The organism is Pseudomonas sp. JV245A, assembly GCF_032424515.1.
Taxonomy (GTDB): domain Bacteria; phylum Pseudomonadota; class Gammaproteobacteria; order Pseudomonadales; family Pseudomonadaceae; genus Aquipseudomonas; species Aquipseudomonas protegens.
Map to the genome: position 1 here is coordinate 1 of NZ_VYKE01000031.1, position 53,535 is coordinate 53,535.

At 62.4% G+C, this 53,535-nt stretch carries 38 protein-coding genes and 1 pseudogene; 23 read left to right on the forward strand and 16 right to left on the reverse strand.

What is annotated here, in order from left to right; genetic code table 11:
• From F6S12_RS11760 to pelG, 3 genes and pseudogenes are all read left to right on the forward strand, one after another.
• Positions 1-264: pseudogene (locus tag F6S12_RS11760) on the forward strand (HEAT repeat domain-containing protein); the annotation flags it as partial.
• Complete coding sequence (gene pelF, locus F6S12_RS11765) at positions 261-1,793, forward strand: GT4 family glycosyltransferase PelF (protein WP_053151647.1); 1,533 nt, start codon at positions 261-263, stop codon at positions 1,791-1,793. The pseudogene F6S12_RS11760 and the gene pelF, both read left to right, overlap by 4 nt.
• Positions 1,794-3,164 carry an exopolysaccharide Pel transporter PelG gene (gene pelG / locus F6S12_RS11770; protein ID WP_011061266.1) on the forward strand — a complete coding sequence of 457 codons (1,371 nt, stop codon included), beginning with the start codon at positions 1,794-1,796 and terminating at the stop codon, positions 3,162-3,164.
• A gap of 113 nt (positions 3,165-3,277) precedes the next feature.
• On the opposite strand, the gene F6S12_RS11775 is transcribed toward pelG, so the two are convergent.
• Positions 3,278-4,045 (reverse strand): substrate-binding periplasmic protein, encoded by a 768-nt coding sequence (locus F6S12_RS11775; protein WP_315868921.1) that lies wholly within the window; start codon positions 4,043-4,045, stop codon positions 3,278-3,280.
• A 490-nt stretch (positions 4,046-4,535) separates the two neighbouring features.
• Here F6S12_RS11775 and F6S12_RS11780 point away from each other — a divergent pair, with 490 nt between their 5' ends.
• The 6 genes from F6S12_RS11780 to F6S12_RS11805 all read left to right on the forward strand — a co-directional run bounded on the left by F6S12_RS11780 (position 4,536) and on the right by F6S12_RS11805 (position 24,234).
• The gene (locus tag F6S12_RS11780) at positions 4,536-6,677 is read left to right on the forward strand and encodes a type I secretion system permease/ATPase (RefSeq protein ID WP_026020261.1); all 2,142 of its coding nucleotides are present in this window, start codon (positions 4,536-4,538) and stop codon (positions 6,675-6,677) included.
• Positions 6,674-8,062: an HlyD family type I secretion periplasmic adaptor subunit gene (locus F6S12_RS11785; RefSeq protein WP_053151654.1), complete on the forward strand. Its 1,389-nt coding sequence runs from the start codon at positions 6,674-6,676 to the stop codon at positions 8,060-8,062. Before F6S12_RS11780 ends, F6S12_RS11785 begins: the two co-directional genes overlap by 4 nt.
• Before the next feature lie 2 nt (positions 8,063-8,064).
• Complete coding sequence (locus tag F6S12_RS11790) at positions 8,065-10,224, forward strand: type I secretion system permease/ATPase (RefSeq protein WP_011061270.1); 2,160 nt, start codon at positions 8,065-8,067, stop codon at positions 10,222-10,224.
• Between the two features lie 121 nt (positions 10,225-10,345).
• Positions 10,346-19,357, forward strand: a complete 9,012-nt coding sequence (locus tag F6S12_RS11795) for a TcdA/TcdB pore-forming domain-containing protein (RefSeq protein ID WP_315868922.1) — start codon at positions 10,346-10,348, stop codon at positions 19,355-19,357.
• 90 nt (positions 19,358-19,447) lie between these two features.
• Positions 19,448-20,905, forward strand: a complete 1,458-nt coding sequence (locus F6S12_RS11800) for a TolC family outer membrane protein (RefSeq protein WP_409999840.1) — start codon at positions 19,448-19,450, stop codon at positions 20,903-20,905.
• 128 nt (positions 20,906-21,033) lie between these two features.
• The gene (locus F6S12_RS11805) at positions 21,034-24,234 is read left to right on the forward strand and encodes an ATP-binding protein (RefSeq protein WP_315868930.1); all 3,201 of its coding nucleotides are present in this window, start codon (positions 21,034-21,036) and stop codon (positions 24,232-24,234) included.
• Here the strand turns inward: F6S12_RS11805 and F6S12_RS11810 are convergent.
• The 9 genes from F6S12_RS11810 to F6S12_RS11850 form a co-directional block, all read right to left on the reverse strand.
• Positions 24,231-25,148 (reverse strand): LysR family transcriptional regulator, encoded by a 918-nt coding sequence (locus F6S12_RS11810; RefSeq protein WP_077934126.1) that lies wholly within the window; start codon positions 25,146-25,148, stop codon positions 24,231-24,233. The genes F6S12_RS11805 and F6S12_RS11810 overlap by 4 nt on opposite strands.
• 20 nt (positions 25,149-25,168) lie before the next feature.
• A complete protein-coding gene (locus F6S12_RS11815) occupies positions 25,169-26,149 on the reverse strand; it encodes a two-component system response regulator (protein ID WP_011061275.1) in 981 nt (326 codons plus the stop codon).
• Between the two features lie 99 nt (positions 26,150-26,248).
• Positions 26,249-27,499, reverse strand: coding sequence for a TIGR02270 family protein (locus tag F6S12_RS11820; RefSeq protein WP_315868924.1), 1,251 nt, complete (start codon positions 27,497-27,499; stop codon positions 26,249-26,251).
• A 24-nt stretch (positions 27,500-27,523) separates the two neighbouring features.
• On the reverse strand, positions 27,524-28,405 hold the full coding sequence (locus tag F6S12_RS11825; protein WP_077934129.1) for a hypothetical protein: 882 nt from the start codon (positions 28,403-28,405) through the stop codon (positions 27,524-27,526).
• 27 nt (positions 28,406-28,432) lie between these two features.
• Positions 28,433-29,545: a PAAR-like domain-containing protein gene (locus F6S12_RS11830; protein ID WP_073698940.1), complete on the reverse strand. Its 1,113-nt coding sequence runs from the start codon at positions 29,543-29,545 to the stop codon at positions 28,433-28,435.
• The gene (locus F6S12_RS11835) at positions 29,545-30,585 is read right to left on the reverse strand and encodes a 3-oxoacyl-ACP synthase (RefSeq protein WP_092214881.1); all 1,041 of its coding nucleotides are present in this window, start codon (positions 30,583-30,585) and stop codon (positions 29,545-29,547) included. The genes F6S12_RS11830 and F6S12_RS11835 overlap by 1 nt, the downstream gene beginning before the upstream one ends.
• Positions 30,582-31,694, reverse strand: coding sequence for a DUF2169 domain-containing protein (locus tag F6S12_RS11840; RefSeq protein ID WP_011061290.1), 1,113 nt, complete (start codon positions 31,692-31,694; stop codon positions 30,582-30,584). Before F6S12_RS11840 ends, F6S12_RS11835 begins: the two co-directional genes overlap by 4 nt.
• A gap of 14 nt (positions 31,695-31,708) precedes the next feature.
• Positions 31,709-32,155 carry a DUF6484 domain-containing protein gene (locus F6S12_RS11845; protein WP_019095552.1) on the reverse strand — a complete coding sequence of 149 codons (447 nt, stop codon included), beginning with the start codon at positions 32,153-32,155 and terminating at the stop codon, positions 31,709-31,711.
• A gap of 11 nt (positions 32,156-32,166) precedes the next feature.
• A complete protein-coding gene (locus F6S12_RS11850; protein ID WP_161466827.1) occupies positions 32,167-34,416 on the reverse strand; it encodes a type VI secretion system Vgr family protein in 2,250 nt (749 codons plus the stop codon).
• A gap of 609 nt (positions 34,417-35,025) precedes the next feature.
• On the opposite strand from F6S12_RS11850, the gene F6S12_RS11855 reads away from it, so the two are divergent.
• The gene (locus tag F6S12_RS11855) at positions 35,026-36,717 is read left to right on the forward strand and encodes a SulP family inorganic anion transporter (protein ID WP_011061293.1); all 1,692 of its coding nucleotides are present in this window, start codon (positions 35,026-35,028) and stop codon (positions 36,715-36,717) included.
• A 72-nt stretch (positions 36,718-36,789) separates the two neighbouring features.
• Here F6S12_RS11855 and F6S12_RS11860 read toward each other — a convergent pair whose 3' ends face one another.
• A complete protein-coding gene (locus F6S12_RS11860) occupies positions 36,790-37,449 on the reverse strand; it encodes a hypothetical protein (RefSeq protein WP_161466828.1) in 660 nt (219 codons plus the stop codon).
• Between the two features lie 338 nt (positions 37,450-37,787).
• On the opposite strand from F6S12_RS11860, the gene F6S12_RS11865 reads away from it, so the two are divergent.
• From F6S12_RS11865 to F6S12_RS11880, 4 genes are all read left to right on the forward strand, one after another.
• Positions 37,788-38,648: an RNA ligase family protein gene (locus tag F6S12_RS11865; protein WP_161466829.1), complete on the forward strand. Its 861-nt coding sequence runs from the start codon at positions 37,788-37,790 to the stop codon at positions 38,646-38,648.
• Positions 38,649-38,662: 14 nt separating this feature from the next.
• Positions 38,663-39,808 carry an AAA family ATPase gene (locus F6S12_RS11870; protein WP_053151674.1) on the forward strand — a complete coding sequence of 382 codons (1,146 nt, stop codon included), beginning with the start codon at positions 38,663-38,665 and terminating at the stop codon, positions 39,806-39,808.
• Positions 39,809-39,909: 101 nt separating this feature from the next.
• Entirely contained in the window at positions 39,910-40,314 is a 405-nt protein-coding gene (locus F6S12_RS11875) for a hypothetical protein (RefSeq protein ID WP_315868925.1), read from the forward strand.
• 103 nt (positions 40,315-40,417) lie between these two features.
• Complete coding sequence (locus F6S12_RS11880; protein WP_227454050.1) at positions 40,418-40,930, forward strand: Imm15 family immunity protein; 513 nt, start codon at positions 40,418-40,420, stop codon at positions 40,928-40,930.
• Between the two features lie 656 nt (positions 40,931-41,586).
• Here F6S12_RS11880 and F6S12_RS11885 read toward each other — a convergent pair.
• Entirely contained in the window at positions 41,587-42,162 is a 576-nt protein-coding gene (locus F6S12_RS11885; protein ID WP_194237757.1) for a hypothetical protein, read from the reverse strand.
• Positions 42,163-42,404: 242 nt separating this feature from the next.
• Here F6S12_RS11885 and F6S12_RS11890 point away from each other — a divergent pair, with 242 nt between their 5' ends.
• The gene (locus F6S12_RS11890; RefSeq protein WP_210482070.1) at positions 42,405-43,004 is read left to right on the forward strand and encodes an MliC family protein; all 600 of its coding nucleotides are present in this window, start codon (positions 42,405-42,407) and stop codon (positions 43,002-43,004) included.
• A 48-nt stretch (positions 43,005-43,052) separates the two neighbouring features.
• Here F6S12_RS11890 and F6S12_RS11895 read toward each other — a convergent pair whose 3' ends face one another.
• Positions 43,053-43,886 carry an enoyl-CoA hydratase/isomerase family protein gene (locus F6S12_RS11895; protein WP_315868926.1) on the reverse strand — a complete coding sequence of 278 codons (834 nt, stop codon included), beginning with the start codon at positions 43,884-43,886 and terminating at the stop codon, positions 43,053-43,055.
• Positions 43,887-44,064: 178 nt separating this feature from the next.
• Between F6S12_RS11895 and F6S12_RS11900 the strand changes: the two genes are divergently transcribed.
• On the forward strand, positions 44,065-45,147 hold the full coding sequence (locus F6S12_RS11900; protein WP_370059139.1) for a linear amide C-N hydrolase: 1,083 nt from the start codon (positions 44,065-44,067) through the stop codon (positions 45,145-45,147).
• A gap of 80 nt (positions 45,148-45,227) precedes the next feature.
• Here F6S12_RS11900 and praB read toward each other — a convergent pair whose 3' ends face one another.
• On the reverse strand, positions 45,228-45,725 hold the full coding sequence (gene praB, locus F6S12_RS11905) for an alkane oxidation protein activator PraB (RefSeq protein WP_015635617.1): 498 nt from the start codon (positions 45,723-45,725) through the stop codon (positions 45,228-45,230).
• A 329-nt stretch (positions 45,726-46,054) separates the two neighbouring features.
• On the opposite strand from praB, the gene F6S12_RS11910 reads away from it, so the two are divergent.
• The 7 genes from F6S12_RS11910 to F6S12_RS11940 all read left to right on the forward strand — a co-directional run bounded on the left by F6S12_RS11910 (position 46,055) and on the right by F6S12_RS11940 (position 52,200).
• Positions 46,055-46,861: an AraC family transcriptional regulator gene (locus F6S12_RS11910; protein ID WP_315868927.1), complete on the forward strand. Its 807-nt coding sequence runs from the start codon at positions 46,055-46,057 to the stop codon at positions 46,859-46,861.
• An 84-nt stretch (positions 46,862-46,945) separates the two neighbouring features.
• A complete protein-coding gene (locus tag F6S12_RS11915; RefSeq protein ID WP_315868931.1) occupies positions 46,946-47,581 on the forward strand; it encodes a LysE family translocator in 636 nt (211 codons plus the stop codon).
• A gap of 158 nt (positions 47,582-47,739) precedes the next feature.
• Positions 47,740-48,156 (forward strand): NUDIX hydrolase, encoded by a 417-nt coding sequence (locus F6S12_RS11920; protein WP_015635620.1) that lies wholly within the window; start codon positions 47,740-47,742, stop codon positions 48,154-48,156.
• A 135-nt stretch (positions 48,157-48,291) separates the two neighbouring features.
• Positions 48,292-48,897: an SCO family protein gene (locus F6S12_RS11925; RefSeq protein WP_161466832.1), complete on the forward strand. Its 606-nt coding sequence runs from the start codon at positions 48,292-48,294 to the stop codon at positions 48,895-48,897.
• Entirely contained in the window at positions 48,897-49,376 is a 480-nt protein-coding gene (locus tag F6S12_RS11930) for a copper chaperone PCu(A)C (protein ID WP_015635622.1), read from the forward strand. The genes F6S12_RS11925 and F6S12_RS11930 overlap by 1 nt, the downstream gene beginning before the upstream one ends.
• Positions 49,377-49,577: 201 nt before the next feature.
• Entirely contained in the window at positions 49,578-51,272 is a 1,695-nt protein-coding gene (locus tag F6S12_RS11935) for an AAA family ATPase (protein ID WP_161466834.1), read from the forward strand.
• Complete coding sequence (locus tag F6S12_RS11940; RefSeq protein ID WP_315868928.1) at positions 51,259-52,200, forward strand: hypothetical protein; 942 nt, start codon at positions 51,259-51,261, stop codon at positions 52,198-52,200. The genes F6S12_RS11935 and F6S12_RS11940 overlap by 14 nt, the downstream gene beginning before the upstream one ends.
• 3 nt (positions 52,201-52,203) lie before the next feature.
• On the opposite strand, the gene F6S12_RS11945 is transcribed toward F6S12_RS11940, so the two are convergent.
• Together F6S12_RS11945 and F6S12_RS11950 are read right to left on the reverse strand one after the other, a co-directional pair.
• Positions 52,204-52,821 (reverse strand): class I SAM-dependent methyltransferase, encoded by a 618-nt coding sequence (locus F6S12_RS11945; RefSeq protein ID WP_161467100.1) that lies wholly within the window; start codon positions 52,819-52,821, stop codon positions 52,204-52,206.
• Positions 52,822-52,892: 71 nt separating this feature from the next.
• On the reverse strand, positions 52,893-53,535 hold a 643-nt coding region (locus tag F6S12_RS11950), incomplete at its 5' end, for a LysR substrate-binding domain-containing protein (RefSeq protein ID WP_315868929.1).

A 53,535-nucleotide genomic window follows, 5' to 3' on the forward strand; every position in this document is an offset into this window, starting at 1 on the left:
CAGGCGCTGAAGCTGGGGGAGGGCGGCGAGCTGCTGTTGCTGGCCGGGCGCATCGCCCTTGAACGCGGTGACGTCGGCAAGGCGCGCCTGCACATGCACCAGGCCGAGGAGGCGGGCATGGACCCGGCCAAGGTCCTGCCGTTCCGCGCCGAAATCGCCTTTGAAACCGGCCGCTATGCCGAGATTCCCGGGCTGCTGCGAAGCCTGCCGGCGCAAATGCAGCAACGTCCGCCCTTTGCCGGGCTGGTAAGGACCTGGACATGAAGAAAACCCCCGACTCAACCCCCATCGCCGATGTCTGCCTGCTGCTCGAGGGCACCTGGCCCTATGTGCGTGGTGGCGTGTCCAGCTGGATCCACCAGATGATCCTCGGCCTGCCGCAGCTGCAGTTTTCGGTGCTGTTCATTGGCGGCCAGCGCGAGGCCTATGGTCAGCGCCGCTATGAGATTCCGGCCAACGTCGTGCATATCGAAGAGGTGTACCTGGAAGAGGCCTGGCGCAACCCCAGGCACAAGCGCGAGGCCCACAGCGCGTCCCTGGAGGAACTGAGCAACCTGTACCGCTACCTGCACAACCCGCAGAAGCCCGCCGCCGAGCTGGGCATCGAAGTGCTGGCATCCCTGGCCCAGGGGCGCATCACCCTGGACGACGTGCTCTACAGCCGGCCCAGCTGGGAAGCGCTGACCGAAGGCTACGAGCAGCACTGCGCCGATCCGTCCTTCGTCAACTACTTCTGGACCCTGCGCACCATGCAGTCGCCCTTGCTGATGCTGGCCAATGCCGCCCGGCACATGCCGCGGGCCCGGGTGCTGCACTCGATTTCCACCGGCTACGCCGGGCTGGTGGGCTGCATTCTCAAGCAGTTGTGGGGCTGCCAGTTCCTGCTCAGCGAGCACGGGATCTACACCAAGGAGCGCAAGATCGACCTGGCCCAGGCCAGCTGGATCGCCGAAAGCAGCAACCAGGCGCTGAACGACAGCATGGATTCCGGCTCCGGCTATATCCGCATGCTCTGGGTGCGTTTCTTCGAACGCATCGGGCATCTGGTCTATGAAAGCGCCGACCAGATCATTGCCCTGTACGACGGCAACCGCCAACGCCAGATCAAGGACGGCGCGCCCCCCGAGCGCACCCAGGTGATCCCCAACGGCATCGACCTGCAGCTCTGGACCCAGGCCCTGGAGGCCCGGGCCGAAGGCATTGCGCCGGTGGTCGGGCTGATCGGCCGGGTGGTGCCGATCAAGGACGTCAAGACCTTCCTGCGGGCCATGCGCGGGGTGGTCAGCGTGATGCCCGAGGTCGAAGGCTGGATCGTCGGGCCGGAAGAGGAAGACCCGGAGTACGTCGCCGAGTGCCGCAGCCTGGTGGCGAGCCTGGGGCTGGAGCAGAAGGTACTGTTCCTGGGCTTCCAGAAAATCCAGGACATCCTGCCGCAACTGGGCCTGATGGTGCTGACCTCCATCAGCGAGGCCCAGCCCCTGGTGATTCTCGAAGCCTGGGCTGCCGGCACGCCGGTGGTCAGCAGTGACGTGGGCTCCTGCCGCGAGCTGATCGAGGGCGGCGAGGCGGCCGACCGGGACCTGGGGCGGGCCGGGGAAGTGGTGGCGATCGCCGATCCGCAGGCCACCTCCCAGGCGATCATCGACCTGCTGCGCAGCCCCGAACGCTGGCAATCGGCCCAGGCGGCGGGCCTGTTGCGGGTACATCGCTACTACAGCGAGCGCTTGATGCTCGACCGCTATCGCACGCTCTATCACACGGCCATCGGCACCCCACACAAGGAGGCTGTGTAAATGGCCGGCATCGGTTTCGAACTGCGCAAGATTCTCTCCCGCGACTCCTACACGGCGACCCTGCACGCCTATGTCTATGCCGGCCTGATCAGTTCCGGGCCCTGGGTGCTGTCGATCCTCAGCGTGATGCTGGTGGGGGTGATCAGCCTCGGGCTGGTGGTGCCGGAGGTCCTGATCCGCCAGTTCCTGATCACCGTCACCTACCTGATGGCCACGTCGCTGATCCTGACCGGCGGCCTGCAGCTGTTTTTCACCCGTTTCGTGTCCGACCGCCTGTTCGAGCGCAAGTACGAGCAGATCCTGCCGAACCTGGTGGGCGTACTCTTGCTGGTGACCCTGGGCTCCGGGGCGCTGGGCATCCTGCTGCTGGTGACCCTGTTCGACCAGGCGCTGATCTACCGCCTGCTGACCCTGGCCAACTTCGTGGTGCTGTGCAACCTGTGGCTGGTGATCATCTTCCTCTCGGGGATGAAGGCCTATAACCGCATCCTCCTGGTGATGCTGGTGGGGTATGGCTTGATGGTCGGCAGCGCCTTCTACCTGCGCTACATGGGCATGGAAGGGCTGTTGCTGGCGCTGCTGCTGGGGCACAGCACGCTGTTGTTCCTGTTTCTCTACGACATCCTGCGTGAGTACCGGGCCGAGAAGCTGGTGGCCTTCGACTTTCTCGACCGCCGCCAGGTGTTTGTCAGCCTGCTGCTGACCGGGCTTTGCTACAACCTGGGGATCTGGATCGACAAGTTCATCTTCTGGTTCAACCCGGAAACTTCGAGCCAGGTGATCGGGCCGATGCGCGCGTCAATTCTCTACGACCTGCCGATCTTCCTCGCTTACCTGGCGATCATTCCCGGGATGGCGGTGTTCCTGGTGCGCATCGAAACCGATTTCGCCGAGTGGTACGACCGCCTGTTCCGTGCCGTGCGCGATGGCGAGACCTTGCAGCACATCGGTTCGCTGAAGGCCGAGATGACCTTCTCGATCCGCCAGGGCCTGCTGGAAATCTGCAAGGTCCAGGGGCTGACGGTGGTCCTGCTGTTCCTCTTCGGCCCGCGCCTGCTGGAGTGGCTGGGGATGTCCAGCTACTACCTGCCGCTGTTCTACATCGACCTGATCGGGGTGAGCATCCAGGTGGTGTTCATGGCGATTCTCAACGTGTTCTTCTACCTCGACAAACGCGCCATCGTGCTGGAGCTGTGCCTGCTGTTCGTGGCCCTCAATGCCGCCCTGACCCTGCTCAGCCTGCACCTGGGGCCGAGCTTCTTCGGCTATGGCTTTACCCTGTCGCTGCTGATCTGCGTGCTGCTGGGGCTGACGCGGCTGTCGACGGCGCTGGATGACCTGGAGTACGAGACGTTCATGCTGTCGCGTTGAGGAGCATCGGCAAGCGCGTGCTGCGGACCCGCGGCGGTGCTTTGCAGAGGCTTGCAGGATCGGGACGCCGGCTATGCCAACGCGGCCCGGGTTCTGCGCAGCACAGGGGGCGGTCAGGGAGCGTCGAGGTAGGATTTTCGCATTCTCTCCAGCGTGCCGTCCTTGCGCAGCCCCTCGACCGCCGCGCGCAGCTTGCGCACCAGTGTCGCATTACAGTTTCTGGAGCAGGCCAGGTACAGATCGGTGCTCATAAAGACCGGACTGACCTGCAACGGCTGAGTCGACACCTTGCGCCAGATGCTCTGGGTTTCGGGAATGCCGTTGAACCAGGCGTCGACCCGTCCCATCAGCAGCAGTTGAGCCGGGTTCTCGCCAATTTCAAACGGATAAATCTGGTTGTCGCCAAAGCCTTCAGCCCGAAGCTTCTGCTCTTGGGCACTGCCTCGGCCAACGGCGATCCGAGCGAAGGTTTCCCGTGCCTGCTGCAGGGTTTCGACGCGCGTGTGCAGGCTGAAGAAGGCTCTGTCCATGGTCATGATGGGCGCGATCCAGGTGTAATCGGCTTCTCTTTCCGGCGTGCGCGACAGAGGAATGATCAGCTTGTCGACGCCTTTGCGCACGCTTTGCTGGGCTCGTGCCCAGGGCACTTCGATAAAATGCAGCGTATAACCGGCCCGGGTCGCCGCTTCCGACGTCGCGTCGCCGAGGATGCCATGCAGGCCGGACGGGTCCAGCATCGATAAAGGCGGCGCTTCGGCGATGTACAGGTCGAAGCTACGGGATTCGGCGCCAGACACTGAGGGCACCCAGGCCGTCAGAACGAGCAGCGTCGTCAGGATCAGCGCTCCCCGCTGGCGCAACGATTGGATCATATGAGTCATGGCAGTAACTCAACAAACAGTGGCATTTCATGCTCTCGGATTAACGCTGCGTATTCGACAGGTGCAGAGACCGCCCCGCAACGACCTGCAAAACGTGTCGCCAAGATTAGAGGGTTATGTGCAGAGATGGATGGATTTGACGGATTATTTTGACCGCTGATTGCCATCACCGCTCAGGGCTGGCGCAACCAGTGAGGGCAGCGACTGGTACGCGCTGACACTCAGGTTGAACAGCCGTGGGCAGCGCTGTATCAGTAGCCTCGCCAGCCTGGGACCAGGTCCCTGTGCATGCGCAGCCTGGACATGCAGGGGATTTAGGGGACAGCCTTAAGTTTTAGTTAAAACGCTTCAATCAAACTGCTGATTATCATTCGCAATTAGCTGGCTCAGACTGCGTTCGTGCCTCCATGCTCCCTGGAGCAAGAAACGAGCGGTCTATGCCAGTCAATATTGCAACAACCCGCAGCCTGTCCTCAGCGGATGCTCCGCTATGACAGCGCTGTCTGCCCCATCATCCGCGGCCGATACGGCCGTTCACTCAGCCTTGGCCTGCTGCCATCTGCTGCTGCAACTGACCCAGGAACGCGTACCGCAAGCCGCGGCCCCGCAATCCCTGGACCCTGACCCTTCGCGGGACCTGCGCCAGGCGGTCAGGGACTATGCACGCAACGCCGGTGTCGATCTTCGCCTGGAACGCCTGGCGCTGACCCGACTGACCCCAAAGATGCTGCCCCTTGCCTGGCGCAACCAGAGCGGCGAATTCATGCTGCTGGCGCGGCTCTCGGACACCCAGGCGCTGGTGCAGCGACCTTCAATGCCGACCCCGGACATGCTCGATCGCCAGCAGTTGGCCGAGCAGTGGAGCGGGGAGGTGATTCGCCTGCGCCAGAGCGGTTTGCGCTTCGATCTGTCCTGGTTCGTACCGGAGCTGCTGCGCCATCGGCGGATACTGGGCGAAGTGCTGCTGTGCTCGCTGTTGCTGCAGGTGCTGGCCCTGGCGACGCCGTTGTTCTTCCAGGCGGTGATGGACAAGGTCATGGTGCACCGGGCGCTGTCGACCCTCGACGTGCTGGTGATGACCCTGGTGGTGGTGGGCCTGTTCGAGGTGCTGCTCAAGGGCTTGCGCGAATACCTGGCGGCGCACACCGCCAACCGCATCGACATCGGCCTTGGGGTCAAGCTCTTGCGCCATCTGCTGGGCCTGCCGCTGCTGTACTTCAAGCAACGCCAGGTGGGGGCGATCATCACCCGGGTCCAGGAGCTGGACAGCATCCGCGAGTTCCTCACCGGCTCGCTGCTGACCCTGTGTGTCGACGTGGCCTTCACCCTGGTGTTTTTTGCGGTCATGGCCTGGATTTCCTGGCCGTTGACCCTGCTGGTGCTGCTGACCCTGCCCCTGTATGCGCTGCTGGCCTGGTTCAGCACCGGCCCGCTGGAGAAACGCATCGAGCGCCAGTTCTACAGTGCGGCGCGCAACACCGCCTTTCTCAACGAAAGCGTCAGCAGCAGCGAAACCATCAAGAGCCTGGCGGTGGAGCCGCGCATGCAGCGTCGCTGGGAGTCGCAGACGGCGCAGATGGTCGAGGCCGGGTTTGCCAGCCAGACCCTGGGCAGCGCCATCAGCCAGACCGTGATGCTGTTGCAGAAAGTCACCGCGGTGGCGGTGATCTGCTGGGGCGCTAGCCGGGTCATCGACCTGCAAATGAGCATCGGCCAGTTGATTGCCTTCAACATGATGCTGTCCCACGTCAGCCAGCCCGTGGCCAAGCTGATCGAGGTCTGGCAGCAGTTCGTCCGGGTGCGGGTGTCGGTGGACAAGCTGGGCGACATGCTCAACCTGCCGGTGGAGCAGGCCGAGGGGGATCTGCGCCCGGCACAGGCGTTGCGTGGCGAAGTGCGCATCGAACAGTTGGTGTTCCGCTACCGTCCGGAACTTGAGTGGGTGCTGCGCGGCCTGGACTTGCAGATCGCCGCGGGGCAGACCCTGGGCATCGTCGGGCCGTCCGGGTCCGGCAAGAGCACGCTGACCCGCTTGCTGCAGAAACTCTACACCCCCGATGGCGGGCGCATCCTGATCGACGGCTTGCCCCTGGATCAGTTGCAGCCGGCCTGGTTGCGCAGCCAGATTGGCGTGGTGCTCCAGGAAAACTACCTGTTCAACCGCAGCGTGCGCCACAACATCGCCCTGCGCCATCCCACCGCCTCCCTGGAAAGCGTGATCGCCGCGGCGCGCCTGGCCGGTGCCCATGATTTCATCCTGCGCCTGCCCCTGGGCTACGACACGGTGCTGGCCGAAGCCGGCAGCTCCTTGTCCGGCGGCCAGCGGCAACGCATCGCCATAGCCCGGGCACTGATGGGCGACCCGCGCATCCTGATTTTCGACGAAGCCACCAGCGCCCTGGATGACGAATCCCAGGCGCTGATCCAGGACAACATGGCGAGCATCGCCCAGGGACGCACGGTGATCATCATTGCCCATCGCCTGTCTGCGGTACGGCATTGCCAACGCATCATCGCCCTGGAACAGGGGCGCATCAGTGAATCGGGCAGCCACCAGCAGCTCTTGGCCAACGGCGGTTGCTACTCGCGCCTGTGGGCGCTGCAACAGGCGCTGTGCAAGGAGGCGTCATGAGGTCCGGTGCACTGTTGTCTCGCTGGCGCCGCGCCTGGCAGCGCCTGGGTGACGCGCGGACGCTGCTCAAGCGCAGCCGCGACGAATACGAGTTCCAGCCCGGCTACCTGGAAATTGTCGAGCGGCCACCCGCGCCCTGGGCACGTGGCACGGCACTGCTGCTGATCCTGGCGATCCTGCTGGCCCTGGGCTGGGCGATCCTCGGCTTTCTCGACATTCATGCCAGTGCCGCCGGGCGCCTCATGGTCTCCAGCTACACCAAGGTGATCCAGGCGCACGAGGCGGGTGAAGTTCGCGCCATCCATGTGCGTGACGGGCAGCGGGTCAAGGCCGGCGAGGTGCTGGTGGCGCTGAACCCGATCGGCATCGACGCCGAGTTGAGCGAGTTGCGCACGCAACTGGACTTCAAGCGTCTGGAACTGGCCCGGGCCCGTGCACTGCTGACCCCGGACCCCTTGCACAGCTACCAGACGCCTGCTGGCCTGGATGCACAGCAGGTCGCGGCGGCCCGGGAGCAACTGCTCAGTACCTGGAAGGAAATCAGCGCCAACCTGGACAGCCTCAACGCCGAAATCGCCATCAACCAGGCCAATCAAAGGGCTCGGGGCAGCGAGATCAGCGCCCTGGGCAAGCTGGCCAGCAATGTGCGCAAACGGCTCCATGCACGCCGGGCGATGGCCGCCGAACAGCTGATGCCCCTGGTGGAATTGCTTGAGCAGGAAAAGGAGCAACTGGACGTCGAGCGTTCGCTGGCCCAGCAGCAGGCCGAACTGCAGGTGCTCAAGGCCCAGGCGCAGAACCGTCGGGAGCAGCGCGACAGCTTCCTGGCCAGGACCCAGCGCGAACAGCATGAATTGCTCAACCGCAGCCAACAGGAGATCGCCGTGCTCGAGCAGCAACTGATCCGTGGCCGCGACCGGCAGCGCCTGCAAACCCTGCTGGCGCCGGTGGACGGTGTGGTCCAGCAACTGGCGGTGCATACCCTGGGCGGCGCCGTGCAAGCGGCGCAGCAGTTGCTGGTGATCGTGCCCGAGGGGGCCGAGCTGGATGCCGAGGTCATGGTGCTGAACAAGGACGTCGGTTTCGTCAGGGCCGGCCAGCCCGTGGAGATCAAGGTGGATGCGTTTCCCTATACCCGCTACGGCACCTTGCGCGGCACCGTGGCCCATGTCTCCGGTGACGCCATCAAGGACGAACAGCTGGGGCTGGTGTTCCCCACGCGGATTCGCCTGGAGCGTGCGGCCATTGCCGCGGGGCAGGGCTGGATGCCCTTGCAGGCGGGGATGAGCGTGACCGGCGAGATTCGCACCGGCGAGCGGCGGGTGATCAATTACCTGCTGAGCCCGATTCGCGAGTATCAGTCCGAAGCGTTGCGGGAGCGTTGAGCATGACCCGCGCTTTCGATGCCGCTTCTGAACCCTCACCGACAATGCTCGACACCGGCCTGCACGCCCTGGCCTGGGCCGCCCGGCGCTTCGACCTGAGCATCAGCGTGGCGCAACTGACTCACCGCCTGGGACGGGTTGAAGGTCCGGCCGACAGCCTTGACCTGCGGCGCTGCGCCGGCTGGATCGGCCTGCGCGCACGGGCAGTGCAGAGCCGGGTGCAGCGTTTGCATCACCTGCCGCTGCCGGCGCTGCTGGACACCACTCGGGGCTGGGCGGTGCTGGACGCGGTGGAGGGCGACCGGGTCCGGGTATTCTGGCCGCTGCAGGGGCAATGCCAGACCCTGTCGCGCCAGGAGCTGGCGACGCTCTGGCAAGGCCATGATCAGGGACAGGGAGAGGTGTTGTTGCTGGCCGAGCGGCATGTGCAACTGAAGACGGGTGGTTTCGGCGTCTCCTGGTTCCTGCCGTCGATCCTCAAGCATGGGCGGCAGTTTCGCAGCGTGCTGCTGGTGTCGCTGATGCTGCAAGGCGTAGCGCTGGTCACGCCGCTGCTGTTCGAGAACATCATCGACCGGGTCCTGGTCAGTCGCGGCCTGTCGAGCCTGCAAGTGCTGGGGATCGCCATGCTGGCCCTGGCGCTGTTCGAGCCCTTGTTCGGCCTGTTGCGGTCCTGGCTGTTCAGCAATGTGGCGAGCAAGATCAACGCCGAGCTGTCCGCGCGCCTGTACCAGCATCTGATCCAGTTGCCGCTGGGTTATTTCCAGCGGCGCCAGAGCGGCGAGATCATCGCCCGGGTCGGTGAGATGCAACAGATCCGCCAGTTTCTTACCGGCTCGGCCTTGACCCTGGTGCTGGACCTGGCGTTCTGCGGGTTGTTCATCGCCGTGATGTACAGCTACGCACCGCTGCTGACCTGGGTGGTGGTGGGCTCCCTGGCCCTGTATTTCCTCTTCTGGCTGTGCGTGGGCCCCTTGCTGCGCAGCCGGGCCTTGCGCGAATACGAGTTGAATGCGGCCAACACGGCGTTTCTCACCGAGACCGTGACCGGCATCGAGACTATCAAGACCGGGGCCATCGAAAGCGCCTTCCAGCAGCAGTGGCAGCGCCAGTTGGCGGCTTATGTGCGTGCGGCGTTCCACACCCGCATCGTCGGGATCTGGGCCGGGCAGGGCATCGGCCTGATCCAGAAGCTGACCGCGGCGCTGTTGCTGTGGTGGGGCGTGATGCTGGTGCTGGATGGCCAGTTGAGCCCCGGCCAACTGGTGGCCTTCAACATGCTGGCCGGGCATGTGGTGGAGCCGATCCTGCGTCTGGCCCAGGTCTGGCAGGACTTCCAGCACACGCTGATTTCCCTGCGCCGCCTGGGGGACATTCTCGACAGCGACTGTGAAAGCGGCAGCGGCGGCCTGGCCTCGGTGCCAGCGTTGCAGGGCGGGGTGAGCTTCCAGGGGGTGCGTTTTCGCTACGAGGAAGACGGCCAGGAGGTGCTGCGCCAGCTGGATCTGGAGATCCAGCCGGGCGAGTTCGTCGGCATCACCGGGCCTTCCGGTTCCGGCAAATCGACCCTGACCCGCCTGCTGCAGCGCCTCTATGTGCCCCAGCACGGCCGGGTGCTGGTGGACGGCATCGACCTGGCCATCGCCGATCCGGTGGCCCTGCGCCGCAACATGAGCGTGGTGCTCCAGGAAAGCGTGTTGTTCGCCGGCAGCGTTGCCGAGAACATCCGCCTGTGCCGGCCTCAAGCCAGCGACGCCGAGGTGCGGCACGCCGCCGGTCTGGCCGGGGCGGCGTCCTTTATCGAGGCCCTGGCCCAGGGCTACGAGACCGAGGTGGGCGAGCGTGGCGGCCAGCTCTCCGGCGGCCAGCGTCAACGCATTGCCCTGGCCCGGGCCCTGTTGACCAACCCCGGCATCCTGTTGCTGGACGAAGCCACCAGTGCCCTGGACTACGAGTCGGAAGCGGCGGTGATGGCCAACCTGCAGGGCATCGTCCACGGCCGCACGGTGATCAGCGTCGCCCATCGCCTCAATACCCTGCGCCATGCGGACCGGATTCTGGTCATCGATCAGGGCCGGGTGCTCGAACAAGGCACACACCAACAGCTGCTAGCCCTGGACGGGTTGTATGCCCGGCAGTGGGCGCTGCAGATGAAGGACTGACCCCACCGACGGCAGGAGGACTCGCCCACCCGTCATGTCTCCCCACCCCGCAGTTCCATACCCCTAGGCAGCCCTTCGCGAGACGCAGGGCTTGGCTCAAAACAGACAAAGGATCATTGCAATGGCTTTTATGTCCAAGGGCTTCACGCGCCTGCTCAATACCCTGATCGACCAACAGATCAAGACGGCAGGGCGGCAAACCGAATGGTTCAACATGAGCGCCGACGAGCGTGCCGCGTACATCGGCCAGGTCGGCGAGCGCCTGCTGGAAATGCAGCAGAGCACCCTGAGCGTGCTGGCCGCCCAGCATTACCAGATGCAGGACAACCCGGTCTCGGTGGGCGATCAGTTGCAGGTGCTGCAACAACGCCGCAAAGAAATGAAGGCCATCGCCGACACCCCGGCCACCATTGCCTACAAGCAGCAACTGGACCGTGACATCCTGTTGTACAGCCGTCAGGACACGGCGATCAGCCACTATGACAGCACCTGGAACAAGGCCCTGCGGCTGCTCAGTCCCGGTGGCGCCAAGGCCGAGGTCCTGCAAGCCGATGCGCCGGCCAAGCAGAAAGAGCTCAAGGGCCGGATCAACCGCCTGGAGAAGCACCTGAGCCTGCAGGTGGCCGACTCCACCTTCAGCCAGACCTACGTGACCCTGTTCTCCGAGCTGCAGGCCTACAAGGAGGTGAGTACCCGCTACAACGCCTGGCTCAAGGCCGCCCCGCAGCAGCAGGCCGCGAGCCTGGACGCACTGGCCAAGCCGCCCCGGGCCTCCGACGAGCTGCCGGTGAACCTTTCACTGCTGATGATGGAGGAGCGCCCGGGCTACATCCGCATGAACGTGGCGCTGGTCAATGCCAGCACCGATGGCCGCTTCAAGGACTTCTACCTGGAGCACGGCCGGCTGGTGGTGCCCACCGACGGCGTGCTGAATTTCTCCTTTGGCACCGCCGCCCGTTCCCTGGCCTGGCAGCAACAGTACCGGCTCAAGAGCGAGCCACCGTCCATGCGCTCGCCGACCTATGCACCGATTCGCTCGGTGCTGGTCAAGACCGGGTTCGTCGAGCAGTACTTCGCCAACCACCTGGTGTCGGAAAGCTCCCTGCGCGAAGGCTTCAAGGCCCAGGTGCTGAGCAACGGCCGCAAGCTGCTGTTGACCGGCGTCGATCGCAAAGTGCCCAACCAGGTCGGCATCCAGGTCTCGGGCCAGTCGCCCGGCACCAGCGTGACCCGTGAAGTGCCCCTGGCTGGCGCCTTGAGCGAACTGATCAACCAGAACGCGGACCTCAGCAGCTTCCAGACCCTGGGCGTCGAAGACTATCGGCAGAACAGCTACCACCCGGACCGCGACGGCCTGTTCGTCAATATTCATGAGCTGGAACGCTCGGTCGGCTTTGCCGAGCATCAGTACCTGCTGGAAATGCCCCAGGGTGACGCTTACCGTTCGGCGACACCTTTTGCCGTGATGACCGTCGAGGGCGACAAGGTCAGCAGCAGCCACCTGAGCAAGGCCCAGACCGAGACCCTGTATCAATACAACGCAGCGTTTTTCGAGCGCCTGGAACAATTGCGCGGCGAGGGCTTCAAGGCCAGCCGGCTGTTCGCAGGCAGCAGCGAGCGCGCCACCTTCGTGCAACAGCTGACGCGCCTGCTCGAACGCAACCACATCACCCCGGCCGGGGTGCTGCTGGCGCAACACAGCCGCCCGAGCCTGCGGGATATCAAGGGCAACAACCTGAACAAGGTGCTGTGGGAACAGGCCTTCGCCGCGTCGGTCTGGCAAAGCCACGACAACGATGAGCTGCTGTTCGGCCTGGGGCAGAACCTGGTGAAGAGCCAGGCGCTGAGCAAAGTCCTGCAAGGCGGTTATCTGCAGAGCGACATTGCCCAGGCCAAATTGCTGCTGGCACCGCTGTATGAACAGTGGCGCGCCCAGGCGATCGAGATGGAAACACAGCGAGTGGCCAGCGCCAACGCCGGGCAGCATCCAGGCAACCCGAAGGTGCATGTCTTCGATCAGGTGGCGGTGGAGCGCGGCCTGGACAGCAAGTTGCTGAACCTGTTGTTGAGCGGCCCCCAGGGCCTGGCGCCGGCCGACGTCGCGTTGCGGCCGACGGTCGAGGCGCTGTTGTCCGGCGACCAGGGCCGCAGCCTGCGCAAGCAGGCGTTGTTCCATGCCCTGCGCCCCGTGGCCGACAGTTTTTCCAAGGCCGCGGTGCCGGTCAATGCCCATGCCGCGCTGACGCCAAAAACCGGCGCCGACAAGGTCATGATCAACAACCGGCTGAACCAGCCCGACCCCTACCTGATCCTCAATACCCACCCGGAGCAGGCCCGGACCGATGCCGCGCTGCTGATCCAGGACGACAAGTACCGCAGCTACAGCCAGTTCCGCCCCGATCCGAACAATGAAGCCACACGCTACATGAACGACCTGGACACCCCGTTCGTGGGGGGCATTTCCGGGACCACCCAGACCGTCAGCAATGCCTTGCCGGAGTTGTTCGGTAGCGCGCCGAGCATCAAGCAGTACTGGCAGTTCCAGATGGCCAACGCGGCCTTCATGATCCGCAACGGCTACCACTCGTTCTTCGAAACCCTGTATGTCGCCGCCCGTTATGAACCCCAGGGGCCGGACAGCATCGGCAAGGACCTGCTGCAGACCTTCGACCGCTACCGTGCCGAAGGGCGCCGGGAGGCTTTGCATGGAGAGTTGTACGACGCCGTGATGGCCCGGGTCCTGCCCATCGTCAATCAAGGCCTGGCGCCGAGCGAGGAGTTCCATCCACCGCGCTTCACCGACCTGGGGCCGCTGCCCGCGCTGTTGGGGCAGGCCGCCAAGGACCGGCAACTCAAGACGGGCCTGGCGTCGCTCGGAGCCGGCTTCGAACCGCGCCAGGGCAGCGCCGACATTCACCAGTTTGCCGCCGACCCGGTGCAGTTCGCCCAGACCCACACCCTCAGTGCCGAGGCCCTGGTCAAGGCGGGGCGCTTGCCGGCCCAGGGCAACGTGCAGTTGGTGGAAGTCGCGCCCAGGCTGTATGAGCTCGAATACACCGAGCACAGCGCCAACTCCGTGAGCGGGAGCCCGGACAGCGTGCCGGCGTATTTCCTCGGCTACAACGGGCCGAACCAGGCCAACGCCGCGCCGGCCTATGTGGACATTCCCAAGCAGGCGCGCGCGGGCAGCTTCCTTTTTACCGGCACCTTGTCGGGCTGCTCGCTGGTGGTGACCAGCCTGGACGCCACTACCTATCGGGTCTATCACGACGGTCGGGTCAACAGTTCGCTGCTGTACGACAACGTGGTGATGGCGGTCGACTACAAGGACTACCAGGTGGCCGGCACCGCCGAGGGCCTGGCTGCGGCGTACATGCAGGTCGTCGACGGCCAGTGGCAGTTGGTGTTCCAGCGCCAGGAGTACCAGCGCGAAGGGCAGATGGTCTGGCCGAAGTTGCGCGAGGGTGCAGAGCCGCTTGCCATCCAGACCGCCGACAGCCAGGTGCAGGAACGCAACCGGACCCAGTTCGCCGAGTACCGCGAACAGGTGCACCAGAACCTGAAGAAGGTGGCGAACCAGTTCGGCGTGTCCACTGAAGGGGTGGCCGATGGCGTCTACAGCGGCGGCGACTTTTCTCCCGAGCACCCGGCCATTGCCGCCTGGAATCGGCTGCGCGATGCGGTCCAGGCCAAGGTCAGCGCCGACATCGAACAGCTCGGCAACCAGCGTTATCAACTCCAGGAGCAGCGGCGCGGGGCCAGCGACAAGAGCCTGATCGACCAGCAGATCAAGCAGCTCAACCTCACGCAGGATTTCTACCGGGCGCAGTACGAACCGGTGTTGCGTGAGGCCGCTTCGGTGGAAAAGACCTGGCTCTGGCAGCAGATCCAGGCCAAGCAGGGCACTGCTGCGGTGGTGCGCACCGACGACACGGCGATCCAGGGCGGGGGCGATGAGCGCAGCACCAGCGTGGGCGAGCGCTACGCCATTGCCGAGGCCTATCAGCGCGGGGCCCGGGGCACGGCATTCAGTGACGGTGTGCGGGATTTTCGCGAGATCAAGATCCCCGGGCTGGACGACAAGAAGTCGGCCCTGGAGATGAAGCGCCTGTTTCTCGACGGCCAGCTCACGCCTGGGCAGCGTGGCGCCCTGAGTGCCCGCATCAGTGAGACCAGCCAGGCCGAATACATCGACAAGGTGCTGCGCCAGACCGCGACTCTCAGTGAAGACTTCCGGGGCGCCGGCAGTGTCTTCGGCCAGTTGGCGCCCCAGGACTTCTACCTGTCGCTGGTGGGGGACCGCTCCGGAGGCCGCTGCTACCCGCTGGTCAGGGCCATGGCCGTCGCCCTCGCCAGGGGCGGCGAGGCGGGGGTCAACAGCCTGGTGCAGAAGCTGTTCCTGGCCTCGGCCGATCCCCAGGCGGGCAGCTCGACCTTGCTCAAGAACAGCCTGATCCGGCTGCATTCCAATGTCGACGCGGTCCAGGCCTCCAAGGCGCTGGGGCAGTTCCAGTTGTCCGACGTGGTGGCCCGGCTGGCCAACGGCAGCAGCGACTCGATGTTTGCCCTCAACACCCAGAACCACTCGATGATGGTGGGCAGTACCCAGGGCCCCGAAGGCCGTCGCTACTACTTCTATGACCCGAACGTGGGGATCTTCGCTTTCGACTCCAGCAAGGGCCTGGCCAAGGCCATGGAGCAGCACCTGGTGCGCCGAAAACTGGCGGCGCACTACGGCTCGTTCGGCAGCCAGTCGCAGCCGGCCTTCAACCTGGTCGAGATCGACACCCACAAGATGGCCGAGGTGCCGGTGGGCAGCGGGCTGAACGTTGCCGATCTGTCCCGTCCCGAGGAGTTGGCCGGTGTCATCGGCCAACGCCGCCAGGTGGAGCAGGCGGTGGGTGCCCAGCAGCGCGTCAGCCAGGACCTGCGCCTGGGCGCGGCGCTGACCACGTTCGACGCCGAGCAATGGGGCGCGCGCTTCGACGCCGCCAGCACCCGGCTGGCCCGGGAGCACCAACTGAGCAGCCAGTGGATACCGATCATCGCCAACACCGAGCCACAGCCGGAGGGCGGCTATCGGGTGCAGTTCATCAACCGTGACCAGCCCGATCAGACCCGCTGGCTGAGCACCGACGATGGCACCTTTGTCGAATTCCGTCGTTTCGTCGATGAGCACATGAGCGTGCTCAACGAGCACTTCACCCTGGAGCATGGGCAGATCCGGCCCCGCGGCGGGGTCGGCGAAGTGGCGCATGTGGACGGCCTGAACGCGGGCTTTGCGGTCCAGACGCTGATCCAGTGGTTTGCCGACAAGAACCGCAAGGATGCGGCCCAAGGCGTGGTTTCACCGGACCTGGCCACCGCCCTGAAGATCCATAGCTACCTGGGCCTGGCGCAGATTGGCCATGGCACCTTGCAAGATGTGGCCAAGGTCACCCAACTGGTGCAAACCGCGTTGCGCGGCGAAGCCCTGGCCGCCGAGTCCTCGCTCAAGGACTTTGCCTCGACCCTGGGGCACACGGTCAACGAGGGCGCAGGCGTGCTGTTTGGCGGGGCCATGGTCGGCCTGGATGCCTATGAGCTGGCCCATGCCGAGAACGATGTGCAGAAAGCCGTATTCGGCACCCAGCTGGCGTTTGATTCGGCGAGTTTTGTCAGTGGCGCGGCGGGTATCGGTGCCGGGCTGATCGGCGCTTCGACAACGGCGGCGGTGCTGGGCGGCGCGGGGGTGATCCTCGGTGGCCTGGCGGTAGGCTTCACGGCACTGGCCCAGGCCTTTGGCGCGGTGGCCGAAGATGCCAAGGCGGTGGGACGTTACTTCGACACCCTGGACAAGGCCTACCAAGGCAACGGCTACCGTTATGACGAGAAACAGCAGGTGCTGGTGCCCCTGGCCGGGGCGGTGGTCAAGCGCCTCGACCTGCGCTCGAACGAGGTAGGTTTCGACAGCCAGTACATTTACCGCACTCACCACGGCTCCACCGGTTCCGGGGCGATCAACTACTTCTTCTGGGTCGGGGACTTTCCGCGGATGATCCACGACCGCGCCCAGGCGATCGAGGTGCGCAGCGGCATTGGCCACGGCGCCAAGCCGCCCAGACTCGAACACGGTGACAGCAGGACGGTGATCCTGCCGGGCACGCCCAAGTCCTACATCAGCTACGAGTACATGATCCTGCCGGGGGCCACCACCCGGCATGACACGGGTTTCGATGTGATTCGCAAGCTCGAGCAGGACCGGCGCTTCGACTACGACTTCTACATCTTCCCGAGCGAGGAGACGATCCGGCGGATTCACCAGGAGTACGTCGAGACGCCGGTAGAAGTGCTGCTCGATGGGCACAACCGGCAATTGGTGGTGCCGCAACTGCCCAAGGAGCTGTACGGCTACCTGCGCTACGACATCCAGGGCGCAGGCGGCGAATACCTGATCGGCCTCAACGAAGGCACCGAGGTCAGGCTCAGCAACGAGGCCGGCCGTCAGCCGTCACGCTGGATCATCGACAGCAGCCAGCTGGAGAGCGACAGCATCACCGTGGCGAAGGACCACTTGCTGGTGGGCGGGGTCAAAGTCAGGCTCGACCCGGCCCAGAGCGGGCAGGTGCTGCTGGTCAACGCCAAGGGCGAAGTACGGGCAGCCGATTTTGCCGGCCAGACCACCTACGTGGTGAAGGAAGACGCCAGCCAATGGCAGGTGTCCGGGCAGCGCATCGAACAGCACCTCAAGGAGCTGGCCCAGGCCCATCAGTTGCACGGCCAATACGTGGTGGTGGAGAACTACAAGCACGGTGAGCGCAATGTCGGTCGGGCGTACTACGAGGTTGCCAAGGACCGCATGCTATTCACCGACACCGATGTGCAACAGGCGCGCAACGCCCAGTTGGGGGCGGTCATCGGCGAGCATGCCTACTTCGTCGATGCCGAGAACGCCGCCGCGTGGCGGGTCGATATTGCCAGCGGCAAGGTCGATGCGCAGTCCGCCCCTGCGTTCAACCAGAGCGCCGGCCAGATCAGCCGGTTCTGGCAAGAGGGCGATGCGGTGTATCTGGCCCGTCGTTATCAGCTCAAGGAGCGGGAAGCCGAACTGAGCTTCCGTATCCTCGGTGACCGCATGGAGCTGGTGGGGGTGGTCGGCGATGAGTCGTTGCTGCAACTGTCGGCAAGCAACAGCCAGCATGGCAAGGACGCCAAGACCCTGCTCAATACCCTGCTCAAGGGCTACGAGACTCAGGCGACCCTGCGCGACACCCCGGTGTACAGCCTGGGCGCGCCCGTGCTGGAGCCGACTGCGGCAGAGCTGATCACGGTGTTTGGCCTGGACAACGCCAAAGTCGCGCACCGCTACTGGGTGCGCAGCCGCGACGGCATCGTGATCAAGCCGAACCTGGCACCACCGGCCGGACAGGCGCCGAGTGCCGATGCCCCGGGGCAGGCGCAAAGCGCCTGGCAGATTCCGGCCGACCTGGTGTTGGCGGGCAGCCAGGCGCAGCCCGGTGGCCAGGAAGTGTTTTATTTCTACAGCAAGGCGCAGCAGGTGCTGTTCCGCCAGGAAGGGCCGGGGCAGAAGGTGCTCGACGCCGGCCAGCCAAGCGCCTTGCGGCTGAGCACGCCGCCCCTGGCCAATGTGCTCAATCTCAATGGCCATCTGCTGGCCGTGACCAACGACGGGCGCATGGCCCGGATCGAGGCGACGGGACGGCTGAGCTATGAGGCGGTCAACGAGCATTGGCTCAAGGCCCACAGTAACTGGTGGAAAAACCTCGCCGAGGTCGCCGGCAGCAATGCCACCCTGGCGGTATTCGGGGTCAAGGCCGCCGACGGCAAGAGTGCGCTGCCGGTGTGGTACCACAACGGTCAGGTGGTGGTGGCATCGTCCGCGCTGCAAGGCAAGCCGCTGCAGTTTCTCGGCTTCGACAGTGCCAGCGCCAGTGCCCGGCTGTTCGAGCCCGAGAGCGGCAAGCTCTATCTGCAGCCGCCGCTGACAGCGCAAGCACTGGCCACCGCGTTTGGCAAAGACGAGGTGCTTGAGGCCTCGGCGCAATTGCCGGCCGCCATTGACTGGATGCCCAAGCTGCAACTGCGTTCGGCGGTCCAGGTCGATGCCGGGTTGCGCCTGACCACGGTGCAAGGCGAAGTGCTGCTGCGCAGCAACAACGGCGATGTGCAACTGGTGGCCGTGGACAAGGGTTGGCAACAGGCGCGGCTGGGCAATCTGCCCCAGGCCCTGGCAACGGTGGCTGGCCAGTGGGGCGCCAAAGGCGTGTTGAGCTTGCAGGACGGCGACACCCGCGGCTGGTTCGATATTGCCAGTGGGCAGATGTTCGCCAGCAACGGCATCCCGGGTGGCAGCGACTTGCGCTTTATCGGCGTCGCTGCCGGGACGCCGAACTCGGCCTATGTCTACAGCCCGACGGCGCAGGCGCTGTATCAGGTCAAGGACGGCAAGGCGCTGCAGCTGGGCCATTACGCAAATGTCGAGCGCATCGGCTCCTCGCTGCTGCTTCAGGGAGCCAGCGGCAATGCTCCTCAGGATGACCTGGCGCCGCCGTTGATTGCCGGGGTCGACAGCGTGGTGCTGCACGGCGGCGCCGGGGATGACACCTATCGTTTCAGCCCGGCGATGTGGGCGCATTACCGTTCGGTGGTCATCGACAACGATGATCCGGGCCTGGCCCTGGATCGGGTGATCCTGCCGGTGGCCGATGGCAAGAATATCCTCGTCAGCCGTCGGGGCGAGGACGTGCAGCTGACCGACACGGGCAATGGCACCGCCCTGGTGCTGCGCCAGGTGCTGGGCAGCCAGGCGGCCGCCCATGGGCATTTGCTGATCGAGCTCAAAGGCGACTCGTCGATGCTCAGCGTCGAGCAACTGCTCAAGGGCTTTGGTCCGAGCGGATCGGCCGGGGACAGCGTGTTCGAACTGGCCTGGAGCCAGCGCGAGACGCTGCCGGCGGCGAACGCTCTGGGCTCGGCGGCGAATGAGCTGGACTCGGCTGCGGATGGCCGGGGCCCCAGCCTGGCAAAACTCAGCGGGGCCATGGCGGCCTTCGCTGACACCGGCGGTGCTCGCGAACAGCTGCCGAAAAACCATCAGGCCGCGCAGGCGGTGCTGGTGCCTTCACTGACCTGACCTCGCAGGAGAAACACAGGAGGGGCGCAAAGCCTCTCCTGTCTGCGGCGCCCTCTTTTCCCGGTGTTAGATCCAACCATGAGCAAACCCATGAATTCGCGGCAGCGAGCCCTTGCCGGCTGGCTGCTTGCCGTCCCGCTGCTGGCGGCGCCCCTGGCGCAGGCGGCCTCACAACACCTGCAACACCTGTCACAACCCCGACCCGAGGCACTGCCCAGCGACCTGTGGCGGGTGTATCTGGATGCCCGCGAGCACAACAGCGAGCTGGCGGCGGCCCAGGCCGAACAGGCGGCCCGCGCCGAGGCGGTGCCCCAGGCCAGGGCCGGCCTGCTGCCCACGCTGTCCGCCAGTGCCGATCTCAATGCCACCAGCACCTCCCTGCAGCAGCCGCGGCAGGACACCCGGCGCAGTGGCACCAGTTATCAGGCGGTGCTGAACCAGCCGATATTCCGCGCCGATCGCTGGTTCACCCTCAAGGCCGCGCAAGCTGAAGACCAGCAGGCCCAGCTGGAGCTGGCCGCCGCCGAGCAGAAACTCATGTTCGACAGCGCCCAGGCCTACTTCGGCCTGCTCAAGGCTCAGGACGCCCTGGCGGCGGCCAAGGCCGAAGAAGCGGCGCTCAAGCGCCAGCAGCAACTGGCCGAACGGGGCTTGCAGCTGGGCCTGTCAGACCGCACCGATGTGCTGCAGGCCCAGGCCGGGCATGACACGGCGCGGGCCAACCGCATCGTGGCGCAGAAGCAGACCGACGATGCCTTCGAAGCCCTGGACACCCTGACGCATCAGCAGTACCAGGCAGTCCAGGGGTTGCGCCACGACATGCCGGTGCTGTTGCCCGAACCCAACGACGCCCGGCGCTGGGTGGACACAGCGGTGCACCAGAACCTGACCCTGCAGGCCAGCCAGTTTGCCCTGGAGGCGACGCAGCAGACCCTGAGCGCGCGCAAGGCCGGGCACGCGCCGACCCTGGACGCGGTGCTGCGCTACCAGACCGGGGACAACGACGCCCTGGGCTACGGCAACAGCGATATCCGTGGCAATGGCTACGGTGGCAATGTCGAGCAGCGCACCGTCGGTCTGCAGTTGAACATTCCGCTGTTCAGTGGCGGCCAGACCCGCTCCCAGGTGCGCGAAGCCCACCAGCGGATGAACCAGCGCGAGTACCTCAACGACGGCTTGCGGCGTCAAGTAGTGGAGCAGACCCGCAACCTGCATCGCGGTCTCAACAGTGGTGTCGATCAGGTGCAGGCGCGGCGCCAGTCGATCATCTCCAACCAGGGCGCCGTGCTGGCCTCGCAGATGGGCTTTCAGGTCGGAACCCGCAATATCGTCGATGTGCTGGAGGCGCAGCGTCAGCTCTATAACGCCGTGCGCCAATACAACAACAGCCGCTATGACTACATTCTCGACACCCTGCGGCTCAAGCAGGCGGTGGGGACATTGTCGCCCCAGGACCTCAAGGCGCTTTGTGATTACCTCAAGGCCGACTACGATCCGGACCGCGATTTTCTGCCGCCGGAGTTTCCACGCCGGCTGGCAAAACGCTGACAGGGCCAGGCAATGCCTCGGACAAGGGTTGGCGGGCACCGATTTTTTTCAGGTAAAGGGGGACAGGGTTGTACGGGTTATTGGACTTCTTCGACAGTCACAGGCGCTGCTGTTATGCCCTGGGCGTGATGATCGCGGGCGGCGCCGCAGGGGCGCTGGGCAACTACTACCGTGTGCAAGTCGAAGACGTCTACCGGGCCAGCATCCAGATGCAGACCCGGGAGCAGGCCCAGGACCTGGAACAATGGAAATCCAACGGTTTTGCCATTGGCGCACTGTCGATCCTCGGGCGTCACAACCCCTCGCTCAAGCGTATTGTCCTGGAGCCCGAACCCTCTGCGGATCTGATGGAGCGGGCCACTATTCCCCTCAAGACCCTGTCCCTGGTGGTGGACGCCAACCATGCGTTTGTTCTCAACCGGGAAGGGGTGGTGGTAGCGGCCCATGACCAGCAGGGGCAGACGCCCCTGGGACTGAACGTGGCCTTCCGCCCCTACTTCAAGGTGGCCCTCAATGGCGGCAGCAGTGTCTACGGCGCCATCAGCGCCACCACCGGCACTCGCATGTTCTACATGGCGGCACCGATCTTCGAGTCGCGTACGCGCCAGGACAAGGTGATCGGGGTGCTGGTGGCGCGTTTTGATGCCGATAGGCTCGATGCCAGCCTGAGCAAGCCGTACAGCGACGATCTGCAGATGATCCTGTCCCCCAGCGGCGTGGTGCTGGCCGCCAGTTCCCCGGCCTTTATCCTCAAGTCCGACCGCGCCTGGCCCTGGAACCGGTTCACGGGGGAGATCCGCCGCCAGTTCAGCGACTATCGGTTTGCCAACGGGGTGCCCGAACGCTTGCCCTTCGATGCCCATCAGTCGGTGATCCAGCTGGACGGCCGGCGCTATAGCCTGTCCCGGGTGGATTTCGACTGGAATGACCCGAGCGGTCCCTGGACCCTGATCACCCTGGGCGACCTGGATACGCTGTTGCCGGGGGAACAGGTGCTGCTGATCGAGGGGCTGAGTGCCCTGGTGTTCTTGCTGTTGCTGTGGGGCGGCCTGCGGCGTCTGGCCGATGCCCGGCGGCACAAGCGCGACGTGGCGCAGATCGAGCAGAGCGAACAGCGCCTGGACATGGCCCTGCAAAGCGGGGCCCTGGGGCTGTGGGACTGGAACCTCAGCCTGGGGACGGTCATCAACAACGATGTCTGGCTGCAGATTCTTGGCTACAGCAAACAGCAGATGGAACAGGCCTTCGGCCATGGCCTGGAGCGCTGGACCGCTCTGGTGCATCCGGACGACTACGAGCCGGTCATGGCCCGGCTCAAGGCGCACCTGAACGATGAAGTCGGCGAATACCGCGCCGAATACCGCATGCGCAACAAAGAGGGGCAATGGCTGTGGGTGCTGGACATCGGCAAGATCATGCAGCGCGACGCCAATGGAGCACCGACGCGGGTTACCGGAGTGCTGCAGGACATCAGCGAGCGCAAGGCGGTGGAAGCGCAAATCCAACAGTCACGACAGGATGCCGAGCGGGCGACCCAGGCCAAGTCGGAGTTTCTCGACTGCATGTCCCATGAGATCCGCACGCCGCTGAACGCGATCATCGGCATGGCCCACCTGGCACTGGACCTGCCGCTGGAGCCGGTGCAGCGCGACTACATCGAAAAGATCGACCGTGCGGCCAAACACCTGGTGGGCACCATCAACGGCGTGCTCGACCTGTCGAAGATCGAAGCCGGCAAACTGAGCATGGAGCAAGTGGGCTTCGACCTGCGGGAACTGGTGGACGATGTGTTGCTGCTGGTCCGCCAGCGCGCGGAAGAAAAGGCGCTGCGGCTGCAACTGGATATTCCGGCTTCACTGCCGCGCCGTTATGTGGGTGATCCGCTGCGTCTGGCCCAGGTGCTGACCAACCTGGTGGACAACGCGATCAAGTTCACCGAGGCCGGCCATGTCTGTATCGGTGTGTGCCTGGTGCGCCAGTGGGATCATCAGGCGCTGCTGTGCTTCAGCGTCACCGACACCGGGGTGGGCATCAGCGACGAGCAGCAGGCCCGCTTGTTCAATGTCTTTGTCCAGGCCGACCGGTCCATCAGCCGGCGTTATGGCGGCAGCGGCCTGGGGCTGACCATCTCGAAGAAAATCGTGCAACTGATGCAGGGCGATATCTGGGTGAAAAGCCGGCCGGGGCGGGGCGCAACATTCAAGTTCAGCGTGCAGTTGAGCCTGTCGCCGTTACCGCTTGAGGAACACTGCACCGCGCCCGCCGCAAGCTGCACCGCGCCTGCCGGGCCATCGACTGGCGCCGCAGCGGGGCAGGGCGCGATCAATGACCCGGTACGCTGGCTGGCGGGGACGCGGGTGCTGGTGGTCGAGGACAACCGGCTCAACCAGGAAGTGTTGCAGGGCCTGCTGCAGCGCGTGGGGGTCCAGGTGGTGCTGGCGGCGAACGGTGCGCAGGCCCTGCGTCTGTTGCTTGAGGAGGGGCGCTTTGACGCTGTGCTGATGGATTGTCAGATGCCGGTCATGGACGGCTTCGCCACGACCCGCAAGATTCGCGGGTATCCGCACCTGCGGTGGCTGCCGATCATTGCCGTGACCGCCAGTAGCCAGGCCGATGTGCAGGGCAGGGCGGTGGCGGCCGGCATGAGCGATCTGCTGAGCAAGCCCCTGGAGGTCGCGGCGTTCTATCGGACCCTGGTGCGCTGGATCAAAGCGACGGACATGCCGGTAGCGCAAGTTCCGGCGCCTCCGGGTACAAGCGTCTTGAACTCGACTTATGCAGGCATCGACGCCGCGCGCGGGCTGGCGGTGGTGAACCAGGACCTGGCCCTGCACCGCAAACTCCTGGCCGACTTTCGTGACAGCCAGCAGCAGGTCATCGAACGCTTGTGGCAAGCCCATGCCGCAGGGGACCTGGCCGCCCTCGGCTCTCTGGCCCACAGCCTGCAGGGCAACGCTGGGAACATCGGTGCCACGGCGGTCAAAGAGGCCGCTGGACAACTGGAGGAACAGGCGGGCGGGCCGGCAGCGCTGGGGCCGTTGATCGAGCAGCTGGCGCGGTGCCTGGAACCGGTGCTGGCCGGCCTGGCGTCCCTGCCAGGGGCAGCCGACGGGGATCTGGCACCGCAGCAGCTGGGGCTGGACCCTGAGCAGGTGTTGGCACTGGAGCGCTTGGCCAAGCTGCTGCGCAGCCATAATGCCCAGGCCCTGGCGCTGATCGATGAACTGTACGAGCAATACCCCTGTGGCCCTCTGCGGGCCATTCAAGAGCGGATCTACCGGTTGGAGTTCCAGCAGGCCCATGACCTGCTTGTCGACTTCCAGGGCTAGCGGGTGTCCTGGGTCAGGGCCTGATAGCGGGCCATGCGGTCGGTGCAGTGCTCGACCAGGCATTGATGCAAGGCGCGCAACGACGAAGTGATCTGCGAGCGGTGCGAGACCACCAGATTCAGCGGCGCCGCGTCGGACTGCCAACCGGGCAGCAGCGCCAGCAAGCGACCGGCGAGCAGGTCCTCCACGACATTGAGCAGCGGCAGGTTGACCACGCCGTGGCCAGCCACGGCCCAGCGCCGTGCGGCATCGCCATCATCACAGCAAAAATGCCCTTGCACCGGCACGTCCTCGACCTTGCCGGCCCCATGGAAACGCCAGCGGCTCTCCGGGCGGCCAATGCTGTGGCAGATGATGCATTCGTGCTCGCTCAGCTGTTCCGGCGACTCGGGCTGGCCATGCTCGGCCAGGTAATCGGGCGCGGCGCAGGCGATGAAGTAATGCTGCTTGAGCACCGGTAGCTCGACCAGATCCAGTGCCAGGTTCTTGCCATAGCGCAACGCCGCATCGAAGCGGCCCTTGAGCAGGTCCTCTTCCTTGTCGCTCAGCGCCAGCTTGATGTACATGCGCGGCCGTTCCTGCTTGAGCCGGGCGAGCATGTCCAGCAGCAGGTTGCGGCCCAGGTCGGAAGACACCGTGAGTTCCAGCATGCCGTCATCGTGGCGCAACGAGCGCTTGCCGTTGGCCAGGATCTTCAAGGCGTGCTGGGCACTTTCCAGGTAGCGTGCGCCTTCGGGGGTGAGCTTCATGGTGCGGGTGGAGCGGGTGAACAGCCGCACGCCGAGGCGGTTTTCCAGGCGCTTGAGCCCCAGGCTGGCGGCAGCCGGGGTGATCGACATGACGCGAGCGGCGGGGGACAGGCCCTGCAGCTCGGCGATCAGAATGAACAGCTCCAGATCTGCGAAGTTAGGCATTGGCCAGGCTCACCATCCATTCACCGGCCGAAAAAGCTCTGTGACGAACTCAGCAAGGCCGCCGACAGCGGCTCCGGGTCGCCGGCGATGCACTGCTCGAACCCGGGCTGGCGGTACATCTGGCCCATGGCTTGCGCATGCCGACTGTGGAGGTCCTCGGTGCTGGCCTGGAGCAGGCTCAGGTGGTAGTTCAGTGCCAGGGCGAACAGACGGGCCGACAGGGACAACCGCTCGCAGGTGTCCAGCTCGCCAGGGCCCTTGAGCAAGGCATCGGCGTGAGTGATTTTCCAGGCAAGGTTGAGGATCGGGTCTTCCGGCTCGGCGTGGGCGAGAATCTCTTCAATCAGCAGCCTGCTGTGACCCAGGGCCTGATCGATACGGCTGCCCGGCTGATTGAGGCCCATCAGCGCCAGGCAGGCAGCGCTGCGCAAGGCCGCGGGGTCGCGCCGGCTCGGGCTGCTGCGCAGCAGAATCGACAGGGTATCGAGCAGGGCCTGGAGGCGAATCTGCGGATTGCCGGCCAGTTGCAGGGTCAACGCACTGACAAAACCATCGCGCATGTCGCTGCCGGCGCAAGGTCCGGCCACCGCTTGCAGGTCATGCAGGGGTTTGTTGCGGTAGCCCAGTTGCGTTGCCACCCGGGCCAGTACCACAGGGGGCGAAATCGGCTTGGCGATGTAATCGGCGGCGCCCAGCAGCAGCCCCAGGCGTTCGTCTTCGACGCTGCTGCGCGAGGTCAGGAAAATCACCGGAATGGCTGCAGTCGCCGGATGACTCTTGAGCTCGCTGAGCACCTGGAAGCCATCCATCTCCGGCATCAGGATGTCGAGAATGATCAGATCGGGGCTGGCACTGCGAGCCAGGGCCAGGCCACGTTCGCTGTTCTTTGCCAGCAGCACTTCATATTCGGCGGTCAGGGTTTTCGACAGCACGATCAACGATTGCGGATCATCGTCGATGGCCAGGAGCGTATAGGGCTTGGGAACATGCTCTGCGGGCATGACGAGGGGGCCTGAACAAAATAGGCCGGCAGTCTAGCGTATTTGGTTTATGGGCACCTAGCGTCCAGCTGCCGCAGTCGAAGAGAATGAATCGCCTGCTCATCCTCCGGACAACAACCGCTTTTGCCGCCAGGCCGGTGCGCTGGTGGGAAAAAGCACTTCGGTCGGCCGGAAGCGGGCGATGCCGTAGGCGGCGGCAATACGCTGGCGTTGCTGGCCCCGGACAAGCGCTTGCTGAAAACTGCTTTCGCGCTGCGCCAGCCCCAGCACATAGCCCACGCCCGCCTGGAAATCACCTCCATGGGCCTGCCACCAGGCTGCGATCAACTGCGGGTCGGGCCAGGGTAGATTCTCATCGGGGTCCATGGCGACATTGGCATCCTCAGGGTCGTCGTTCGGGCCTGCATCGAAATCCGGCAGGTCCTGCAATTCCAGATCGAGTAACGCCAGGTCTGCCCCAGTAATCTGGCTGAAGGCCTCGCCGGCGACGCGGGCATGAGGCAGGTCGCTCATCTGCTGGATCAGCCAGGGCACGCTGACCGGGTCGCCCAGCAGCCCAACGGCCTGGATGCCGACGCGCTGTTGCTCGGGGTTCTGTATCAACTGGCGTATCCAGGCGATGCTGTGCTCACGCCTTTGCCAGGCCAGCAGTACACAGAGCGCGCGGTACTGGAACTGGCCCGGTTGCTCGGCGAACTGCCGCAGCGGCTCCAGCGCCTCCTCGTCGCCCATCTGCGCGGTGGCCCAATTGGCCCAAAAGCGCGTGGCGGTGTCCTGGTGTTGCCGGTGGGTGCGAATTGTCGGCATCAGGTCACGACGGCGCAGTTCGCCGGCAGTGCGGGCGGCACGTGCCAGGACGCTTGGGTCGGCGTGGGAAAGTCCGGTAAGCAGGGCAGGGCCGGGGTCATGGCGGTGCATGCCACAGGCGGCCAGGCCGAAGCGCAGAAACAGGGGGTCGGGGGAGGCGAGCAGGCGATCAACCCAGGGCGATACCCACTTCCAGTCGAGCCAACCCAAGGCCATCAGGTAGCCGCTCTCCGTTTCTACGGCACTTCGCAAATGCTCGCTGAGCCGTGACAACACCTGTGCGTTACCCGCCTCGAAGGCCAGCACCACACTGGCGAACAGCTCGCCAATGGCGTGTGGCCCAAGTTGAGCCAACAGGGTTTCCAGGCCGCAGGTGCCGGCGACTCGAAGGCCGTCAAGGTGGGCGTCGATGCGCTCGTCGAGTTGGCTGAGGTGGTCGAAGTCGTAGTGCGGTGCGCCCAGGGCATAGTCCCGCAGGACGGCGAGGAAGCTGGCTTCTTCGACATGTTGATCCAGAATCAGCGGAATCAAGTTCGAGTACATTTCAAAGTCTTGAGAAATAGTGAGTTAAGCAAGTTTCCTCCAGCTCTGCCCGTCATGTACCAAGATATCCTTTTGGCCAACAGACCAAAGCGCCCCGTTTTTAGCGGAAAGACAGTAGCAAGTATTGGGCTTTGGCATGTTCCAGTTGATTGGCCGCAAAGAACTTTCATCGAGAACGTATACTTCGAACAAGGTGGCTAAATAGATTTTTCCTTGGTGTTCAGCAATGCTCCAGAAATCATCGGTGAACTCTTCGAGATCGATAATTTCCCATGTGTCCGCTCTGCCACGCAGCAAAGTGCCTTGGCGGCCACATAAATAACAATAACCATCAGAGGCGCATATCAATGCAGTTATTTTAAAGTTGGTTGGACTGTCGACTTGCCGCCAGTTGCCTTGCTCCCGCAGCCATATTTCTCCCTTCCAGCCGGCGGCATAGATTTCATCATTGGAGAAACCGCCCAGTGCTTCGAAGCCAAAAACACTGTCTTTACTCGTAGGCTTTGGGGCATGTACAGGCTGCCAGGCAGAAGATCCATGGCGTACATACACTTCTCGGGACACTCCGCACAAGTAGGTATATTCGCCTATCGAGCTTATCCCTCTGAGCATTAGCGGTGGCGGATCCATTTGCGACAAGCTGAGGGTCGAGCCGAGATAGCCTTCCCCGATTTCACCCTCTTCGGATATTGCCAGCATCTGTTGTGACCGGTCGGTGGTCATGGCAACGGTATCCCAAGTCGCCTCGCCAACTTCTCGCCACTTTCCAGAGTTGTACTCCAGGAAAATAGTGTGCGAAACATCCTGGGCTTCTAGTCCTATTTCCCGAAAAGCGAAAAAAGATTTTTGTGCGTCTACGGCGGCAACATAAGCGTAGTAATAATCTTCCAGCCATTCGTCAGCCATATGAATATCCGTTTATTGGGTGGTGGCTCAAGGGGAGGGTCTTCTCGCGGTACGGTTCAATACCGCTGGCTTACTTCTTCCGCTTGGTGAATGTTTTACTTTAGGGGGCTGCGTATTTGGCGGTAGCATTTTTTTATGCCCGTCGGCCAACTGTGCCGTGAGGCAGCGTTCGCTACAGTTTGACTCGGGAAACGCGCCACGAGTACTTTGGGCCGCCATGGAGGCCTCTTTACTGAATTCGCGCATATCGCCTTTCTTGACCCCAGCGATAACCCCCAGAGCTTTATGCTCGCTGTGTCGGACACCATGACTCCCATGAGTGTTCCCCCAGCCCTCAACGCACATACAAGGCGCCGTATCTTTCGAATACTCTTCCCAGCCGGGCTGGCGCTTGTTGTTACTGAACGCTCCTACAGAAAATGAGCTTTTCGGTATGACATGGTCAGGTGTTTGTGCTGGACAACATCCGGCTATACCTGCTTCGTCCTTAGGGCGGTACGGCACTAACTGACAGCGGCGAGCCGACAAGCATTTGTTTGCTTTGGCTCTTGTCGCTGTTTTGCTGGCCCAAGCGCTTTCATTGACCATTGCACCGCTCAGCTCGGCCTCTTTACAAACATTCTTTTCACCGTACGGTTTGTATTCCTGGCAGGATTTTCTTTCTCTTTTTTTCTCCCTTTTGCATTTTCCCTGGGTGCTCGGCGACATCTTGGAAAGGTGAGGCCAGGGAGGGGTATTACCTGGCTGTGAAGCATGGTTATGCGTCGTCATATCAAGGTGCCGTACTACGTTTTGACCTTCGAACTTCACATTCATCGACCAGGAAGTGAAGTACACCTTCCCCTTGATCTTGCTAGTGATGACCCCCTTCTTGGGCGCATTCCCAGCCTCATCCCCATAACTTGTCTTGAAGTAACTCTTGTCCTTGAGCATCACCTCTTTGCGGGTGATCTTGACCGTTCGTGTGCCCCGGGTGGTGTCCTTGGACATACCCGTATTGGGGTAGGGAATGGGTACCCCCATCGGTGTCGGCGGAGCCACGGGCGGGGTGAAGCAGACATCCGGAAAGCAGGCGACGGACTTGCCATCGGCCGCCTTGCAGGAAATCTCCATATTGTTGGCATACACCTCGTTGGCCATCAGGCAGCCCTCACGGTCTGGTAGCTGAGCAGGGCGGCGGCGCGTTGGCCGGCGTCGTTGCCGAGGTGGCAGAGGATATTCGGGCCGTCACCGTAGCCCTTGCGGCTGGCGGCCAAGGCCACGGCCAGCATCGTCGGGCCGATGGCGGCGCCGACTTCGCCAATGCAGTCGGCCGGGTGCCAGAGGTGGAAGAACTCCTTGCGCACCCGCAGGGTACGGCTCAGGGCCAGGGAGGCTTCCTTGAAGTAGTACTGCTCGCCGGAGATGTCGGTGAGCCGATAATCCATTTGCTCCAACCCACAGCCAACCTCGCTCAGGGCAGCGCGTACGGCTTGAGTCAGGCCTTCAGCACGCAGGGGAGTACCTTCGGCCTCCACGGTGGCCTTCTCCACGCCGAACCCCAGGCCGAGGCAGGCCAATTGCGGTTCTTCGCTGGCAACGGGGGCGGCCAGCACCACGGCGGCGGCACCTTCGCCGGGGATAAATCCGTTGGAGTTCTGGCTAGTGAGCAGGCGTTCGCGTGCTTCGAAAGCGGCCAGCGTCGGTCCATTCAAGAAGGAGTCGACGCCGGCAATCAGCACGTGGCGATGGCCGCCTTGGTAGATCAGCGTACGCGCATCAAGCAGGGCCACGGCAGCGCTGACCCGTCCATAGGCGATGACGTTGGAACTGGGATGAAAGCGCAGGCCCAATTCGGCTTCGATGGCGTGCAGCAGCCCCTTATCGAGGCCGTCGAGGCGGCCGGGGCGCTCGACTTCCGCCACCCCCAGCAGCAGCGGGGTCTTTTCCGGGTCGACGTTAGGGGTGCTTTGCAGCGCCTCGGCGATGGCGCAGGCGGCCATCTTGATCAGTTTGCTGCGCCCACGCCAGGGCTGCTCCAGAGGCACGCTGGCAGCGATCAGCCATTCGCCGCCGCAGTCGATGAAGCGGGTTTCCTGGAAGTTATCGATAGCGCAGCGAATCGCCGCGCAGCTCGCGGGTGCGCTGAGGCCAACGGCGCTGACCATGCCGGAACCGATGATGCAAAGTGCAGTCATCAGTCTGTCTCCTCGGGGGCGTGCCTGGCTTTTACCAGGGAGGAGAGCGACGGGTAGTAATCCTTGCCCAGTTCGCGGGCGCGCCACCAGCCTGTGGACATAGTGCCGACCAGCACCTGAGCGATCTCGAACATGTTGTGTCGTAGTGCACGGGAGACACGCCAGGTCAGTTGCACCTGGAGCGCGTCTGTGTCGATCAGCAGGGTATCGATCACCGCCTGCACAGTCTCGTGACCGCCTTTTTTCAGAAAGAAGGTCACCGGCACGTCCATTTCGGGGATGCGAAAGCCCGCGCGCTCCTGGCGTGTGAGGTTGAGCAGCAACACATCCTCGCCGCCACGCAGGTAAGGAATCTGCTGATCGTCAGGGGCCGCCTGAAAGTAGCGACGGTCGAAATCTCCCGGCAGAAACGGAAAGCGGTCGGCCAGCCAGGCATCGTCGTAAGTGCCAGCGAAGCGAGCACGTTGCGGCCAGCTGCGGCCGATGGGGCCAAGGGCCATAGGACGGAAGTCGCCAGAGGGACTGTCGATCGCCTTGCCCAATTCCTCGGTGCTCGGCATCGGCATGCCGACGATGGCAGCACTACCCATGCGGCTTGGAAACCAGCCACAACCGGTCGGATTGTCCAGGTAGCTGTAACGCAATTCGGAGTCTTCCGCCATCGGATGGCTGCCGCCAAAGGCCTGGGCATAAGAGATGTCCTGCTCGATGAAGGGCTGCGGCAAGCCGGGAGAAACGCCCAGTAGCCCCAATTGCCATTGTCGGGGGCCGAGCACGGAAAAGGCCTTGCTCATCTGACCGACGCGAATGCCCGCAGCCATCTGGCTCACGGGTCGCCCGCCTGGGGCATAGGCCTTGCCGCGCACCAGCACGTCGCAGAACGGCTTGACCGGTGCGAAGTCCATTTCCTGCAGCGGGGCGCTGAGACCGGGTTCGCCGAGGAAGGTATCGGCCATCAGCAGCGGTTGCTGGGTCTCGGCCAGGGTCGCCGCACGGCCGTCCAGCGGCAGATTAAACGTGCCTTTGACCACCACCACCAGGGATTCGCGGCCATCGGGCTCCATGCCCTGGGTATAGGCAGCAAGCAGTTTGCTGGCGTTGAGCAATTCCATAGGCGACTACCTGTCTAGTTGATCTGCACCGAACCACCCTTGATGCGGTTGACCCCGCTGGAGCGACTGGACAGGTAGGCGCCCTGGATGATCACTTTGCCCGCGCGGGTCAGGGTGATGCTGGCCTTGCCGCAACGCAGCACGATCTCGCGTTCGGCGCGCAGTTCCAGGCGCTGGTCGTCCAGTTGCACGCTGGCAACCGGTTCGGGTGCCATGGCCTGGCTCAGCAGGCGGCCGATCACTAGCGGGCGGGAAGGGTCGCCATCTTCGAACATCAGCGCCACTTGGCTGCCGATGTCTTCAGGGGAGAGCAGGGTGGTGCTGCGGGCGGCGATGCTCTGTTGCTCGGGGCAGCCGGGGTAGGTCACCCAGGGCGCACTGGCCTGTGGCAGGTCGAGCAGTACACCGACGACTACGCCATCGATGCGGGCCTGCGTGGGCAGTGAGTATTGAACCGTCATACGCGTTACTCCTAGTTTTGCAGGATCTTGCGTCCCTTGATCACCACGTTCTTGTTGGCCTTGATGTTGATCACGCCAGAGCCGTCTATGGTGATGTCCTTGCCGCTGATGCTGATGGTGCCGTCCTTCTTCATGACGATGCTGGCTTTGCCGGTCATGATGGTCACCGAGTCACCGGCATCGATGACAAGGTTCTTGCCCACCGTCAGCTCATCGTCCTTGCCGATATCGGTCGTGCGTCCTGCGCCGACCTGGCGCGATTCGTTGTCTCTTACCGTCGTTGAAAGATTGGCTCCGACGTCCACCGAGCGGTTGGTGCCCACATTGGTCGACTGGTAGAGGCCCACGTTGACGTTTTGGTAGGCCCCGACATTCACCGTTTGAAAGGCACCGATGACAACTTCCTGCGCGGCGCCGATGGCGATCGTCTCGTTGATACCTACCGCATGGGTGCGTTGCAGGGCCACGGTCGCGGTTTCGCTGGCGCCCACGCTGATGGTGCGGTTGAGGCCTATGCTGATCGTCTCGTTACTGCCGACGCTTTCGGTACGGTTGACGCCAATGCTGATGTCCTCGTTGTTGCCCACGCTTTCGGTGCGGTTGACGCCGATGGTGATGGTCTCGTTGTGATCGACGGTTTCGGTGCGGTCGTGTTTGACATGCACAGTCTCGTCGTTATCGATGGTCTTGCTGCGGTCGTGGCCGACCCAGTGGGTCTCGTCGTTCTCGACCTCGATGTCCTGGTTCTTCTCGGCATGGATAAACAGTTGCTCTGCACCTTTCTTGTCCTCCATGCGGATTTCATTGAAGTTGGCCGGTGAGCCGTCCTTGCTCGAACGGCTTTTCACCCCGCTCTGAGTGGCATTGGCCGGTAGCGTGTAGGGCACGGTCTGTTCGGCGTTGTAGACGCGGCCAGTGATGATCGGCCGATCCGGGTTGCCTTCGATGAAACTGACGATCACTTCCTGACCGATTCGCGGGATCTGCACCGCCCCCCAGTTCTTGCCGGCCCAGGCCTGGGACACGCGCATCCAGCAGGAGCTATTGGCATTGGACTGGTCGTGGCGGTCCCAGTAGAAATGCACTTTGACCCGGCCATACTGGTCGGTCCAGATCTCCTCGCCATCGGGGCCGACCACCACGGCGGTCTGCGGCCCGCGAACAATGGGCATGGGGGTCAGGGGAAGAGGGCGGAAGGCCTGGCTGGCATCCATGCAGTCCAGCTCGCTGGTGAACTGCTCGGACAGGTCCAGCTGCGCATTTTCATAGAGTTCCTGGCGGATCTGATAGCGTGCGAACACCACCAGGTATTCGCGGTTCTGGTCCTCGCGCTCGTAGCCGGTCAGCTTGAACAAATGGCCGCAGCCCAGCCCGCGGGCGCGGCCGCGCAGCTGCACGCGCTCGAACTGGCTGTGAATGGCTTCGATGCGGGTACGCGCGTAGTGCTCGCCGTCGTTGCTCTGAACGTATTCACCGGGGTAGTCGTAGAGCGGGTGGTCGCCGTTGCTGTGACTGCGCGACACACTGGAGCGCACCTCCAGTCTGGCGCGGGGGCGCTTGAAGTCGTAGTCGTTTAGCTCCAGAGAACCGGGTTGGACTTCCCGCTCCAGTTGCCAATCGTAGAAATGGTCGCGCTCGCGCATTTGCCGATCGGGCGGGTAGAAGGGCACCGAGTCATAGTCGGCCACCGTGGAGTGGGCGCCATAGGCGTCGGCAAACACCAGTACATGACGCGCCTGCTCATGGCGAAAGTAGTAATAGATGCCTTCGTGCTCCATCAACCGGCTGACGAAGTCAAAGCTGGTTTCACGGTACTGCACGCAATATTCCCACTCGCGGTAGTTGCCGCTCAGGCTGTCTTCGAAATCGGAGAAACCGAGGTCGCGGAACACCTGCTTGATGATCTCCGGCACCGTTTTGTTCTGGAAAATCCGGCAGTCCGAAGTGCGCGTGAGCAGCCATAACCAGGGCCGCAGGCTGACGCGGTAGCCGGCGAACTGACCGTGGCCGTTCACTTGCCGGCAGCTGCAGACAACGCCGTGGAAATAGCGTTTGCTGCCGTCGTGCAGCTCCAGGGTCAGGCCCATCGGCTTGCCCAGCAACTGGTCGAATGTGATCGCTCGGTTTTCGGAGGTGAGGTCCAATTCGTAGTGGAACAATCGCCCCAGCTCTTCGTTGCCTTCCATGCTCTGCAGCAACAGGACATCGCCGCCGAGGGGACTGTCGACCTGCACCAAACGGTTGTTTTGCGTTATTGCCATAAACGACTTCCTCTGGCTCGTGTTCGGGCGTCAGTCGTCCGTCTCGCGGGGTCAGGGGAAATCGTGTCCATCCATCGCGGTACATCCACCACAGAGATGATCTCCATATCGGCCTCATAGGCACTCAGTCAAAGCGAACGTACGAGTCAATCCGGCTTCTGCGGATTAACCTTCTGTCCAGAGCCACTTGGGCGTCACCTCTAACAATTTCGGTTAAAGTCTTAGCGCGGTTTAATCCTAGTCAAGAAACTCTCCGACCAATGGAGCGAACACCGAGCCGTTTCAAGGTAGGTGACCGACGGTCATTTGCTGCCTGGCTACGAGCGCGACGACATGCACCGGGAGGTGGCGCGTCATCAAGGCAACTCGCCGTTATAGCTGGCTTGGCGTCCCATGAATGGGAGAGGTTGTTCATCTATAGCGGCCCAAGCTCACCACCACCTGCGCCTCAGCGGGTTGCCCATGGCCAAGCACCTGGGTGAATCGAAGCAAAAGCTGCTCCAGCTCATGGCGCTAAGTTGCCCGATTCGCTTGAATAACGCCCCGCGTCGCCTTGCCAAACAAGCGCGCAGCCAAAGAATAAAACGGAATATTTCGAAAGGACCCGGCATGTCGTTATCCCGCTGTCTATCTGGCCTGTCCAACTTGCTGCACTACCGCCGCGAATGGTTGCGCGCCGACCTGCGGGCCGGCTTGTCCGTGGCGGCTATCCAGATCCCGATCGCCATCGCCTATGCGCAGATTGTCGGCCTGCCACCGCAGTACGGGCTTTACGCCTGTGTGCTGCCGATGATCGTCTATGCCTTGATCGGCAGCTCGCGGCAACTGATGGTCGGCCCCGATGCCGCCACTTGCGCCATGCTCGGCGGGGCCGTGGCGCCTTTGGCCATGGGCGACCTGCAGCGTACCGTCGAATTGTCGATGATCGTCACCGTGCTGGTGGGCCTGATGCTGATTGCCGCCGGGATCGCCCGGGCGGGTTTTATCGCCAGCTTCTTCTCGCGGCCGATCCTCATCGGCTACCTCAACGGCATCGGTCTGAGCCTGATCGCCGGGCAAATGGGCAAGGTGGTGGGCTTCAAGATCGAAGGCGACGGCTTCATCCTGGGGCTGGCGGACTTTCTCCAGCGCCTGGGGGAGATCCATGGCCTGACCCTGGCCGTCGGCCTGGCCAGCCTGGGCCTTTTGATCTGGCTGCCGCGACGCTATCCGCGCGTACCTGCGGCGCTGCTGACGGTGGCGCTGTTTACCTTGCTGGCCGGGCTATTGGGCTTCGACCGCCTCGGAGTGGCGATCCTCGGTCATGTGCCGGCCGGGATGCCGGAGTTGTCCTGGCCCAAGACCACCCTGGAGGAAAGCAAGAGCCTGCTGCGCGACGCGCTGGGCATCGCTACCGTGAGTTTCTGCAGCGCCATGCTCACTGCCCGCAGCTTCGCCGCGCGCCATGGCTACGCGATCAACGCCAACCATGAATTCATCGCCCTGGGCCTGAGCAACCTGGCCGCCGGTGCCTCCCAGGGCTTTGCCATCAGCGGTGCGGATTCGCGTACCGCGGTCAATGACATGGCCGGAGGCAAGAGCCAGCTGGTGGGCATCATCGCCGCCCTGGCGATTGCGCTGATTCTGCTGTTTTTCACCGCGCCCATGGCGTGGATTCCGCAGCCGGCCCTGGGCGCGGTGCTGTTGATGGCGGGCTGGGGCTTGCTCGACGTCAAGTCCCTGAAGCAAATCTACCGACTCAGCCGCTTCGAGTTCTGGCTGTGCCTGCTGACCACCGTCAGTGTGCTGGGGCTGGGCGTGCTGCCGGGCATCATGTTCGCCGTGACCCTGGCCATCCTGCGCCTGCTGTACAGCATCTACCAACCCACCGACGCGGTGCTGGGCTGGATGCCCGGCATCGAAGGCCAGGTGGACATCCGCCAGTACCCGCAAGCCCGCACTGTGCCCGGCCTGGTGGTGTATCGCTTCGACGACGCGATCCTGTTCTTCAACGCTGACTATTTCAAGATGCGCCTGCTGGACACTGTGCAGCGCGAGAGCCAACCCGAGGTGGTGCTGTTCGATGCCGAGGCGGTGACCGATATCGATGTCAGCGGCATCGCGGTGCTGCGGGAAATCCGCGAGACCCTGGCCGCCCAGGGCATCTACTTCGCTATCGCCCGTGCCCGCGGTACTTTCCTGGCGATGCTGGAACGTTCGGGGATGACCCGGGAAATGGACAGCCAGTTGCTGTTCGGTTCGGTGCGTTCGGGAATCAGGACCTACCGCATATGGCGCAACAGCATGCGCGGCAAGCAATGAAGCAGAGGAGGGTGACCGGCAGGGAGCAGCCCTGCCGGCGCTTGATCGAAGCTCAGCCAGGCTGGCCCGGCATCACTGGGTGATGGTCATGCTGCTGGTGGCCTGGACCGAGCCATAGCGGATGCGCGGATACGTCGGGTCGGCATAGCTGAAATCCATCACCGTGCCGACGGAGCCGAAGTACAGGGCCTGGCAATTGAAGTTCACCGCGACCTGGCCGCCGTAAGGGGTGACCCCGATGGCGACCTGGGTCGGCCCGGTCCATTCGATCTTGCAACCCAGCGTACCGCCTGCTGCGCCGGCATTGTATCCACGACAGTTCAAGGTGGCGTTGCCGTTGCTGGTATTGGGAAAGCCCGCCCATTTGGCGATGGCCAGGTTGGCCGAGCATGAAGTGTTGACGCTGCTGGCTCCCGGGGCGAGCTTGTAGACCCCCGACGGTGGCGCAAGCGTTGCCGTGACGGGCGTCAATGGCAGCGCGGCAAGGCTCGATGCCGCCTGGTTTTCCACCACGGTGGTGGGCGAGGGCGGGAGCTTGCACACCACCACGGCGCCGACGTCGTCGGACTTCTTCAACTCACCCAGCGCAGTGATATCGACGCCGCCCTTCGACTCGCAGAAGAGTTTGCGCAACTGGGCTTTCTCTTCGCTGTCAGCCATGGACGAGGCCTGGGCCAAAGGTGCAAGTGCCAGGCCAATGACTGCAGCCATCAGCACGCTTGAACGTTTCATGATCGATTCCTTATCGGGTTATGACTGGCTGCACCCTATGAGCCCCAGGCGATTTTTTTCATGACAAAAGCTCGGGTGTTTCGCGCAAGCAGGGGCGCTGGGGTTTTGTCCTCTCGGGGCTTGACCTGATGCCGCTATCTGCTGTTGAATGCGCGCCCTAAAGCCTCTGCAACCTTTTCTCCAAGTGGTGAAGCCAGTGCCCTACGCCAGCCAACACGCCTGATACCGACGACGGTCCATCCTGCCTGATGGCTGCCCGTGCCTACGCACGGCGGCGCTTCACTGCCATGCCTGCCTGATCCTGTCGTTGGTTTTTCTCTTTTTTCGAGGACAAACCCATGCACACGGATATTCGTGCCACCGCGCACAACCTGGAACTGCTCAAATACCCCCGTACGCCCCACCTGCAAGGCTCGCGCCTGCAAGATGGCGACACTGACACTGGCCAGGTGCACTATGGCGCCCTGGCCGGACAGTGGCTGGTGGTGGAAGAAAAACTCGATGGTGCCAACGCGGGCATCAGCTTTGGCGCAGGCGGCGAGTTGCTCCTGCAATCTCGCGGTCACTACCTCACCGGCGGTGGGCGCGAGCGCCAGTTCAATCTGTTCAAGCAGTGGGCCTCGGCCCATGAGCACTGGTTGCTGGAACGCCTGGAAGATCGCTTCGTGCTGTATGGCGAGTGGCTGCACAAGAAGCACTCGGTGTTCTACGACCACTTGCCACATTACTTCTGCGAGTTCGATGTGTGGGACCGCGCCACAGGGCTGTTCCTCTCCACCGCGGCGCGTCGGCGCCTGCTAGAAGGTGGGCCGGTGCTGTCGGTGCCTGTGCTGTACGAAGGCCCGGCACCGCGCCGGCATGCCGAGCTGCTAGCGCTGGTGGGCGATTCGCTGGCCAAGACCGCGCACTGGCGCCAGGTGTTCGAGCAAGTGGTGCACCGCGAAGGCCTCGACCTGGCCCGTGCCTGGCGTCAATGCGACCGCTCCAGCCGCATGGAGGGCCTGTACCTGAAGCTCGAGGACGAGCAGCAGACCCTCGGCCGGCTCAAGTGGGTACGCCAGGACTTCGTCCAGGCCATCCTCGATGCCGACCAGCACCATGCCAGCCAACCCTTTATCCCCAATCAACTGGCCGCCGGCGTCGACCTCTATGCCCCGCGCCTGTCCATGGACTGGCAGGGCCCACGCCACGGCTACTGAAGGAGCATCTCGAAATGGATATTCAACAACTGCGCCAACTGGTCCCCGAGCCGGGGCGCGATATGGACACCGCCGCCTGCCTGTCGGCCATTCCGGCCCTGGCGCGCCTGGCCGACACACCGCAGGACCCGATCTACCACGCCGAGGGCGATGTATGGATTCATACCCGCCTGGTGGTCGAAGCATTACTGGCCCAACCCGCCTACCAGCAGGCCAGCGCCGAGCAGCGCTTTGTGCTGTTCTTCGCGGCCCTGTTGCACGACATCGCCAAGCCCGACACCACGGTGATCGACAAGGATACCGGGCGTATCGGCCAGCCCGGTCATTCACGCCGGGGGGCGGTGGATGCGCGGCTGCTGTTGTGGCGCGCCGGTGTGCCGTTCGAGCTGCGCGAGCAGATCTGCCGCATCATCGCCGTGCACCAAGTGCCGTTTTTCGCCCTGCAGGGTGATCGCAGCGGCCGCAGCCCTGAGTTCCTGTTGCACAAACTGTCCTGGGAACTGCCGCTGTGGATGCTCTGTGCCGTCGCCGAGGCCGATATGCAGGGCCGCAACTACGCCGGCAAGGCCGATGTACTGGACGCCATCGAACTGTGGCGCGAACTGGCGCAGGAGGAGGGCTGCCTGCACGGACCGCGGGCCTTTGCCGACGACTACACACGCATTCAGTACCTGCGTGGCGCCCGGGTACATCCCGACTACCCGTTGCACGCGCCGCAGGGTTCGTCGGTGGTGATGCTCTCGGGCCTGCCGGCCAGCGGCAAGGACACCTGGACCGCACAGCATCACCCGGAGCTGCCGGTGGTGTCGTTCGACGACGCCCGCCAGGCCCTGGGCCTGCGCCATGGACAGAATGAAGGCGCCGCTGCGCATTACGCCATCGACCGGGCCAAGGCCTTGCTGCGAGAGCACAAACCCTTTGTGTGGAACTCGACGCACCTGTCGGCGCAGATGCGCAACCGCACCCTGGACTTGCTCTACGGCTACGGCGCGCAGGTGGAAATTCTCTACCTGGAGCGCCCCGAGGGCGAGATCATGCGGCGCAACCAGCAGCGCGACACCTCGCTGCGCAACGATGATATCCGCCGCATGCTGTTCAAGTGGGAAGTGCCACTGCCCACCGAGGCGCATCGGGTTGTTTATCAGGCGGTGACGGGGTGAGTGGTCCAGGGGGACATGGCGACGCGAGGCATGAGGCGTTTCAAACTCTATCCTCTTGAAAAAAACCAACTTGAAAGTCACGGCCAGAAATCACCAGGTAAATGAAAATGTCAGAAACTGCAGAAAAAATAAGTGAGGTATTACAAGCTTTTCACCGTTTTGAAGATGGCTTGCTATTGTCGTTCGAGTTTAATTTAGCGCCAGGCGAACGACTCGCAGCACAGGTGGTATTTCATGCCAGAGATCATCGTATTGATGGGGATGTTTGGAAGAAAGTCAAAGTGGTTGTCCGTGGCGTCGAAGAGCTGAGCGCGAAAGTTAGCGGTCATCAATTCAATTCAATTTGCTCGGGGGTTCGGCTGTTGAAGTTTGACGAGTATTGGTGTGTCGACATTGATGGAAATTACGCTTTGGATGCTGATCCAGCATCCATTGATCAAGTGCGCGAAGAAGGGGATCTATATGTTATTGGTCGTGATATTGAGGTTTATGAGCTTGAGGGCTAGGTGATACCAGTGAAAGTGGTTCTAGCCAGCACGCACCCTCGTTGATTGAACTTCCTGACGTTCCCCCCCGAACATCCTGCGACGGATGGAGTATCCCCTGGTAATGAAGCTTACAGATCTCTATAACAAGGTAATCAGTAAAGAGCCGTACAATGATATGGACGTGTTCTTCGAGAGCTATGAAAGCTTTGAAGAGATTCCGCTTGTATCAAGGTATGGTCGCTTAAAGCACCTGATGGATGAAATGAGCAGCGACGGGGTGTCTGATTTCCTGACAGGGCTCGCTTTGTTTGTTTTAAATACTTTAAGAGTCTTGGAGGTTTCAACAGGTAAAGATGTTTTTTTTGCCGTGACTTTTACAGACTTTGAAGGGCTGGCGCAGCAAGGTGTTCTCATACCCAATATTTTTATTTGCGCAAAGCCAGCTTCAGTCAGTTTTTTGGAAAAAGTACGAGAACATGATAGAGGGCTTGCGTCGAAGGAGATGAAGGAAGTGAAAAAACATTTTTCCAGCTGTGGGGCAGAAACTGCTTTTGATTTTTATGAAAGCAGATCTTATGACGCAGCTTGCGCTGAAGAAATTGTAAGGGTCTTTGCTGTACCCAGGACTTCATGAGAGTACAGGGTTCGTCAGCCAATCCGATTCGATGGTGAAGCACTCCAATGATGGGGTGGGAGCTATGCGATTGCTCGCTGCGTCACGTTCATGGGCTTGGTCGAAGCCTATAGGTGCAGATCGAGCCATCGGTGGATCTGAGCAGTGAGTGGTTTCGAAAACTGGAAATGACCAGCTCGGGTACGCCAATTCAAAGCGTCGAAAGCGCCCGGATGCGTGATCCAAGCCTGATAGCTGATCACAGCTCCTGTGAGCCTTGGAGTTATTATATTTAACATAATATACATTATGCGTAGATATGACATGTTCATGTGGGTCACGATACCCAAGAATTACCCAGGCTCAGCTGCAACGCTTCCTACCCTCAGGGACAGCTTCTGAAGCCAGGCTTCGATCACTCTGCTGTCGCTCGCGTCTGGGCCTTCGCAATGACATCCTGGACAAACGAATCCTGATTCCTTTTCTCCTTTTAGCCAACCCAGGACTTCACCGGCCCTGGGCCGAAAAACTTCCAGTTGCGTGACTCCCACGGATTCCGACCGCGCGTGAACATGTGGTGTGTGTCTTTCAAACTCAGGTGGTTGCTGACTGTGGCCCACCTGCATATCGAACTATTGAAGGTGGGCTTTGGCTAATTGCCGGGACGACCAAGGAATCTACCGACAGAGCTCTCTGTATCGATTCACGTTGGAAACTGCAGAGTCTAGTGTTGTTGTTTTGTATTTGTAGTAGTGGATTATATTCGCCTGGGCCGGTCCGACATTGCCGAAGTATTCTTCCCAGGCACTACTCTTGGTGAGCAAGTCAGAGAGCATGGTTCTCAAGTCGTTTTCCGTCCAGGCTGTCTTGTAGCCTTTAATCTCACCAGGGGCCGGGCTGTTATGTTTTACATAATTAACCAGCAGGTACTTTCCTTCGTAGGCCATAAACACCGTATACACGGTCCCTTGAGGGGCTGACTGCCTGTACCAAGGGATCACGACAAAATGATGAACCACTGGTCCCGTACTAAAGTGCCAAACAGCTGTCTCCGAGTGCAGGCCGCGAAATAAAAGAGCCTGATCGATTTGGTATTTCATGCTTCCGTTATTTGTAATGACATCGTTTCCAACATCATTTTGCACCTTCCCGTAGACAGCGCAGCTCATTTGAATGGGCACGGAAGGACAATCCTTCAGCCCCATGAGCGTTGCATTGTTTTCTATTGCCTTGACCAGATCTTCCCCTGTCATGTTTCTTGGCTCCTGCCCAGTTGTTCAATATGTATTTTAAATAATCGATATTGCTGCCCCTGGTGAGGATAGCTTCGATCTGCCCTTTATCAAATACACCTCGCCGCGGGTCTTGCCGAGTGCTGCCGGGTGTCGAGATATGGCTCGCGGGATGAGCTACCCTGCCCTGACAATATGACGCTTATAAATAACTAAACTAAATGAATATTTAGTTTAGTTATATTGGATATCAGGAGTTACCCATGAACTTTCCCCTTCAAACAATGGTGAGCAGTGTCGCTTTATCGGCCCTGCTGGCCACTTCTCTGGCAACGGCCGAACAAGGTCCTTCATTCAACTGCAGTGAGAAGATGACCGGGTCGATAACCGCACTGATCTGCCAGAACCCTGGTCTCGCGGCACTGGACCGCAAGTTGGCCACTATTTATCGCGCTGCCCTGAAGAATGCCGGCAAGCGCGGCAATGTGCTCAAGGCCGAACAGCGTGGCTGGATCAAGGGCCGCGACGAGTGCTGGAAGACCGATGATCAGCAAGCCTGCGTGGCTGATAGCTATCGTCGGCGCATCGTCGAACTGCAGACGGGTTATGGGCTGGTCACCTCCTCCGCTCCGGTCATGTTCGATTGCGCGAGCAATGGCCGTATCAGTGTCACCTTCTTCCAGACCGAACCGCCCTCCCTCACCGCCTTATATAAAGGTCGGCAATCGCTGATGCTGGAGGCCAGCTCTGCCAGCGGCTCACGTTACCTAGGGCAGAACGAGAGCTTCTGGGAGCATCAGGGCGAGGCTGCTGTCACTTGGGGCCATGGGGCTGAAGAGATGATCTGCAAGAAAGCAGGCTGAGCCCTGCCGTCTGCACCGCATCGGGTGCAGGCCGCCACGCCCTGGGGGTTAGTTCCTGACAATACCCGGCGTACCGGGCGACTGCTGGCTGGCCCGATCCGGATGATCGCGCTCGATGAACCGCCGCAACCCTTCCTGGGTTTCCGGTTGATGGATCGAGCGGTTGAAGCACTGCGCTTCGATCTTCAAGCCCTCCGCCAATGGCAAGCCATAGCCACGCACGGCCGCTTCCTTGTCCGAACGCATCGCCGGTTGCGGCAGGCCGGCCAGGACATGGGCCAGCTCCAGTGCCCGTTTCAGGGAGCGCCCACTGGGTACTATTTCGTTGACCAGGCCGATACGGTACGCCTCCTGGGCGTCGATCACCTTGCCCGTGAGAATCAGTTCCATGGCCCGGCCCATGCCGATGATCCGTGGCAGGCGCTGGGTGCCGCCATCCGCCAGGCCGATGTTCCAGCGCCGGCAGGTAACGCCGAACGAGGCGTGTTCTTCAGCGATGCGGATGTCGGCAAAACAGGCCCACTCCAGGCCACCGGCATAGGCCACGCCGTTGACCGCGGCAATGATCGGCTTGTAGATCTCGGTCAAGCGGCTGGGGCCGATGATGCCCGGGCGTTCGCCACGGTCGTGGGCTGCCATTTCCTCGGCGCTGCTGGGCACCAGTTGCGCGGCCGCCTTGAGATCGCCGCCGGCGCAGAAGGCTCGGTCGCCGGTGCCGGTGATGATTGCCACCAGGGCGTTGTCATCCTCGCGAAAACGCGTCCAGGCCTCGATCAGCTCGCGGTGGGTGACCGGGCCGATGCAGTTGCGCTGCTCGGGACGATTGAAGCGGATGATCACCACGGGCCCGGACTGCTCATAGGCTATTTCGCTGAAAGTCATAAACGCTCCTGTTTATGTGTGTCCTGCGGTGAAACGGCTGCGCAATCCAGTATAGGCAGTGCTAAAAGTGAGGTTATGGCGATTTTCAGGTCACTCCGGGCTTTCTTGACAAGGAAAAAGACTGGTATGAATTCAGAGACCCGCGCCTTCTCGGCCGAATAAAACAGGAATCAGCACCATGAAGGTAATGAAGGTATTGCCACTGCCCAGGAAAGCCGTGCCTAGGGCCTTAGTCCTGGCCCTCAGCAGTATCATCCTGTCCCTGCCCCTCGCCCAGGCCTGCACCCGGCTGACCTACCTGGGAAGCAACCAGAGCGTGATCACCGCCCGTTCCATGGACTGGAAAACCGACGTGGCGACCCATCTGTGGATCTTCCCGCAGGGCATGCAGCGTAATGGTGAGGTGGGAGCCAACTCGATCAAGTGGACCTCGCGCTACGGCAGTGTGATTGCCTCGGGCTATGACATCGCGACTACCGACGGCGTCAACCAGGCAGGCCTGGTGACCAACCTGCTGTGGCTGGTGGAGTCCCAGTACCCGGTACCCGACAACGGCAAGCCGGGCCTCAGCATCGCCGCCTGGGCCCAGTATGTGCTGGACAACTACGCCACCGTGGCGGAGGCCGTGGACGCGCTGAAGAAAGAGCCCTTTACCCTGGTGACGGCCAATGTCCCCGGGGACACGCGCCTGGCGACCCTGCACCTGTCGATTTCCGACGCCACGGGGGACAGCGCGATCATCGAGTACATCAAGGGCAAACCGGTGATTCACCATGGCCGGGAATTCCAGGTCATGACCAATTCCCCGACCTTTGATGAACAGCTGGCCCTCAATGCCTACTGGAAATCCATTGGCGGCACCGTCATGTTGCCGGGCACCAACCGCGCCGCGGATCGATTCGCCCGGGCCTCCTTCTATGTCAACGCTATTCCCAAGGACGAGAGCCCGCAGGTCTCCCTGGCCAGCGTGTTCAGCGTAATCAGAAACGTCTCTGTGCCTTACGGCATCTCCACCCCGGGTGAACCGAATATCTCCTCCACTCGCTGGCGCACTGTAGTGGACCATCAACGCAAGCTGTACTTTTTCGAGTCGGCACTGACCCCCAATACCTTTTGGGTCGACCTGAAGAAGATCGACTTCGCAAGCACTACGGGCCAGGTGAAGAAGCTCGACTTGGGCAAGGACCAATCCACCACCTATTCCGGCGAAGTCTCCGGCGACTTCAAGGTCACCCCCGCCTTCAAGTTTCAAGGTGCCTGAGCGGTTTCTACGCTGCCGAGGCAATGTGCCCCGAGCGCCCGAGGCCACAAGGCCCGGGAGCTCGGGGTATCGCGAGGGGGCTACGGGACCAGGGTCAGTGGCGGCTGCAGGGTGATATCCAGCGTGGCCAGTGTGCAATTGCCAGTGAGGGCCTGGTTGAAGGCACTCAACTTTTGAAGGGGACCGTTCCAGGTCACGAATATGTCATTGGCCCCGCAATTGCTGGCAGGTACGAAATTGGAGACGACAAAGCTGACGCCCTCCAGCTTCAAGGAAAATACGTTTTCCGGTTTCAAGATCCAGGGCAGATTCTTTGCCTGCAAGGACTTGCAGATTCCGCTACCGCTGATGAACACACTGTGGATCTTGGCTTCATCCTGAGTGTTGATCGAACCGCTCAGGCTGATGCCACAGGTGACCTGTGCCTGAAACGACGACGGCAGTTTTATCGAGAGGGTGCCATTGTTGCCGTAGAACGGGCCCTGGGGTGAAAAGTGTGGTGCAGCGGCCACCAGGGTCGTGGAGCACAACCCTATGACAAGCGCACTTGCGATCATCAGGCTATTCAAGCTTTTCATTGTTGTTCCTCACGCATAGGGCGAAGTGTTTCGCCGGGGTAATGGCCATGATCGAGAGGTCATGAAAACGGCAGGACGTCCCTTTCCAGCCAAGCTTCAGGTCGGTTGCATTTCACGGGAGCGGCCAAGGCGCCAAGGAAAGTCCTCCGCCCTGGGCGAAATTCAAAAACAGCATTGAAATATTTTTTTGAATCAAATAGCTGGCAATCTCCGATCGGTCAAGGCTCCCCATCGGCCTTCAACCCTGTGGCAAGCCTGCCGGGGGGCCTGTTAGGCTAACCCGCCCACCGCGTCGCCGCGGTCTCTACAGCCCTTCGCGGAACCGCACCATGTCCTCCACCGCCCAATTCTGGCGCGACCCGAACCTGCCTTACGTCGAAAGCCGCCGGGCCTGTGACAGCCGCGCCAACTACAAGGCCCACAGCCATCCGACGGTGTCCATCGGTGCCGTGGACCGGGGTGTCAGTGTGTTCAGCGGCGGCGCCCAGGGCCCGACCCGGATCCGGGCTGGCAGCGTGGTATTTGTCCCGGCCGATTGCGCCCATGCCTGCAACCCCCTGCAAGGCAGCGCCTGGAGTTACCAGATGCTGCACCTGGACCCGCGCTGGGTGGACGCTGTGCGCGAAGAAGCGCAGCAGCATGGGTCGGCGCTTTCCCAGGTCGTGCTGAGCCACGACAGTGGCCTCTACCAGGCTTTTTGCCGGCTCAACCAGTTGTTGTTTTCCAACGCCAGCTGGCAGCACAAGGAGGCCGCGCTGATCGAGTTCATCGGTGGCTTGGCCACCCGGGAGCAACCGGTGATTGCCCTGGCGGCCGATCCGGCCCGGGCCAGCGCAGGCGTGCGCCGGGTCGTGGATTTCCTCCAGTGTGATCCGCAGCAGGCCAGGCCTCTGGAGCACTTGGCGGAACTGGCGGGAATCAGCCGCTACCAGTTGATCCGCGCCTTTCGCGCGGCCACCGGGATGACGCCCCATGCCTACCAGTTGAACCAGCGGATCATCCAGGCCCGCGTTTCGCTGCAGGCCGGGGAAGCGTCGGCAGCCCTGGCCCAGCGCCTGGGCTTTGCCGATCAGGCGCATTTTCAGCGAGTGTTCAAGGCTCATGTCGGCGTAACCCCGGGCCTGTACAAGGCCTGAGGCCGCGCAATTTTCTTCAATACCCCGGCTCTCTCGGCGCCGCAGACTTCCAGGCTTTCACGTCACTGGAAGGCTCTACCCATGATTCAACAGTTCCTGCTGGTCGCCGCCGCGCACTTTCTCGCCCTGCTCTCCCCCGGCCCGGATTTCTTCCTGGTAGCACGCATGTCCATGGCCGCGGGGTGGCGATCGGCCACCGGCGCCTGCCTGGGCATCGCCCTGGCCAATGGTGCCTTTATCGTCCTGGCGTTTGCCGGGGTCTCGGTGTTTCGAGCAGGCAGCCCGCTGTTCCTGGCGATCCAGTTGGCCGGGTGCGGCTACCTGCTTTATATGGGCTGGCTGTTTATCCGCCATGCCGGCGCCAGTTCACTGGCCGCGGTGGGCGGCAACGACGAAGCCCGGCCGCTGGGCCGGGCCACCTGGTGGCGTGGCCTGGGCATGGGCTTTCTCTCTGGCATCCTCAACCCCAAGAACGCCCTGTTCTATGTCAGCCTGGCGTCCCTGGTGGGGGCCCAGACCAGTGCCGGCTGGAAGCTGGTCTATGGCTTGTGGATGTTCAGCGCCGTGCTGTTGTGGGACGTGCTGGTGGCCCTGGCCATTGGCAACCGCCGGGTGCGCGAGCGCTTTGCCCGGGCCCTGCCCTGGCTGGAACGGGGCACCGGGGTGGTGCTGATCCTGCTGGCGCTGCTAGTGATCGGCGCCACTGTGTGGCGTCACTGATCCACGCCCCGGGCAGTGACTTCCAACTGTCATTACAAATAAACAACAAAGCAATAATCTGCCGAAAGCGCCGCTGCCGATATTGTCGCAACGGTGAACGGGCCTGCCGGGCATTGCCCGGTATCTGCCCCGCCGAAACAGTGCAAGGAGGACCTGCCATGCAACAACAGCCACGCCTGGGGTGCGGTGTCGCGATTGTCCGGGACGGCCAGCTGCTGCTGGTCAAGCGCCTTCGCGACCCGGAAGCCGGTTGCTGGGGCCTCCCCGGAGGCAAGGTCGACTGGCTGGAACCGGTGGAACAGGCCATGCGCCGGGAAATCCACGAAGAACTGGGGCTGACCCTTCAAGGCGTGAGCCTGTTGTGCGTGGTCGACCAGATCGACCCGCTGCGCCAGGAGCACTGGGTATCACCGGTGTACCTGGCCTCGGCCCCGGCCATGCCGGCGCGCAATTGCGAGCCGCACAAGCACAGCGATGTGGCCTGGTTCGAGCTCGACCGCCTGCCCCAACCCCTGACCCAGGCCACCCGCAGCGCCGTGCGCGCCCTGGTGCAGATGGCCGCCCTGGAAAGCTGAGCAGCCACGCCCCGGCCCTTCCCGGCCTGCGACCGATGGCCGCAGGCATTGGTCTAATTAGCCCGCCGCCGCTTTCGTCTGTTTGTTACCATGCGCGGGTTTTTGCCTGTCTGGCTGTTCAAAGGGCGTTATTTCATGAGTGTTCTGCTGACTCGCCGCACCCTGCTCACCAGCGCCGGAGTGCTCGGCCTGGGCCTGCTCGCCGGTTGCGACAACAGTCCCCGACTGTCCTTCAAATACGGCAAGGACCTGAGTAATCAGATTCTTGGCCGCACCTTCAAACTCATCGATTCCCAGGGCGAAACCAAGTCGCTGTCCAGCTACCGCGGCCTGATGCCGATGATTTTCTTCGGCTTCACCCAGTGCCCGGCCGTGTGCCCCACCACCCTGGCCCGCGCGGCCCAGGCCAAGAAGCTGATGGGTCGTGATGGCGACCGCCTGCAAGTGGTGTTCATCACCCTGGACCCGGAGCGCGACACCCCCGAAGTGCTGGACGCCTACGTCAAGTCCTTCGACCCCAGCTTCGAGGCGCTGTACGGCACCCTGGAGCAGACCGCTGCCACCGCCAAGGAATTCGGCGTGTTCTACGAAAAGATCCCCAGCGGCTCGACCTACACCCTGTCCCACACCGCCACCAGTTTCGTCTTCGACTCCCGGGGCACCTTGCGCCTGGGGCTTTCCCAGTCCCTTACCGCCCAAGAGTGCGCGGAAGACCTGCTCACCGTCATGGAGGTTTGTTAATGCATTCCCTACAGCGCCCATCCCGTCTCAAAGCTGCCCTGCTGCTGGTTTCCCTGCTGGGTCTGGGCGGCACCGCCAGCGCCGCGACCCAAGTGGACAACGCCTGGGTCCGCGCCACCGTAGCCGGCCAGCACGCCAGCGGCGCCTTCATGGACCTCACCGCCAGCAGCGACAGCAAGCTGGTTGAGGTGCAATCGCCAGTGGCCAAGAACGTGCAGATCCACCAGTCGAGCATGCACAACGACGTGATGAGCATGCAGCAAGTGGACGCCGTGGCCCTGCCGGCCGGACAGAAAGTCAGCCTGGACACCCACGGCTACCACGTGATGCTCATGGAGCTCACCGGCCAGATCAAGGCCGGCGACATAGTGCCCCTGACCCTGACCGTGGAAAACGCCAAGGGCGAGAAGGAAACCATCAAGGTCGAAGCCCAAGCCCGAGCGCTGAATGCGCCGGACCACAGCATGATGAAACACTGAAAACAAGTAGCGCAAATGGCCCCAGGGCCAGCTGAAAAAGCCGCGTTCTCGTAGGACGCGGCTTTTTTTTGTCCGAGGCAAACGTCCCGACCTGGAAAACCCGACAGTCGCCAATCTCTTGAATGCTTGGCCGACTATTTCCCGCAACCGACTCATGTGCGAATCTACGCGCCATTTTTTACTAATGGCACATAGCTATTTATGCCGGTGCGCTGGCCTGCTAGCCAGGATTCAAAGCAAGAGCTGAAAAACAATTATCAGGGATTCGATATGTCGCCAGACCGCACTGTGATCCATGTGCTTTTTTTCGTCGGAAAATCGGGACAGCCCACCGTATTGCCATTAACCGATGCTTATGAGGTGGTGGTCTATCCCTCCGAGGGACCGCCTGACATCCCCCCTTTCACTCTGGAAATAGCCCCTTCATCGCGCACCTCCAGCCGACAGCAGTTAGACGTAGCCTCGTTCACTACCCTTTACGGCGAGAATGGCAGTGGCAAGACCGAGATGTTGCTGGGGGTGTGCGAAGGACTGGCTGATTGGGAGTCTAAATCCAAAGTCAGCATTCTTTGGGAAACGGAACAGGGGCTGTACCTATCGAAAGGTCTTTCGCTTAACAAGACCAGGCTGCTCTCCAGCCTGCAGATCACTCAAGACAAGTTTTGCGTACCGCCCGATTTTTCGGCAGTTTTCTACTCGACCTCTCCGTTTGAAAAGGTCAGACGCGCACTCTTGCGTCGTAGAAAAGTAAAAGATGTCAGCCCAAGGTTTGGTCTGGTCGTGGAGTCGGAGATGGTTGCGGCATTTAATGCCTATCCCTTTCTCAAGGACAAAGCCACCTTCGTCTCCGAGGCGACGGCGGAAATAAAACTCAAGCCGGCTTCATTGGTTGACTTGGTGAAGTCATATTCCGCGGACGGAGCCAGAACCTACAAGGCCCTGGAGCCGGAAATGAAGACCCGGCTTCATGAGATCGACAGGCGCTCATCAGTACAGACGAGGTTTATCTGCTCCTTTGCCGTCCTGGAATGCCTGGACAGAGTAACTGATGAACAGCTTCATCTGTTGATTGATACGTTGCTGGCAATGATCAAAGTTCACGGCCCGTGGCTCAACGACTTGCTGTTGGTTGACTTCCCTCAACTGCTTCTGCTGGCAGGAAACGATTTCTTGGCCGAGCAATTGCTCAAGGCCCGCAACGCGCTGGATGTAGTCCGTCCCTTGTTCAAAAACGTCAATACTTGGAGGCGACTGGCCTCTTTGGCCTATTTGGATGAGCAAGCCGGTCACCAGATCCGTCAACATGAAGGTGTGTTTTCCGAAGTGGCTGCACTCGGTTTGCTCAAGTTCTCCTTCAAGCAACTGAGCTCCGGCCAGGCCAGCATGATGTCGCTGTACTGCTCCACCGCCCGGGCCTTCGGCGAGTTCGAGCGCGAGTCGCAGGATAGGTTGATGCTGCTGTGCATCGATGAAGGCGAGATGTTCATGCACCCCAAGTGGCAACGCATGTACATCGACAGCCTGCTGAAATTCATCGGGCAATTCGGTTCCCTGGCGAAAAGAACCCACGTGTTCATTTCCACCCATTCACTGATCGTCGCCGCCGATACACCCGCCGGCCGCCTGTTCGACCTGGACAACCAGCAACTGACCAATGCCTTCGGCTACACCCCCAAGCAAACCTTGAACTCGGTATTCGCGGTGGGAGATTTCACGGGCGAGTTCAACCTGAACCTGCTGACCAAACTCTCAGATGTGTTGAACCGCAAGGATCAAGACTTGGAAAGCATCAGGCACGCCTGGCAGATCGCCGACACACTGGCCAACGATGAGCTCAGGCACCATGTACAACAACAGTTGAGCGTGCTGATCGGAGGCCCGCATGCTCAAGCTTAAGGTGGATCCGACCGCTAAACAGCGGCACCTGCAAACCTTGGGCGAGCGTTTTGACAAGGCCATGAGTGCCTGGAAGTCACCCTTCGCCGGTTATCCGCCCTTCACATCAGACTTGAAGAAGGTGTTGCAGAGCGAGCGCGATTTCATACTTGTCGGCGATGTCAGCCGGCTACACGGGGTGATCCAACAGGTCAAACACAAAGCCGGGCCCCTTGATCATTACTTGCGAAATCGACCCAGCGCAAAGTCCGGCGCTCGGCAGGCCGATATGGAGAAGTTGATCACCAAGCTGGGCGAAATCTTCGACTACAGCAATTTCATCTACAAGGGCGTCGGCTGGAACGCCTACAAGCTGGTAGGCAGTTATGCACTGCGCATCTGCCCTTACTGCCACCTGCACCATGTGAATTACCACGGCCAGAGTGTCGGCACCCCCAGGAAACTGGAAATGCGGCCGCCCCTTGATCACTTCTTGCCCAAGTCGATCTACCCCTATCTGGCGGTGTCGCTGTACAACCTGGTGCCCTCTTGTCACCCGTGCAACTCCTCGATCAAGGGGGATGACGACCCCGCCCATACAATCCCCCATCCTTTTGACCCCACCGCCCCCCTGGACATGAGTTTTACCCTCAAGGGGTCGGCGCTTGGGATCTCTGGAATCACCGAGGAAGAACTTAAGCTGACCGTCACTGGTAACGGGGCCTGGGGCGAGTTCACCACATTCTTCCACCTGCAGGAGCGCTACCAGTGGTACGCCCCGGAGGTGACCGACATGCTCAAGCGCAAGCAGTTTCGGGATGAGAGCGATGCGGTGGTTCAGTCGTTGATACGTGCGGATTTCATCCTTGGGTTTGCCCCGCACGACTTCGAAAAACGTGCCCTGGGCATCTGCCTGCGGGACATCGCCAAAAACCTGAAGGTGCTCTGAGCCTCAATCTATCGTCCGCGCCAGCCAAACGGTGAACCCGCAGCAGTCCGGGTCTTCGCTGATGTGCTGCACCACCTCGAAACCATGGGTGTCGAGCAAGGTGCAGTATTCCCCTGGGGAGAGGCTGGCGTGGTACAGGTCTTGGCCCTCGAATTCGCCGATGGCCTCCCCTGCCTCGAGGCCGCTGGTGAACATCAGGGCACAGCCCGGGCCGGCGTGGTGTTCGAAAACGGCGAACATGGCGCGCTGATCGTCCGGGCTCAGGTGAAACAGGCTGTTCCAGGCGAGGATGCCGGCAAAATCCTGGTCCAGGGCGAGGCTGCGCATGTCAGCGTGGATCCATTGCTGCCCGGCAAAGCGCTGGCGGCACTGGTCCAGCAAGGTGGCAGAGCTGTCGACGCCGGTGACTGCACATTGGTGTTCGATCAGGTTGCGCGCAATCGGCTCGCCACCTCCGCAACCCAGGTCCAGCACCTGGCCGCCCTGCCCCATGACCCGGCGAAAGCGCTCCAGCCATGCCTGCTCTCCCTCGAAGGCCTCGGGGCTGGCCCTGCGACGCTGGTCCCAGGCCCGAGCATGACGCTGGTACAGATCGACGATATGCCGGGCGGACTCGTGCATCCACAGGTTTCCTTGTGCGTGTGTGGCCGCAAATTACAGCACAACGGCGCTTGGGCCGGGCATCAAGCCGTTCAACTGCGCCCTGCCAGCTCCAGCAACTGCCCGCGCAGCCAGCGGTTGGCCGACTCGTTCTGCACTTGCTTGCTCCAGTACAGGTTGAGGCAGACCTCGGGCAGGGTCAGGGGCATGTCGAGAATCCGGTTGCCCAGCCCGGCGTTGATCAACTGCGCATTGTTGCGGGTCAGGGTCAGCAGGCCATCGCCCTGGGCCACCAATTGCGCGGCGGTGAGAAAGTGCTGGCAGTGCTGGCGGATGCGCCGTACCACCCCCAGGTGCCCCAGGGCCAGGTCTTCGACGCAGATGCCCCGGCGCCTGGAGGTCACCGCCACATGCTCGGCCGCCAGGTAGCGTTCCACCGTCAGTTCGCCGCTGAAGCCGGGGCCGGCCATCACGCAGAAGGAATCCTGCAGCAGCAGTTGCTGTTGCAGTTGCGGGTCGGTGAGCCGCGACAGTTCGATGGCCAGGTCAATGCGCCCGGCAATCATCTCCAGCTTCAGGTCGGCCCAGTGCACGCTGGTGCTGCGCACTTCCAGGTGCGGGGCAACACGGTTCAGGTGCGCCAGGATCAAGGGCAGGATCACCGGCTCCAGTTGCTCCGGCATGTTCAGGGTGAAACGCCGGCGGTCCCGCAACGGGTCGAAGGCCTGGGCCGGG

What these genes read in the sequence shown, in the direction of transcription:
- pelF (WP_053151647.1), top strand. Translation starts at nt 261, where the DNA reads ATGAAGAAAACCCCCGACTCAACCCCCATCGCCGATGTCTGCCTGCTG.
- pelG (WP_011061266.1), top strand. Translation starts at nt 1,794, where the DNA reads ATGGCCGGCATCGGTTTCGAACTGCGCAAGATTCTCTCCCGCGACTCC.
- F6S12_RS11775 (WP_315868921.1), bottom strand. Translation starts at nt 4,045, where the DNA reads ATGACTCATATGATCCAATCGTTGCGCCAGCGGGGAGCGCTGATCCTG.
- F6S12_RS11780 (WP_026020261.1), top strand. Translation starts at nt 4,536, where the DNA reads ATGACAGCGCTGTCTGCCCCATCATCCGCGGCCGATACGGCCGTTCAC.
- F6S12_RS11785 (WP_053151654.1), top strand. Translation starts at nt 6,674, where the DNA reads ATGAGGTCCGGTGCACTGTTGTCTCGCTGGCGCCGCGCCTGGCAGCGC.
- F6S12_RS11790 (WP_011061270.1), top strand. Translation starts at nt 8,065, where the DNA reads ATGACCCGCGCTTTCGATGCCGCTTCTGAACCCTCACCGACAATGCTC.
- F6S12_RS11795 (WP_315868922.1), top strand. Translation starts at nt 10,346, where the DNA reads ATGGCTTTTATGTCCAAGGGCTTCACGCGCCTGCTCAATACCCTGATC.
- F6S12_RS11800 (WP_409999840.1), top strand. Translation starts at nt 19,448, where the DNA reads ATGAATTCGCGGCAGCGAGCCCTTGCCGGCTGGCTGCTTGCCGTCCCG.
- F6S12_RS11805 (WP_315868930.1), top strand. Translation starts at nt 21,034, where the DNA reads ATGATCGCGGGCGGCGCCGCAGGGGCGCTGGGCAACTACTACCGTGTG.
- F6S12_RS11810 (WP_077934126.1), bottom strand. Translation starts at nt 25,148, where the DNA reads ATGCCTAACTTCGCAGATCTGGAGCTGTTCATTCTGATCGCCGAGCTG.
- F6S12_RS11815 (WP_011061275.1), bottom strand. Translation starts at nt 26,149, where the DNA reads ATGCCCGCAGAGCATGTTCCCAAGCCCTATACGCTCCTGGCCATCGAC.
- F6S12_RS11820 (WP_315868924.1), bottom strand. Translation starts at nt 27,499, where the DNA reads ATGTACTCGAACTTGATTCCGCTGATTCTGGATCAACATGTCGAAGAA.
- F6S12_RS11825 (WP_077934129.1), bottom strand. Translation starts at nt 28,405, where the DNA reads ATGGCTGACGAATGGCTGGAAGATTATTACTACGCTTATGTTGCCGCC.
- F6S12_RS11830 (WP_073698940.1), bottom strand. Translation starts at nt 29,545, where the DNA reads ATGGCCAACGAGGTGTATGCCAACAATATGGAGATTTCCTGCAAGGCG.
- F6S12_RS11840 (WP_011061290.1), bottom strand. Translation starts at nt 31,694, where the DNA reads ATGGAATTGCTCAACGCCAGCAAACTGCTTGCTGCCTATACCCAGGGC.
- F6S12_RS11845 (WP_019095552.1), bottom strand. Translation starts at nt 32,155, where the DNA reads ATGACGGTTCAATACTCACTGCCCACGCAGGCCCGCATCGATGGCGTA.
- F6S12_RS11850 (WP_161466827.1), bottom strand. Translation starts at nt 34,416, where the DNA reads ATGGCAATAACGCAAAACAACCGTTTGGTGCAGGTCGACAGTCCCCTC.
- F6S12_RS11855 (WP_011061293.1), top strand. Translation starts at nt 35,026, where the DNA reads ATGTCGTTATCCCGCTGTCTATCTGGCCTGTCCAACTTGCTGCACTAC.
- F6S12_RS11860 (WP_161466828.1), bottom strand. Translation starts at nt 37,449, where the DNA reads ATGAAACGTTCAAGCGTGCTGATGGCTGCAGTCATTGGCCTGGCACTT.
- F6S12_RS11865 (WP_161466829.1), top strand. Translation starts at nt 37,788, where the DNA reads ATGCACACGGATATTCGTGCCACCGCGCACAACCTGGAACTGCTCAAA.
- F6S12_RS11870 (WP_053151674.1), top strand. Translation starts at nt 38,663, where the DNA reads ATGGATATTCAACAACTGCGCCAACTGGTCCCCGAGCCGGGGCGCGAT.
- F6S12_RS11875 (WP_315868925.1), top strand. Translation starts at nt 39,910, where the DNA reads ATGAAAATGTCAGAAACTGCAGAAAAAATAAGTGAGGTATTACAAGCT.
- F6S12_RS11880 (WP_227454050.1), top strand. Translation starts at nt 40,418, where the DNA reads ATGAAGCTTACAGATCTCTATAACAAGGTAATCAGTAAAGAGCCGTAC.
- F6S12_RS11885 (WP_194237757.1), bottom strand. Translation starts at nt 42,162, where the DNA reads ATGACAGGGGAAGATCTGGTCAAGGCAATAGAAAACAATGCAACGCTC.
- F6S12_RS11890 (WP_210482070.1), top strand. Translation starts at nt 42,405, where the DNA reads ATGAACTTTCCCCTTCAAACAATGGTGAGCAGTGTCGCTTTATCGGCC.
- F6S12_RS11895 (WP_315868926.1), bottom strand. Translation starts at nt 43,886, where the DNA reads ATGACTTTCAGCGAAATAGCCTATGAGCAGTCCGGGCCCGTGGTGATC.
- F6S12_RS11900 (WP_370059139.1), top strand. Translation starts at nt 44,065, where the DNA reads ATGAAGGTAATGAAGGTATTGCCACTGCCCAGGAAAGCCGTGCCTAGG.
- praB (WP_015635617.1), bottom strand. Translation starts at nt 45,725, where the DNA reads ATGAAAAGCTTGAATAGCCTGATGATCGCAAGTGCGCTTGTCATAGGG.
- F6S12_RS11910 (WP_315868927.1), top strand. Translation starts at nt 46,055, where the DNA reads ATGTCCTCCACCGCCCAATTCTGGCGCGACCCGAACCTGCCTTACGTC.
- F6S12_RS11920 (WP_015635620.1), top strand. Translation starts at nt 47,740, where the DNA reads ATGCAACAACAGCCACGCCTGGGGTGCGGTGTCGCGATTGTCCGGGAC.
- F6S12_RS11925 (WP_161466832.1), top strand. Translation starts at nt 48,292, where the DNA reads ATGAGTGTTCTGCTGACTCGCCGCACCCTGCTCACCAGCGCCGGAGTG.
- F6S12_RS11930 (WP_015635622.1), top strand. Translation starts at nt 48,897, where the DNA reads ATGCATTCCCTACAGCGCCCATCCCGTCTCAAAGCTGCCCTGCTGCTG.
- F6S12_RS11935 (WP_161466834.1), top strand. Translation starts at nt 49,578, where the DNA reads ATGCCGGTGCGCTGGCCTGCTAGCCAGGATTCAAAGCAAGAGCTGAAA.
- F6S12_RS11940 (WP_315868928.1), top strand. Translation starts at nt 51,259, where the DNA reads ATGCTCAAGCTTAAGGTGGATCCGACCGCTAAACAGCGGCACCTGCAA.
- F6S12_RS11945 (WP_161467100.1), bottom strand. Translation starts at nt 52,821, where the DNA reads ATGCACGAGTCCGCCCGGCATATCGTCGATCTGTACCAGCGTCATGCT.